The sequence below is a fragment of the Salinibacterium amurskyense genome, from assembly GCF_002797685.1.
GTDB classification, from domain to species: domain Bacteria; phylum Actinomycetota; class Actinomycetes; order Actinomycetales; family Microbacteriaceae; genus Rhodoglobus; species Rhodoglobus amurskyensis.
This window is the reverse complement of the sequence record NZ_PGFH01000002.1, coordinates 114234-168476: the sequence shown is the minus strand read 5'-3', so window position 1 is coordinate 168476 and position 54243 is coordinate 114234. Positions and strand designations below refer to the sequence as shown.

Below are 54243 nucleotides of genomic sequence, written 5' to 3'. Positions count from 1 at the left end.
CCGACGACCAGCGCGAGTGCGACCAGGGCGGAAACGCCGCGCAGGTTCTTTAGCGACCAACGCTTGTTCTGCTGGCCAGTGGAGTTATCGAATCGGGGGCTTCGATTTGCGGCGCGCCAACGCACCAAAAAGTTATTCACTTCGGGTTTCGCTCTCGGGTAACGAGCAACCTAGAACAGTACGAACTAAAACGCTGGGGGCGCGTTAGCCCGGCGGGGGATTCCGGGTAGCTCTATCGGGTTTTGTCACACGTTCGGGGGTCAAGAATGCGACGTGCCTATTATGGGGGGTCTCGGCAAATGAACGCAAGCCCGACGCGCGGAGGGAGTAGTCTATGACTCTCGCGTCACCCACCCGACTAGGCGAGAACTTCGAACTCATCGAAACATTCGTTTCGAAGGGGGGAATCCAACAATGGCGATAGCCGACGTGAGTACGCTGCAACGCGCCTTCGACGCTGCCCGCTCATCCGGAGACTTCACTCTCGCCGTCGACGAACTTCGCGAAGGGTGGCCCCTTCTCGTCAGTGCTTTCGGCGCGTCTCTTCGCACGATGCTCGATTCCACCCCCGCTGAGCTCTGGCACAACGACCCGTGGTTGATCACGTGTTACGCCTCAAGTTTTCGCTCGGCGGATACTGATAGCCGCACCGCCTCCCTCCCCTACTTCGAGGCAGCTCTCGCGCTCATCACGCCAGAAACGCCCGCTTTCGTGCGCGCCACTCTCCACGTTCGATATGCCGCGGCACTGCGTTCACTGGGTCGACTGAACGATGCTCTCGCCGCCATTTCGGTGGCGAGTTCCATCGCCGACAGTCACGACGTTATCCCGCTCGCGCGCCGCATCCCGCTCACTGCAGAAATCGCGCTTCACCGCGGCGCCATTGCACTTCACGGCGGAGACTTCGATCGAGCCAAGGCTGACTTCCGCCTTGCCGGCTCCCTGGCCGAAACGAACCTCAGCGTTGCCAATCAGCTTGAGGTCTTCGGATGTCTCGCGCTCATCCAATTGCTTATGGGTGACTTCGAGCACGCACTGAGTTATGTAGCGCGCGCGGAATCAACCGGAGCGAGCCCCGCCCTGCGCAACAGCCGATTCAACAGCCCGGCGCTCATCACCGAACTCATCGTCACGATCATGCAGCGGGGCGGTGACGGGCTTGGGCCTTTGGCCACCCGGATGCGCGACGCGACAGCGAACAGCGACTGGGAGCCCCTCGGCCTCTACGCCCACGCGTTCGTGGAACTCTTCGACGCCCGCCCTCACGAGGGGCTCGAGCATTTGCGGCACGCACTGCTTGCCCTCGATGGCTGGCAGCCGGCCGGATTCGTGGATGCCGAGATTCGCGGCTTGAGAGCCGCCGCTTTCCTTCAACTGGGAGATAGCGGCGCTGCCTGGGACATCCTCGCCGACTTCACACCGACGCAGCATCACACCGTGTGCCCCGGCCGACTGGTAGCCCACCTGCGTTTTGTCACGGGAGACGCCCGCGGAGCCCTCGATGCCATCCGCGACTGCGAAGTATTGGGCGACGCCCACTCGAGCCGCAATCTGGCCGATATCTTCCTCATCAAGGGCGCAGCCCACCTCTCGCTGGGCAGCGAAGAACAATCCGACGTCGCTTTCGACCGCGCACTACGCTTGGCCGCGCGCAATCGAATGCACAGCCCGTTCCGATTGGTACCCAGCGAGGTCGTTCAAGACATGCTCACGCGCGCATCGGGTCGCAGCCAGCCGCTCGAAGTCGGCGCGCTCATCAAACGGCTCGACGGCCTCACCGTTCTCCTTCCCACGCGAGACTCACAAGCCCTCAGTGATCGCGAGCGTGCAATCGCTCGCGAACTGGTGCGTGGAAGTAATTCCGCCGAGATTGCGGAAACATTGTTCATTTCGGTGAACACCGTGAAGTCTCACCTCAAGAGCATTTATCGCAAACTTGGGGTGACCTCCCGCGTAGAAGCCATCCATAAATCCCGCGAGTTAGGGCTCCAAGTGGATATCACCCACGACTAACCCTCCATTCACCCTCGAGGCTGTTGCTGCGCCGGTGTCGCCTCGATACATTAGTGGGACTACTTCCGCTAGCCCCGCATTCTTGCGCGCCTAGCGGTCTCGTGCCGAAATATCCGCCTCCGGAACCTGATCCCTGGTGTCAACGGATTCGGCACGCTGGTGGGGCGCTCGGCTGGTTACCAAGCGCCCCACCCCCTCTCTCACCGGCTCTCCCCCGAGACACTTCCCCCGGTTTGCACAGCGGGCTCTGTACGCGGGCTTTTAAGCATCCCCGCTACGCAACGCGCCAGTCGTTTCTCTCGCGCCTCAGACCGCCCGTGAGCGCTCCCAGAGCACTTTCCCCGCGACGGCCACACCACCGCGCGCTAGCGTGGGACAGAGTCAACGCGCTGCCGCCCGCCGAGTGCGTACGGCAGTTAACGCAGAAAGGCGCCACCCCGAAGGGTGACGCCTTTCTGGCTAAGCATGCCTCCGGAGAGGCGTGATCCTCGTGAGAGGAATCGACTACTTAAGGGTTACGGTTGCGCCGGCTTCTTCGAGAGCAGCCTTTGCCTTCTCCGCGGTCTCCTTGTTTGCGCCCTCGAGCACAGCCTTGGGAGCGCCGTCAACGACTGCCTTCGCCTCTCCGAGACCGAGGCTCGTGAGTGCGCGCACCTCCTTGATGACCTGGATCTTCTTGTCGCCAGCAGCTTCGAGGATGACGTCGAAGGAGTCCTTCTCTTCAACTTCCTCAGCGGCACCAGCAGGCGCGCCAGCAGCTGCAACAGCAACCGGGGCAGCAGCGGTAACTTCGAAGACCTCTTCGAACTTCTTAACGAAGTCGCTGAGCTCGATAAGGGTCAGTTCCTTGAACGCCTCGATGAGGTCGTCGCTTGACATTTTCGCCATGATTTTCTCCTAATATTTCTTGAACTAGCTAGCCCGCGCGTTACTGCGCGGAATCCTGCTTCTCGCGCAGCGCGTCGACCGTGCGAACGGCCTGAGCGAGCGGTGCGTTGAACAGATACGCGGCGCCGAACAGTGAAGCCTTGGCTGCTCCTGCAAACTTCGCAAGGAGCACCTCCCGGCTTTCCAGATCGGCCAGCTTCTTGACCTCGTCTGCAGTGAGCGCGTTACCGTCGAAGTAACCGCCCTTCACTACGAGAAGAGGGTTTGCCTTGGCAAAGTCACGCATAGCCTTCGCAACGGTGACAGGGTCTCCGTGTACGAATGCGATTGCAGACGGACCAACGAGCTCTTCGTCGAACGACGAAATGCCAGCGGCGTTAGCTGCAATCTTTGTCAGCGTGTTCTTCACCACGGCGTATGTTGCGTGCTCACTGATTGACTTGCGCAGCGTCTTGAGCTGGGCAACAGTGAGTCCGCGATACTCGGTTAGCAGAACGGCGGTCGAGTTGCGGAAAAGATCCGTAAGCTCGGCGACCGATGCTTCCTTGTTCGCCATGGTGCTCCCTAATGATTGATGTGTGTCTGCCTCAGAACCGCGTAAAGATATCGGAGGAGCGCGGGGCTCTTAAACGAAAAAGCTCCGGCCCTTCTGCACTAACGCAGAGGCACGGAGCTGAGTTGCGACCAGAGCTGATCGGAAAACTACTTCATACACCTGCGCTGGCCTTCGTTTTCACGAACTTCGATCGCGCACACTTTCATGCACGCAAACGACCTGCGGTCTTTGGCTCCCGTAAGAGTACGTGATCGAAGGCCAGGCTGCAACTCGGCTGCCGGGGCGCTCCTGCGACCGCCCCGCTGCATCCGCTTAAGCTGTTGCTGCTGTCGGAAGCTCGACGCGGAACACGGTGTTACCCGGCTCGCTCGAGACGGAACTCGTTCCCCCCAGCGACTCGACAACCGCCGCGACAATGGCTAGCCCCAGCCCGGTACTACCGGCGGCGCGCGAGCGAGAACTGTCTCCCCGCACGAAGCGCTCGAAGACTTTCGCTTGCAACTCAGCCGCAATACCGGGGCCCGTGTCTCGCACCTCGATAATGGCGCGGCTGCCCTCCGTGGAGAGGCTCGCGGTCACACTCGTGCCCGCGGGAGTGTGGATGCGCGCATTGGCGAGCAGGTTAGCAACCACTTGGTGAAGCCGGGCGCTATCGCCAGTGACGACGACCGCGTCATCCGGAAACTGTAACTCCCACTCATGGTCGGGGCCGGCGACGGCAGCATCCCCCACTGCCTCAATGAGGAGCTGGGAGACATCTACGGCACGGTGTTCGAACGGAGCTGACTCATCGAGTCGCGCCAGAAGAAGAAGGCTCTCAACCAACCCCGTCATCCGCACGGATTCAGCCTCGATGCGCCCAATAGCGTGCGCGACGTCGGTAGGAATTTCATGCCCGCCGCGCCTTGTCAGCTCGGCATAACCACGAATCGAGGCGAGGGGCGTTCGAAGTTCATGACTGGCATCGGCAACAAAGGAGCGCACTTTGTCTTCACTTGCTTGACGAGCGGTGAGAGCGGATGCCACGTGCTCGAGCAAGCGGTTGAGGGCCGAGCCCATCTGGCCGACCTCCGTGCGCGGGTCGGCGTCATCGAGCGAGACTCGCTCAGCGAGCGCCACGGCTCCCCGGTCAAGTTGGAGCTCAGACACCCGTGTTGCGGTGCTCGCCACGCGCTCAAGCGGTCGCAGGGCGAAGCGGACGGCGATCGCTCCGGCAATAGCCGCTACAGCGATCGCGAGAACACCAATTCCCGCAACGAGAATGGTCAGTTGGAGAACAGTCGCTTGAACATCCGAGAGCGGGAGGCCCACGATGAGAGAGTCGCCCGTCACGGGATCGCTCGACACGATCATTCGATAGTCGCCGAGGTCACCGCCTAGAGAGACGGTGATGGGTTCGTTGATCTGATCGAGGCCGGCAAGGGTGTCGAGCTGTTCGCTGGTGAGCGACGATGCGCCACCCTTGACGCCCAGAACTCCCGCGACAATCTCCCCCGAACTGCTCGCCAGCCCAGCAATAGTTCCTGCACTCTGGCCAGGAAGTGCCAAGAAGTCGCGGGCGGGCGGGCGCTGGCCACTGTCGAATTGGCGGCCTTCGAGGGCGCCTTGCGAACGACTCGATGCCGACAACAGCTGGTTGTCGAGACGACCAACGAGAAAGCCCTGCAACGAGAGCACGCTCACGACACCGATAAGAATTGCGGCAAGCGCAATGAGCGCAGCACTGCCCAGAACGAGTCGTTTGCGCAAGCTCAGGGGAGGCCGCCCGGTGCCGGGTGCCTTCACTTCGCGCGGGCGAATCATTCGGGCGCTCGCAACATGTAACCCACACCGCGCACGGTTTGGATCATGGGCGGGCCAAGAACATCCACCTTTTTGCGCAGGTAGGAGATGTAAATCTCTACAACACTGGCCTTGCCGCCGAAGTCGTAGCTCCATACGCGGTCAAGAATTTGGGCGCGACTGAGAACGCGGCGCGGGTTACGCATGAGGTAGCGCAAGAGTTCGAACTCGGTGGCGGTGAGCTCAACCGGAGTGCCGGCACGGCTCACTTCGTAGGTGCTCTCGTCGAGCATGAGGTCGCCGACCTCGATGATCGGGTTCGACTCCCCCGCGATGGTGAGCGCTGAGCGACGCAAGAGCGCCCGCAGTCGCGCCACGAGTTCTTCCAAACTAAAAGGCTTCGTGACGTAGTCGTCGCCGCCCACGGTGAGGCCCGCGATCCGGTCGTCTACTGAGTCTTTGGCGGTCAAGAAAAGAATGGGGGTTTGGATGCCGTCTGCCCGCAAACGCGACAACACCGATAGCCCATCGAGCCCCGGCAACATGATGTCGAGCACGACGATGTCTGGCTTGAACTCGCGGATGGTCGAGAGAGCGGAGGGGCCGTCGGAGGCGAGCCGGACATCCCACCCCTCGTAGCGCAACGCCATGGAGAGAAGGTCGGTGAGCGAATCCTCATCGTCGACCACGACCGCACGAATAGCGGTTCCATCGGCGCGGCTAAGTCGCGGTTGCGCCTGAACCGCGGGGAGGTGGTGTGACTGGGTCATGGGTCTAGTTATTCGGAGTTTCCTATGAAATTTCTGAATGCGGATGCTTGGAGTGCTGCTCCTCACAAATATTGGAGCCTCGAGGAGGACTCACAGGATCGCCATAGTGCGCTGATAGGCACCGTTCCTATCTTTACCTCGACCACCTGCACCACCGCGCATCACCCGAGGAGACCCATGTTCGGAACGTATCTGTATCGAGAGCTCAGCAATCGACGCAAACAAACAGCAATCATCGCCGCTGGAATGGCGTTGGCGATTGCGCTCGTCATGATCGTCAACGGCGTCGCCGCCGGAGTGCGCGACGCCCAAGCGACCGTGCTCGCTTCGGTATACGGTGTCGGCACTGACATCACCATTTCGCAGGAACCCGTTCAGCCCGCCGAGGGCGAAGAGGGTGCGCAGCAAGAACGTCCACGCTTTGAGTTCGGAGCCGAAGACGGCGAAACCACCGATGGCACGACAGCACTCAGCCAGTCACGTCTCACGAGCGGCATCGCCAGCACCACTTTCGACGCGGATGCTCTCACCACTGCCCTCAGCCTCGACTCCGTTGCCGCAGCCACCGCCACCCTCGCGCTCACCAACGTGAGTTTCAGTGGTGAAGTCGCTGCGCCCACCACAACGGACACCGGCGAAACCGCACCCGGCGAAGGAGCCCAACAGGGCGGCCGCGGCGGTCCCGATGGAGCTGGCGGAAGCGCCTTCAACGTCGACACCTTCACCGTGACCGGCATCGACGTAGCGGGCGAAAGCGTCGGCCCACTCACCTCCGTCGAGCTCGTCGACGGCCGCGCCTTCGAGTCGAGCGACAGCGACACCAACGTCGTGATCCTCGACACGAGCTACGCCACCACGAGCTCACTCACCGTCGGCGACAGCCTGGAGATCGGTGGCGAAGAGTTCGAAGTAATCGGAACCGTCACTTCGACCTCCGCTGACGCGACTACGGCATCCAACACCTACATTCCGCTCGACACCGCCCAGCGCGTTGCCGACTTGGAGAACCAGATTTCGACCGTGTACGTGCAGGCGGCAAGCTCCACTGACATCGCCGCCGTTCAAACGGCGCTGCAAACGGAACTGCCGGATGCTTGGGTGAAGACCCAGGAAGATCTCGCCTCGAGCGTCTCGGGTTCGCTTTCTACCGCGTCTGACCTCGTCGGAAAGCTCGGTACGTGGCTCTCGATCATCGTGTTGGCTGCCGCCTTCCTCATCTCGGTACTGCTCACCACCTCTGGTGTTGCCCGCCGCACCCGCGAGTTCGGAACGCTGAAGGCCATCGGCTGGAGTAACGGCGCTGTCGTACGTCAGGTCGCTGGAGAATCGCTCGTGCAAGGCGCCATCGGCGGTGTGGTCGGTGTCGCGATCGGACTGCTCGGCATCCTCGCCATCAATATTGCAGCTCCCGTGCTCAGCGCGAGCGCTGCCGCAACTGCAGTAGCTGGCCAGGGCGCAGGCGGTGGAGGCAACCGCTTTGGCGATGCTGCCACTACCGCTGCAGCGACGACCGACATCGCGCTCCAGATTCCCGTGACTTTCAGCATCATCGGCATCGCCGTCGCTCTCGCCATTCTCGGCGGACTCATCGCCGGCGCGTTCGGAGGCTGGCGTGCAGCACGACTTCGCCCCGCTGAAGCTCTCCGCAGCGTCGCCTAACCCCTGAACCCCGTAGACCTCAAGGAGATTTTCTATGTATGAACTCAGCGAACTCACCAAAAAATACGAAACAAAACGCGGCCCGATTAGCGCCCTGAACAAGGTGAGCTTGAGCATCCCCACCGGGCAAATGGTCGCCATTCAGGGTCCAACCGGAGGCGGCAAGTCGACCCTGCTGCAAATGCTCGGAGCTCTCGAGCGCCCCACGAGCGGCACCGTCACCCTTGGCGGCGAAGAGCTCTCCGCAATGCCAGACTCACGACTGGCAGAAATTCGCGCCCGCACCATTGGGTTTGTCTTCCAAGGCTTCAACCTCATCCCGACGCTCACGGCGCAGGAGAATGTGGAGACTGCGCTCGCGCCTCTCGGACTGTCGAATTCCGACCGTCGCCTTCGTGCTCGCGCGGCTCTAGAAAAGGTGGGATTGGGTGAACGGCTAACTCACCACCCCGCCGAGCTTTCGGGCGGGCAACAGCAGCGTGTCGCGATCGCGCGAGCACTCGTGAAGGAACCCAAGGTTCTGTTGGCGGACGAGCCGACCGGAAACCTTGACGAGCAAACTCGCGACGAGATCATGGAGCTTCTCGAAGGGCTGTGGCGGGATGAGGGTCTGACGCTCATCATCGTGACCCACGACTCCGCGGTCGCGAAGCGTGCCGAGCGACGGTTGCACTTGAAGCACGGTTCCGTCACCGAAAAGAAGTAGCGCGACGGCATCCCGCTGCGGGCGGCGCGTATGGTTTAGCGCGTCGCCCCCGGGATGAGCCACTGGTCACCGCGGGCTCGAATGCCCAAAGTGACCGCACGGGCCCCGATGTAGCCGAGGCCGAAAGCGAACCAGAGGGCAACAATCGCGGCGGTGCCGGTGAGGTTCGAGGAGTAAACCCACCACAGCAGCGGCGCATACACCGCAAGGTTTATCAGCCCGGTCAGAGCGAGGTAGCGCGCGTCCCCCGCGCCGATCAGCACACCGTCAAGAACGAAAACGAAACCTGCGATCGGGATGCCGAGCGCCAGTACCGGCAGCAGTGCGGCCAAGCCGCTGCGAACGACAGGGTCGGAGCTGAACACGATCCCGGCCCACGGGGACACCAGGAGCATGAGTAGGCCGAGCACCACACCGCTGCCGATACCGAGTTCAACAAGTCGGCGAGTGATCGCGCGGGCCTTGACGAGGTCGCTCGCGCCCAGCTCTTTACCGATCATGGCCTGACCGGCGATTGCCAACGCATCCAAGACAAAAGCGAGCGTCGCAAAAATGGTCAAGGTGACCTGCACGGTCGCGAGCTCGGGAACACCGATGCTGGTGGCGACCGCGATCGTCGCGAGCATCGCCGCCCGCAACGAAGCTGTACGCAGCAGCAGCCACGCGCCGGCATGTCCGGCTAGCAACATCCCGCTGCCGTGTGGTCGTAAGCGTGCACCTTCACGGCGCGCGAGGGTAACGAGCATCACGAGGTAGGCGGCGGCCATCCCCCAGCTCGCGACGACCGTGCCGATGGCGGAACCCGCGACACCCCAACCGAAGCCGTAGATGAACAGGGTGTTGAGGAGAGCGTTGGAGATGAACCCAGCGACCGCGACGATCAGCGGAGTTCTTGTGTCTTGCAGCCCGCGCAGTAGGCCCGAGGCGGCGAAGGTAATGAGCATCGCCGGCAAGCCCAGCATCGAAATCGCTAGGTACTCGGTGGCGTAACCGACAATGCTGGCGTCGGGGTTGAACAGACTGACCAACCAGGGCGTGGCCGGAATCCCCACGGCGACAAGGATGATGCCGAGCGCCACGGCGAGCCAGACTCCGTCGACGCCGGCAGCGACAGCACGCGCGCGATTGCCCACGCCCAACCAGCGCGCTACGGCAGGTGTGGTGGAGTAGGCCAAAAAGATGAGCAGCCCCACTGCGGTTTGCAGCACGGCGCTCGCGACGCTCAGCCCGCCCAGTTGTGCGCTACCGAGGTGCCCGACGAGGGCGGTGTCGGTGAGGAGAAAGATCGGCTCGGCGACGAGCGCACCGAGTGCGGGAACAGCGAGGCGGCGGATGTCGCGATCGAGCGGTGAACGGAAGAGTGCCACGGCCTACTGAGGTGCCGAATCATCGGTCGCGCCAGCTGCCGGCGATGAAGGCGTCTTGGTCGCGGGCTTCTTGGCGGCCGGTTTCTTGGCTGCCGGCTTCTTGGCGGCAGGTGCCTTGGCCGCGGGCTTCGCGGTCGCAGACTTCGCGGTCGCGGGCCTCTTCGCCGCCGTTGTCTTAGGCGCTGTTGTTTTAGGCGCTGTTGTCTTAGGCGCTGCTGTCTTAGGCGCTGCTGTCTTAGGCGCTGGCTTCTTGGCCGCCGGTGTTTTGGCGTCGGGTTTCTCGGCGGCTGAACTCTTTGCCGTCGTTGCTTTAGGCGCTGCTGTCTTGGCGGCTGGTTTCTTCGCCGCTGGCTTCTTGGCCGCTGGTTTTTTGGCTGCGGTCGACGTTGACGCGCGCGACTGAGAGTCCGACGCTACTGCGGGCGACTTCTTGGCTGCCGCCGTGTTTGCCGTGCCAGCCGGAGCTTTGCGTGCTGGAATCTTGGCGGCGGTTGATTGTGCCGCCGTCGACTTCGATGCTGACTTTTTCGCGGGTGCAGTCTTCGAGGCGGGCGCCTTAGCCGCTGGAGCCTTGCGAGAAGTGCCTGTCTTCGCGGGCGCGGATTTCGAGGTCTTCGCACTAGACGAGCTGCTGCGCGATGGGCGCTTGGCAGCGGTCGGCACGGGCGGCACAGCCGCGGGCGACTCCTCGGCATTGATACCAGCGTCCGCACCGGCATCCGCATCTGTATCGGCATCTGTATCTGTATCAGCATCGGCGAGCTTCGTGTCATTCGATGGCGAAACTGGGTCACCGGCATCCGCAGTCAACGGTGCCAACGCATCAGGAGAAGCGTCAGCGTGTGCCTCCCCATCGATCGGCTCGATATCGGTGTCAGTGTCCGTGTCGGCCACATCACTGTCGGCAGCAACCGCGTCGCCTGCACGACGTTCACGACGCTCGCGCACCTTGCCCAGAACTGTGGGGATGAGCAGTGCGAGCAACACGACACCGATCGTCGCAACGATCAGCACGACCGACTGCACCGAGCCCTGATCTGGTTGCGGGGTCTCTTCAACGACTTCAATCGATCGCGTCGCCACAATCGGCTGGTAGGCCGCCAGCGTGGTGTCCCCCGCGACGTCACTCGAGCCGCGGACGAGTGGGGTAAGTTCATCGTCAATCAGGGCGAACCACGCACCCGTCTCAGGCTCGTGCACCAGAGTCGCGTCGTTGTCGACATCGTCAAGCGCCAGTGCCGTGCCGGGGCTGCGGATAAAGTCGATCATCTCAGGCTCAACGGTTGCGGGGTCGAACCCGATGAGCGCTACGCCGACGGGCTCTTCGCCGATGAGAACAGGCACTTTCCACCGGTTCACGTACTGCACAGGAGTGTCTGTCGGAACTCCGGAGTGGAAGTCGTTCGACCAGAGGAATACGCGGTCGATTTCACCGAGTTCAATGCCGTCCCTGAAGTCGAGCCCGGTGCCGCGCTGGTCGACACCGAAGAATTCTTCAAGCTCCAACAGCAGCCCGTCATCGTCCGCTGCAAAAGCGCTGACGTCGGGCGGGACGGAGCCCGTGGACGCGACCGCAGCCGCGGAAGGTGCGAGCGTCATCAACGCCACAATAGTCGCGGCAGCTACTCCGGCCGCTCGGCGACGGAGACGGAGAGAAGACGCTGATGAAGAGGGCAGGGCTCGCATGAGCCTAGTCTGCCAGTTCGCACCGGCAATTCCCGCCGTCGGAGTCATGCACAGTCACTTAGCGGCAGCGAATAGCCGACGCAGCGCACAGGGCGCCCGCACCTCCCGAGTAAAGAGGGAGAATAGAGGTGTGACCATGCAACCCGAACTCGATCTTTGGGAACCGGTCGCGCCCAATCATCGCGACCGCATCGTTGCCCACTCCGAAGATCGCGTCGCTTGGTTGCGCGCCCGCAGCCGCGGAGTCACCGCTACGGATGCCGCCCGACTCGCCACTGCGCAATCGTTGCGTGCCGTCGTGGAAAGCAAGCTTCTCGGCTCCGGCTTCTCGGGTAACGCGTTCACCGACCACGGTCGCGCGCGGGAACCGGAAATCGCACGCTGGGTACTGGGTGAGCACGGCATCCAGTCGAGTTCGGCGCTCTATCACGCGCACGACCAGCCACTCCATTTGGCGACGCCCGATGGGGTATCGATGATCGACGGCTCGCTCGTGCTGTCGGAGATCAAGACCACGGCGAAGGCCTGGCGGAGCATCCCGCGGTCCTATTTACGTCAGGTCTGGTGGCAGCAGTACGTATTGGGTGCTGACCGCACCCTCGTGGTCTGGGAGCAGCACACCGATTTTGTGCCCACTCATTCGGTACCGAAGTGCCAATGGGTCGAGCGCGACGAAGATCAGATCCATGCACTGGTGGGATTAGCGGATCGGCTACTCGACCTCATGCGTGCGCCCCACACACAGCACTCCAACTAACGAGCACTCGAATTAGCGCGGTCCGTTCTCGGCTACGCGGGCAGCGGCCGCCTCAGTGCGCGCACGGCAATCACGGTGCCGAGCATCATGAGCCACGCAATGGCGATCGTCGTCGCCACGAATTCAAGCCGGCTTCCCAGCACGACCTGAAAACGGAAGAGCGAGAAGAGCCCGCCCGTTCCCGCAATCACTGCCACAGCGATGGCGGTCACGATCGACATGCGCGCGAGTACGCGGTGCTCTCGAGCGAAGGAGGTCTGGATCATTGCCCAGCACGCAGCGGCAAACGCGAGCACTGCCGCAAGCGTGTGCGTGAAGTCTTGCCACGTGAAGCTCGGGCCGTACGGCAACGGGCATCCGGAGGTGCAGGTCACTTGCGACGCGATCAAAAAGAATCCGCAGCCCACCCAGAGCGAAATTGAAGGCGATCCCCACGACAACACTCGAGGCCAAGCACGCACGCGTCGGGCTGCCCACGCGACAGCTGAGCCACCAGCAACGATGAGCAGAAGAGAGATCTCGAAAGCCGCGGCCGTCGGTTCGCCCTCGGCGCCCAACTCGCTCACGTAGAGCTCGCGCGGAACCATCAAGCGTGATCCCCAGATCAGGATCAGCGCGATCCCCACCGCCACACTGCCACCTACTGCGGCGACGCCTTCTGCAGCTCGTGTCGATACGCGCGGCCGCGCAATAGCCGTCATCACGCGATCGTCGGGAAAGGCGAGGGCAATGGTGCGGGCATCCCCACAGTTTAGAGCACCGGTCTCGCTCCGAAGCTAGGCCGATGCGGCCTCTCGGCTGAGCGAAAGTTCGCGGACGAAGTCGTCTTCCCACTTCTGCCCAACCAGGAACTTCTTAGTCCCCCGAAACTCGAAACCCATCTTCTCGTAGAAGCGATTGGCGCGCGCGTTTTCTTCGTTCACGCCGAGCCACACAGAGGCAAAATTCTGAGTGCGAGCCCAATGGATGCCCGTGCTCACAAGCGTGGACGCAACGCCGGCTCCGTGGAATCTGCCGAGAACGTAACACTTGCTGAGTTCGACCGTAGGGCGCTCGATTACCGCCGCAGCGACATCCGGATCGGCGGGGTCTTCTGCGCAGAACATCACGTAGCCAGCCGCCTCGTCCTCGATTTCGGCAATGAGGATCTCGCGAGTCGAATCGGCAAGGTATCGCTCGAAGGATTCGACCGACAGGTGCTCCCCGATGAAGGCGGCGATTGCCTCCTGAGTTGTCGCTGGCGGACACGCGAGCGGAAAAGTCTGACGAGCGAGATCGTGAAGAAGCGCGGCATCCGACTCACCAGCGCGGCGAACTGTGGTGGACACGGAATCTCCTTCAGCGGAATGCAACAGCGGTGGAACTCTCACGCTACCCCGACTATTTAACCGCCGGGGAATGCAAAACGGGGGCCGGCATAAGCCGACCCCCGTTGAGAGAAGCAGTATTAGATCGAGTTTACGTCGACCGGAATGCCGGGACCGAAGGTGGTCGAAACCGTAGCCTTCGTGATGTAGCGACCCTTCGAGGAACTGGGCTTGGCGCGAAGAACCTCTTCGAGCGCTGCCTTGATGTTCTCGTCGAGCTGCTCAGCGGTGAAGCCAGCCTTGCCCACAATGAAGTGAACGTTGGAGTGCTTGTCAACGCGGAATTCAATCTTTCCGCCCTTGATCTCCGAAACAGCCTTAGCGGTGTCAGGAGTCACCGTTCCGGTCTTCGGGTTAGGCATGAGGCCACGGGGACCAAGAACCTTACCCAAACGACCAACCTGGCCCATGAGCTCCGGGGTCGAAACTGCAGCGTCGAAGTTGGTGTAACCAGCGGCTACCTTCTCGATGAGCTCCGAGCCACCGACCTCGTCAGCGCCAGCAGCGATAGCTGCATCTGCTGCGGGACCGGTTGCGAAAACGATAACGCGAGCAGTCTTACCCGTACCGTGAGGCAGGATAACGGTGCCACGAACCATCTGGTCGGCCTTGCGAGGGTCTACACCCAAGCGAAGAGCAACCTCAACGGTGGAGTCGAACTTCTTCGAAGCCGTCTCGCGAGCAACTGATACAGCCTCGGTGGGCGTGTAGAACTTGCCCTCTTCGATCTTTTCAGCGGCGGCCTTGTATGCCTTGGAATTCTTGGACATTATGCCTCCACCGTGATTCCCATCGAGCGAGCAGTGCCCGCGATGATCTTCATTGCGCCGTCGATGTCGTTGGCGTTGAGGTCAGCCATCTTCTGCTCGGCGATCGTACGAACCTGGTCTTTAGTGAGCTGCGCAACCTTGACGGTGTGCGGCGTGCCCGAACCCTTTGCAACTCCAGCAGCCTTCTTGATGAGCTCTGCTGCAGGCGGGGTCTTGAGGATGAACGTGAACGAACGGTCCTCGTACACGGTGATCTCAACCGGGATAACGTTTCCACGCTGTGCCTCGGTTGCGGCGTTGTACGCCTTGCAGAACTCCATGATGTTAACGCCGTGCTGTCCCAGCGCAGGCCCGATGGGCGGTGCGGGGTTAGCGGCGCCGGCTTGGATCTGAAGCTTGATCAGACCTGTAACCTTCTTTTTCGGTGCCATTGTGTTTCCTTTTCGGTACGAACTGACCCGTGTGGCCAGCTCTCCCGCACCCCAACGGGGCGCGGTGGTTTTTTAGGGGCGTGAGCCCTTAAAGCTTGGTGACCTGATCGAAGCTGAGCTCGACCGGGGTCTCGCGCTCGAAGAGCGAAACCAGAACGATGAGCTTGCCGCTCTCGGGCTTGATCTCGCTGATCGAACCGGGCAGACCCGCGAACGAGCCTTCCTTGATGGTGATCGTCTCGCCGATTTCGAAGTCGATCTCTGCGGGAATGGCGCGTGCAGCGGTCTTGCTCTTCTGCGATGCACCCTTAGCAACAGGAGCTTCAACGATTTCTACGAGGCTCTTGAGCATGTTGAATGCTTCTTCGAACCGCAGGGGTACCGGGTTGTGGGCGTTGCCCACGAAGCCAGTAACACCGGGAGTGTGACGAACGACCGACCAGCTGTCTTCGTTGAGGTCCATGCGAACCAACACGTAACCAGGGATACGAACACGGTTGACGAGCTTGCGCTGGCCGTTCTTGATCTCGACAACATCTTCCATCGGAACCTCGACCTGGAAGACGTAATCTTCCATCGCCATGGAAACCTTGCGGTTTTCGATGTTTTGCTTGACGCGCTTTTCGAAGCCGGCGTAGGAGTGGATGACGTACCACTTGCCAGGCTGAAGACGCAGGTCCATGCGGAACTCGGCGTAGGGGTCGACCTCTGCCTCATCTTCGGATGCAGCAGCAGCGTCGGTTGCTTCGGCGCTTTCAGCCTTGTCGGCAGCTTCGTCATCTGTCGCAGCTACAGAAGCGTCAGCCTCCGCAGCGTTATCGATGTCGAGTGCGTCGTTCACTTCAGCATCAGCTTCGGGGTCGACAGCAGCATCCAGAGCTTCAAGAAGCCCAGCAAGATCGGCGTCAACATCAGTCGAACCATCTTCGACGTGCATTGCCTGGTGCTCGGCGGAGTCTTCTGAACGCTCTGCCTCAGCCAGGGTGTTACCCGTCTGCGCCTCATCCTCCTCGGAGGACTGCTCTGCTGCCGTAGCGAGCTCGGAGTCTTCGCGGTGGTTCTCGGACACTAAATCTCTTTTCGTTACTCTGCAATGCGGCCGTAGCCGCTGCGGTTTGTGAAGGGCCTAGACCACGAGGTTGGGATCGCCGAACAAGAAGTTCACCAAGGCGCTGAACCCAAAGTCGAGGCCGGAAACGATACCCATCATGATGATCACGAAGACAAGAACGACGAGAGTGAAGCTGACCAGCTCGCGGCGGGTCGGGGTCACAACCTTCTTGAGTTCGTTGATTACTTGGCGGATGAAGAGTGCCATACGACCGAAGGGTCCACGACGTTGCGCGCTTTCCTTCTTCGCTTTGGCGACGACGTCCTCGCTGGGCTCGTCTACGACTTTCTTGGCCACTCTTAGATACCTTCCGATACTTCGGCTTGCTCGACCCATTCCGCGTTAGACGGACCGGGACTTGCAGGGCGGACAGGACTCGAACCTGCAACCTGCGGTTTTGGAGACCGCTGCTCTACCAATTGAGCCACCACCCTCTGCAAGAGACCTAAATCTCTTACTCACACCTTCGCACAAACACACCGCGACATCCACATTGAGAAGTGAGGAGCAGGCGCGCGAAAGTATGGCAGTTATCAACTACCTGAACAAGTGTACGTCATCCTGAGCCGTCGCGCAGTTCGCGCTCCCCTCTAGAGCGATCAATACAGAAAACCCGCAGAAAACGGCTGTTCATCGACCCCCTCAAAAAAGTTTTCAAGAAAGTTTGAAAACCCGCGTCATAACCGAAGGGGGTTGCAGTCTCTCTATGTAAGCAGGGCAAACCAACCCTTCTTATTTCGGGCACCACCAGCACAACCAGTAACACCATTCGGGCAAGACCACGCGAGACCTAACCATCTCGTTGCACAACTCAAAAAGCACAACCACCAAATGGGCAAGCGAAGCTGAGATCAGGCAGTAGTTCGTGGCACAACCCTCAAGTTGGCCTCATTGTCGAACCAGCTTCCTTTTCCGCACAGGATCAGGAAGGTACCAGTCGTGTTTACACAACACATCCCGCGCACTGGGAAGCCAGTCGGGAAAAGCAACCACACCGCAGGAGTCCGTTTCGGAGCGGCCCTCGGAACCATGGCCCTCGTATCGGGCTTCATCTTCATTGCACCCGCTGCTGCTAGCGCAGAAGAGACTAACGGAGCCTCGTACGCCTACGCAGAATTCCTTTCAGGGGATGTGCTCGGAACCGACCTCGGCAACGTCGCCGGCCTCGGCCAAGTAGTCGCCAGCAACAACGGCAACCAGGCACGACAAGTTCACCGCGATCCGCTCACCGTCGAGGTACTTGGCGCGACCGTACTCAACCAACCGGGCGGCTTGCAGCTTCCCCTGCTCGATGTTGTGGATGCCGGCGTCGTCAACCAATACGCTCAGGCCGACAAAGACGGTGAATCCTTCGCCTCCACTGGAGCGATTCAGGATGATGGCGGAATCGGCATCGGCGAGCTGGCCTCTGGCCCCGCGGGTGACCTCACGCTCGACCTCGACAGCCTCCTCAGCAACGAGTTCGCTTCGGTACTCACCGACCTGAAGCTCGACTTGGACGCCGTGGCCGCTCGCGCCGACGGAAACATGACATCGGCATCCGGCGACTACACGCTCGCTGACGCAACACTGAGCTTCTCCAGCCCCGCCATCAGCAAGCTGACGAGCAAGGTCACGAAGGCGCTCGACGGCGTCGACGGCCAGCTCATCAGCCTGGGCGGCGACAACGGTGCTCTCGGCAACTCGATCGATGGCATCCTCGACCCCGTTCTCGGTGTCGTAGGTTCCTCCGCTGACGTGAAGGTCATCGTTGACGCCGACCTGCAGAAGGCAGTGAGCACCCTGCTCGACGGTAAGTATGGAAACGGTGCCGTGAGCTTCAACCTCGAAACGGGCGCCGTAGTGGTTGACCTCGAGGCTCTCTTAGGCGGCGAACTCAACAATCTGGCTCCGAACACCGAACTGCTCACGGATGCGGTGGTCAACCAGATCCTCAACGGCATCACCGAAACAGTGGCCGACCTCGCTGACGACATCGTCGAACGCGTCGAGCTGTCGCTGCGGGATGCTCGCGTCGAAGTCTCCGCCAAGCTCAACCTGCTGACCGCACAGAAGTCCACCCAGAAGACGGTGTGCCGCGACATCCAAGTTCCGATCATCGGCGACATTCTCAATGGTGAGGTTCTCGGCGGCGGCTCCTCCAGCGGTGGCCTCGTTGGTGGCCTGCTCGGCGGCCTGACCGGCGGTCTCACCGAAGGAGTTACTCAGGGCGTAACGCAAGGCATCATCGGCTACACGACAGACACCGTGTGTGAACTGGTTGGTTCGGTTCTCCCCGACCTGCGCAGCACCGTTGACGTCAGCATCGTAGGAAACGTGGATGACCTGATCGACGGAACTGCGATCTCGGCGAAGGCGAACATCTCGCTTCTTGGCGGAACGGTCAAAACCGGCCTCAACGTCGACACCCTGATCGGCAGCCTCGGCAAGAGCCTCAACAGCTCGCTCTTCTCCAACGACGGCGTGGTCACCTCGCTCGTCAAGAGCCTGAACACCGGCCTTGTGAACCCGGCAGTAACCGGCCTCCTCGGAGACTCCAGCGTCGCAACGGTGCTCCACGACCTGGTCTCGATCAAGGTCAACGTGCAAGAACAGTTGACCTCCACGGGCGCCGTCAAGGGCGACATGTTCAGCGAGACCGCGGTGCGGGTAGCCGTCGGCAGCGGAGACATCGCAACCCTCAACGTGGCTCGCGCCGTAGTCGGCCCCAACGTTCAGACCGTGGTTGACCCCGGATGCACGGAGAACTGCGGTCCGACGGATCCTGAAGATCCCAACTGCACCGAAAACTGTGGCCCAGTCACTGACCCCTGTGTCGGAATCTGCCTCCTGGATCTTCCGACCTATGCCCTCGATGGGCAGCTCGCGTACACCGGTGCCGGTGTTGCGACTCTCATCGCCCTCATCGTCGCGTTGTTGGCAGCGGGTGCCTACTTCGCGCGTCAGGGTTACCTACGTACACACCCCAAGTCCGAGCTCTAGGACTGCGTAAGTAACCCCTAGCGGCCGGAGCTTATCGTCCCCCCAGGATCACAGCTCCGGCCGCTTCTCTCTGGCCCTACCGCGTTCTCGCGGTAGGGCCAGTCTTCTGTGTGCGCGCCTGTGCGCCGCCAGCAATCTCTGGGCATCCGCGCATCCGAAGCCATAGACTTATGGGGTGACCTCACCTCGCCTCTCAGCCAGAATTTCCGCCATCGCCGAGTCAGCCACCCTCAAGGTGGATGCCAAAGCCAAGTCGCTTCTTGCGGCCGGGCGGCCCATCATCAGCTATGCGGCGGGCGAGCCCGACTTCGCGACTCCCGCGAACATCGTGGAGGCGGCATCCAAGGCTGTGCTCGACCCCAAGAACCACCGCTACACGCCTGCAGCCGGACTCCCTGAGCTGCGCGAAGCGATCGCCGCCAAGACGCTGCGCGACAGCGGCCTCGAAGTGGGCATCAACCAGGTCGTCGTCACCAACGGTGGCAAGCAAGCCGTTTACCAAGCCTTTGCAACTCTCGTTGACGAGGGCGACGACGTCATCGTTCCCACCCCGTACTGGACCACGTACCCCGAAGCCATCAAGCTTGCGGGCGGCAACACCGTTGAGGTCTTCGCCGGCGCCGATCAGGGTTACCTCGTCACGGTCGAGCAGCTTGAAGCCGCTCGCACCGAGAACACCAAGGTTCTGCTCTTCGTGTCGCCCTCCAACCCCACCGGAGCTGTCTACTCGCCCGAGCAGACCAAGGCCATCGGCGAGTGGGCTCTCGAGCACGGCATCTGGGTGATCAGCGATGACATCTACCAAAACTTGGTCTACGACGGAGTGCGTGCTGTCTCGATCGTGGAGGCTGTTCCGGCGCTCGCCGACACCACCATCCTCGTGAACGGTGTCGCCAAGAGCTACTCGATGACCGGCTGGCGCCTCGGCTGGATGGTTGGCCCGGTCGACGCCATGAAGGGCGCTGCGAACCTGCAGTCGCACCTCACGAGCAACGTCTCCAACATCTCCCAGCGTGCCGCGATCGAAGCGCTCACCGGCCCGCAGGATGCCGTGGAAGAAATGCGCCTGGCCTTCGACCGCCGCCGCAAGCTCATCGTCTCGGAACTCAACAAGATCGAGGGACTGAACTGTCCGACTCCCCAGGGTGCGTTCTACGTGTACCCGGATGTCACGGGCCTGCTGAACCGCGAATGGGGCGGAGTCACTCCGACCACGAGCCTCGAGCTCGCCGACCTCATTCTCGACCAGGCCGAAGTTGCCGTCGTACCCGGTGAAGCATTCGGCCCCAGCGGCTACCTGCGCCTCTCGTACGCCCTCGGCGACGACGCCCTTCTCGAAGGCGTGCAGCGCCTACAGAAGCTCTTTAGCTAAGACAACAACCGCCACCCGTGCGGTGGAGGAATTATGGATGCCGCTGACCGATTGAGCACGGCACTTACGGCTGCCCTGCCGTCACAGCGGCTCCAAGCCGCGATGTCGGCCGGCACCCACCCACGTGACGAATTCGTGCGCGTGCTACTCGAGCGGTGCGCGATCGAGCCTGACCTCAACGTTCGTGAGACTCTCACGTGGGCGTTGATGCGGCATCCGGTGGCGGTAACGGTACCGCTGCTGGTGGCCGAGACGCGCTCGGGAACCGCGCAGGCCCGAAGCCAAGCGCTGCACACACTGTCGAAGATCGGCGACCCCGCCGGATGGGAAGCGATCACGCCCGAGGTGCTGAACGACTCTAATGAGACCGTGGCGCGCACCGCTTGGCGAGTGGCAACAGTTCTCGTTCCCGAGGGACGCGAAACCGAATTGGCCGCACTGCTCGTGCCCCATCTCGGCCACGGCGAGCGCGACGCCAAGATGAGCCTCAGCCGGTCACTCGTGACGCTCGGCGATCACGCCGCGACGCTGCTCGACGAGATTGTTGAGAACGGCAGCGCGGATGCACGACTACACGCCATGACAACGGTGCTGCTGCGGGAATCCCCCGACGACGGCTACGAAGCCGCGCTCTTCGACGCAGAGCTACGCCTCCTGCTCGCGGATGCCGCAGCAGGCGAAAGCGGAGAGCCCGACGACAGCACGCAGACTTAGCGACCGGGCAACTCGACAGACACCGTCGTTCCGCCGTAGCCATTGGCCTGATCGCGGCCCTCGATGGTGACCTCCGTGATGCCCTCAGGGATTTCGACCCCCGCCTGCGTGCGCGTGAACGGCTGCTCATTCGCATGATCATGCGAAAGCGTGTGCTCCCCCAAAACCGTGCCATCGGGAGCGACTACCCGCCAGCCATCGGCATACTGCTCGGGGGTGTCATAAGGAGAGCTGATGGTGACCGCGAAGTCGAAGAGGTTGGTGCCAGAAGGGGTGACTCCCACCTCCTCCACATCGGGGAAGAACGTGGCCGCGTCGGGGCTTGAGCTGGCTGGCGGTGTTGTGCTGAGTTCAGACGTGTTGTTCGAGGTGCTCGGCGACGAGCATCCGGTAACCGCACAGGCAACGGCGAGCGCGAGCGCGGCAAGAGCGGTGGTTCGAGTGCAGGCCGACGAGATCATGGTCTGACCGTAGCGACGCTGGCTGAATACTCGCGCAACGCCGCCGCATCAACCGATCGGTTGATAGACCTCTAACCGACTGCACCTGTCGCGCCCGGCCCAGACAAGCGACGATAGAAGCATGAACACCACCGCTCCCGTCGTGCAGGTCGAGAATCTGCGCAAAACCTACGGCTCTTTCGCCGCTGTCGACTCGGTCAGTTTCGAGATTCAGCGCGGCGAAACCTTCGCGCTGCTCGGCCCGAATGGCGCCGGCAAGTCGACCACGATCGAGATCCTCGAGGGATACCGTGACCGAACCGGTGGCTCGGTGAAGGTGCTGGGCGTCGATCCGGGTAAAGGCGGCCTCAACTGGAAGGCCCGTCTCGGCATCGTGTTGCAGTCGTCGGGCGAGAGCGGCAATGTGTCCGTGCGCGAACAGCTGACCCACTTTGCTGGTTACTACCCCAACCCGCGCAATGTCGACGAAGTGATCGCATCCGTAGGGCTTGAGGCAAAAGCGGGCACCTTGATCCGCAAACTTTCGGGCGGCCAACGCCGGCGAGTGGATGTCGCGCTCGGCATCATCGGAAGCCCCGAGCTGCTCTTTCTCGACGAGCCCACTACGGGCTTCGACCCCGAGGCACGCCAACAGTTCTGGCAACTGATTCGCTCGCTCAAGGCGGACGGAACGACCATCCTTCTCACTACCCACTACCTCGATGAGGCAGCCCAACTGGGCGACCGAGCGGGTGTGATTGCGGGCGGAAAAATGATCGACATCGGTGCCATCGATGAGATCGGTGGAGAAGAGGCGCGCATACCGCTCGTGCGCTGGCGCGATGCCAACGGCAAGCACGAAGAGCGCACGCACACTCCTGGCGCTGTCGTGGCATCCCTCATGGCTGCCGGTGCAGAACCAGCCGGACTTGAGATCGTTCGCCCCAGCCTCGAAGACATTTACCTGCAGTTGGTCTCCGACCATGCACACGCACGCGAAGTGGAGAACGCCCGATGAGCACCACAACACCTACCGCCGAGACTGCCCCCAGCTTCGGCCTCGGAATCGGCCGCAGTGTGCGACTCGGTTTCAGCCGCATCAAGCTCGAAGTGCGCAGTTACTTTCGCCAGGGCGACTCGGTCTTCTTCACCTTCTTGTTCCCCGTTGTCATGCTCACGATCTTCGCGGTTGCCTTCAGCGAACAGAACTTCGGCACCGAAGAAGAGCCGCTCACCGCAGCCGCCTTCTACCTGCCCGGGATGATCGCCGCGGGACTGCTGCTGAGCGGTCTGCAGAATATGGCTATCGACATTGCGATGGAACGCAGCGACGGAACGCTCAAACGTCTGGCCGGAACGCCCCTGCCGGTGATGAGCTATTTCATCGGCAAGATCGGGCAAGTCTTTACGACCGGTGTGCTGCAAGCCACTCTCGTGATTCTGGTCGCAAGCCTCGCCTTCGACGTGGAGCTACCGAGCGAACCCAGCAAATGGGTGACCTTCGCGTGGGTCTTCGTGCTCGGTGTCACGACATCCGCCGTGCTCGGTATTGCCCTGAGTGGCCTCCCCCGCAGCGGCAAGAGCGCCACTGCTGTTGTGATCCCTGTCGCCCTCGTATTGCAGTTCATCTCCGGCGTGTACCTCGGCTTCTCGATGCTGCCCGAGTGGTTGCAAAACTTTGCCAGCATCTTCCCGCTCAAGTGGATGGCGCAGGGAATGCGCGAAGTGTTCCTACCCGCCAGCTTCGAAGTAATGGAGCAATCCGAAAGCTGGAACCTGCCCGGAGTGGCCATCGCCACCGGCCTCTGGTTGGTTATCGGCCTCATCGTGACGCGCATCACCTTCCGCTGGATCCGCAAGGATAGCTAAATGGGTTTTGTTCGCTGGATGAGCATTGCTGTGACCGTCACTACGGCGGTCATGGCAGTGCTCATCGTCGGTTCCGGCGGCTACGGCTCCGGAAGCAAGATCGGTGCCGGGGTTGCACTCGCGGCCTTCGCGCTCGCCTGGTTCGCTCTCGGCATCCGCGCCCGCGACAACTCCGTCATGGCCATCGCCTACGTGAGCGTGCTCGTGATCACCGTTGGCGCCGCCGTCGCGTTCATGCCCGTGATGGCCACTCTGCAATCCCTCGCCTACCCGCTCGTGTGGGTGCTCGCCGAACGCACCCGCAACGCCATCATCGGCAACGTCGCGCTCGCCCTCTCCGTGGGTGTCGGCTTTCTCCTCAACATGGGCCTCAGCGCGGATGCTGTGCTGTACACGACCACGATCGTTGCCCTGTCGCTGATCTTCAGCCTCGCCCTCGGCCTCTGGATAACCCAGATCTCTCGGCTCAGCGACCAACGCCACGACCTCGTGCTCGAGCTGCAATCCACGCGCGACGAACTCGCCGCCATCAGCCGGGATGCCGGAGTCTCCAGCGAACGAGAGCGGCTCGCCCGCGAAATCCACGACACCATCGCGCAAGACCTCACCGGGCTAGTACTTGTTGCCCAACGGGCGAAGCGCGAACTGGATAACAACAACGCTGCCGCCGCAGCCGAACAGCTTGAGCTGATTGAAGACAGTGCCCGCGCAGCACTTGCGGAAGCGCGCGCACTGGTTACGGCATCCGCTCCCGTGGGGCTCACAGGCGACGGAATCACGAGCGCTCTGACCCGACTGGCCGAGCGGTACAGCCGCGAAACCCAATTGACGGTGACGGTGGATGCCGCGCACCTGCCTGCGATCGCCCGCGAAACTGAGGTGGTGGTTCTGCGCTGCGCTCAAGAAGCCCTAGCCAATGTGCGCAAGCACGCGAACGCTACTCGCGCCACGATCACCGTGACTGTCGGCGACGACGGGCTGACGATTGCAGTGGCTGACGATGGCACCGGCTTCGACCCCGCGACCACCCACACCGGCTTCGGGCTCGAAGGAATGAGCGAACGGCTGGCCCTGGTGAACGGCCGTCTCGATGTCGAAAGTTCGGCCGCCGGCACCACGGTGCGCGCCACGATCCCGAAAGAAGTATTCGCATGATTCGTGTTGTCGTTGCCGACGATCATCCGATCGTCCGCAGTGGAATCGTTGGCCTGCTGAGTTCGGCGGATGACATCGAAGTCGTCGGCGAAGCCAGCGACGGCACCGAGGCGGTCGCCCTGGCCACCCAGCTCTCCCCCGACGTTGTGCTCATGGATTTGCGCATGCCCGGCCTCGGAGGCGCCGAGGCCACCGCGCAGCTCGTGGCTGCGCGCCCCGACGTGCGCGTGCTCATTCTGACGACCTACGAGTCCGACGAAAACATTCTGACCGCGATTGAGGCAGGCGCAAGCGGCTACCTGCTGAAGGCTGCACCCCAAGAGGAGATTCTGGCGGGGCTGCGTTCGGTGGCTCGAGGCGAGGTCGCCCTGGCGCCGTCAATTGCGGCGCTGCTCGTGAACCGCATGCGTGAACCTGCGAAGGTGACGCTGAGCGATCGCGAAACTCAAGTGCTGGCTCTCGTTGCAGCGGGCAATAGCAACCGAAAGATTGCCGCCGCCCTATTCGTGAGCGAAGCAACGGTGAAGACGCACCTCATCCACGTGTTCGAAAAGCTCGACGTGAAAGACCGCACTCGTGCGGTGACGAAGGCGATGGAGCTGGGGCTGCTGCCCCGCACCACCTAGGCTGACTGACGACGTGGCCGGTTAGCGACGTGGCCGGTTGGCGACGCTGGATCAGCGGCGACGCTAGGCCAGCTCGACGCCGACAGCTACAGGCTCGGGCTGCAAGTGGATGCCATACCGGCTGAGCACGCACGCCCCGATATAACGCGCGAGTTCGGCAATCTCGGCGGCGTCGGCTCCCGTGCGGTTGACGATTGCCAGGCTGTGCTTGGTGGAGACGGCAGCGCGCGATCCGGGAAGGCGGAAGCCTTTGTTCACTCCCGAATTCTCGATGAGCCAGGCAGCGCTGAGCTTCACCAGTCGAGGCTTGGGCGGTGGTGGCGGTGCGGGAGTTTCGCCGAGTGGAACCACAACGTCGGCAACGGGCTCATCGTCGACGACCCAGCGTGGGGCATCCGCGGGAAGGGCTCGGGCGATGTGTTCGGGCACGATTGGGTTGGTGAAGAACGAGCCGCAACTGGCCGAGTCGGGTTCGTTGGGGTCGAGAACCATTGCTTTGGATGCCCGCAGCGCGAGTACGGTGTCGCGCACCTGCTGCACGGGTACGCCGTCTCCGATGTTCACACCCAGCGCGGTCGCGAGTTGCTGGTACTGCACGGTGCTCTCGGGCGAGGCGGTGAGCGTGAAATAGACGGCGAGAACAACGCCGGCGCGACCCTCTTTGATCACTGAGTTGCGGTAGCCCAGTTCGAGTTCGGCGGTCGTTAGGTGCACGAATTCGCTGTTGTCGTAGTCGAGAAAGTCGATGCCGTCGAGCACGCTGGCGACTTCTTGCCCGTACGCTCCGATGTTCTGGATGGGGGCTGCGCCCACTGAACCGGGGATGCCGCTGAGAGCTTCGAGCCCGGCCCAGCCGCGTGAGACAAGCTTTGCGACGAGTCCATCCCACGATTCGCCAGCTTGCACACGCAGGCTGAGGGTGGTGTCGGTTTGGGAGACGAGTTGGATGCCGCGGGTCGCGATGTGGATGACGGTGCCGTCGAATCCTTCATCGCTGATGACCATGTTGGAGCCGCCCCCAATGAGCAGCCATTCGTCGCCTCGTTGCCACACGTCTCGCATGGTTACGATCAGTTCTTGTTCGGTGGCGGGGCGCAGCAGCGTGTGTGCTGGCCCGCCTACCCGAATGGTGGTGAGGTCGGCGAGCAGCGCGTCATGTTGCGGCGCTGTGCTTTCGCTGGGGGCGGTGTCGGTCATTTGTTGAGTTTGACCCTCACTTGTGACTTGCCGAGCACGGTCTGGTTCGCGGCGCTGACCGTGAGGTCGATACGCGTCACGTCGTCTTCGATCGCGCCAACTTTGGCGCTGACGCTGACGGTGATTCCGCCGTTGCCGTCGACGACGACGGGGCGCGTGAAGCGCACGCCGTATTCGACGACTTCGCCGCGGCCATCCATCCAGTCAATGACGGGCTGAACGGCGAGGCCCATCGTGAGCATGCCGTGGGCGAGTACGCCGGGCAGGCCTACCGACTTGGCGACGTCGTCACGGTAGTGAATGGGGTTGAAGTCTCCGGATGCTCCGGCGTAACGCACGAGGGAGAAGCGGGTGAGGGTGACTTTGCCGGTGATGAGTTCTTGCCCGACGGTGAGGTCGCTCATTCTGTGCCTCTCATGACGAGTACGGAGGTTGCGGTGACGACGTGGTTGCCATCGGCATCGCTGATCGCGGTTTCGGCGGTGATCATGTCGTTGCCACCGAGGGACTTGATGCTCGTGACAGTGAGGATGGCGGTGAGTTCGTCGCCGGCGACGATGGGTCGCGTGTAGCGGAACTTTTGTTCTCCGTGCACGATGCGGGAGAAGTCGATGCCGGTGTCGGGGGCGGCCAGGAGAAGGGCGAGGCCTGCTTCTTGGATGACGACGGCGAAGGTGGGCGGTGCTACGACATCCGCATAGCCTGCTGCTTTCGCTGCTTCAGCGTCGTGGTTGAGGGGGCTTTGGGCGAAGACGGCGCGAGCAAACTCGCGTACTTTTTCGCGCCCGACAAGATACGGGGTGGTGGGCGGGAAGACCCGGCCTTCTAGTTCTGGATTCACTGGCACGGTTACCAGTTTAGGCAGTGTTGAGGGTTCTGCACGTTAAAGAGTGAAGCCCCGGGAGACCGTGAGGTCTGCCGGGGCTTCAGGAATCTTGTGAGGCGTTAGCTCAGTAAGTTTTTACTGGCAGCTGTCGCACTGCAGAAGATCCATTGGGTCGACGGGAATTGCGTATCCGCCAACAGTGTCGTTTTCGTTATCCATTCGATCCTCCTTAAAGTCTTCTCGAAGTTTGCCGACGGTTTGTCGGAGATTTCACTATATATGGGTAATGACACCCATGTCATTACCCCAGATGTAGTGTCTCGGCGTGTCGGCTAACTTTTTTTAAAACTACCCGCAGCCACTGACATTTCTGCGCCAGAGCACACCGGCCGAGCCTTCCGATACCGATGAAAAACTCAACAGCGTAGTGCACAATGGGTCAACCAATCGCGGAAAGGCACCTCATGGATTCGACCAACACCCTTCCCCCCATTGAGCGCTGGTGGCCAGAACTGAGCATCGAAGCCAAGCATTCGCTGAAAGAAGATCTCCACGGCGAGATCAACGACTCGGTACTCCAAGAGATCGCGACGCTGACGAACACCGATGCAGCAAACGCACCCCAACGCCTCGGCGACGACGAGCGGGATTACATCGCGACTCAAACTGAGATCGTTGACTAGGGCACAAGATACCGCTCCGGCAATGTGATGGATTCGTTCACCGCGTCCGCCGCTGCGCCGCAGAGCGAACCCCACCTCCGGCCATGGCAACCCACTGATGCTGGCGCGCTGCTCGACGCCTACCGGTCGACGCCTGATTTAGGCATCCAATTGGGTTCGCCCACTTTGTTCTCAGAAGCGCGTGCTCGAGACTTCATCGCTGCCGATCTCGGACGCGGTAATACGCACCTCAATTGGGCGATCGTGGATGGCGCTTGTGCTGTCGGCAACATGGGGATTTCGAGCATCGACCGACGACACGACACTGCGTGGCTGTACTACTGGCTCGCTGCTTCTGGTCGCGGGAGAGGGTTGGCCACTCGCGCTCTCGCTACGGCCGCCGAGTGGGCTTTCGATGAGGGGTTATTCCGCCTCGAGTTAGGTCACCGAGTCAACAACCCTGCGTCGTGCGTCGTCGCCACTCGAGCAGGCTTCGCCCCAGAGGGCGTCCAACGACTGAAGCTGCGCTACGGCGGTGAGCGCTTCGACGTGGAATTACACGCTCGGTTGCGCACCGACGATGAGGTGCCTGTGCTCTTGTTGCCGCTCACGACATAGTTCACAAGAATCGTGCTCCGCCTGCGGATCGCACGTCTCTAGACTGATGCCATGCTGGCCCCCGACGACCTCGTGTGGCTCGATCTGCCGTTCTTTCGAACTACACTTCCGCGCGTCATCCGCCGCACGATTCGTCGCGCTGTACGACGCGAAGAACTCTGGAACGGCAATGTCGAAGCGCCGCTGCACACTTTCTTCACCGATCGCGAGCACGTAGTGAAATAGGCGATAGCAACCCGCCACGCACTAGGTCAGCTAGGCCTTGCCCTCGACCTCGCGGGTGACGGCAAGGTATTGCTGGTCATACAGCTGAGCGGGGTGGGCTCCCGCAGGGTATTCGCCTGCCCAACGATAGGACAGCGGGTCGTCATAAATCGTGTACCAGCCGCAACTACATACGTAGAGTCCCTGATTCTTGGCGACATTGAACTGTTCGTAGTGTTCCGGCGTTCCTACATCGATGTGGTGCTCTGCGTACACACGTCTGAGCGCTTCGAACCCGGACGTGAGTTGGGGACGTTGCGCGAGCGCATCCACTCCACTCGGGGTAATCACGAGTTCCTGACCGTGCTTCTCGGCGAAACCTTTATCGAGCAGCGCGACGATGCCTTCGCGACATTTACTCTCATCACCCCACCACCCTCTTCCTTCTAACAGCCCGTCTGGTGTGAATCTGACGGGCGCTCGGAGTTGCAGCAGCCACAGCGCCCGCAGGTCTTGGTCTTCCCTGTCGAGATCGTTTCTCAGCCCTTGCAGTTCGGTGCGAGTCGTGGGCTTGAAAGCCGCCGCTTCGGGCGACCTGAGCGCGCGCCATCCGGTGCGCGACGGCGAGAGAATCTTTCCCAAAGGAAGGTGCTGATCCACGAACCGTCCTGTTGGCGTGCCCGGGGATGTTATAAGAAAGCCCTCTGCGATCAGCCTGATTGCGGCACTGTGGTTGCCGGTTCCCAAAGGGGTATCGACGAAAGAAAGGGAGTGCCCCTCGTCATTCTCCCGCAACACCGCGCGATTGATTGAGCACTGCCAGAGCGTCTTCCACTCCAGACTGCTCAGGTCGTCGGTGTTGAGGCGGCTCGAAAGAAAAGGAAACGTCACACTCAATTATTGCTGTGCTAGTGATGCTCATCCAGAGCACGTGCGCCCCCCAAAAGGGCTGGGCTCACCGGCGAGTCAGCGGTTCAGCGCTTCAGAGCTCCAGAGCTCCAGAGCTTCAGAGCTTCAGCCGTTCAACGCCACAGAGCCTGCGCGACTACTCCCCGCGCCAGGTTGCCGGCACGATTGTCCAGATCACTTCGGCGCCGAGTTCGGCATCCGCTTCCCAGTTGTGAGGTTCGCGGCCGGGGAACGTGAGCGAGTCACCCGCGGCGAGGGGAATCTCTCGATCCACGAAACGCGCGGTGACGGCACCTGAGATCACGTGCAGCACTTCTACTTCGCAACTGATTGTGTAGAAGGCATCGCCACCGTTGGCACCGGGCTGCATGTGGGTGCGAATGACTTGAACACGAGATTCGTTGCGCGGCGAGATGAGCCGCTCATCCACTCCTTGGCCGCCGAGATTGATGTGTGGGGCATCCGCTAAAGAAATTTTTACCGCTTCAGGCTCAGCGAAAAGTGACCCGATTTCGAGCGACAGAACTTGGCAGAGCTGCACGAGAGTGGCGACGCTGGGCGAGGTCTCGTCGCGCTCGAGGCGGCTCAAAAAACCCTTAGTTAGCCCCGCAGAAGTGGCGATCTGCTCGAGAGTGAAGCCTTGCGCTTTGCGGGCACTGCGGATGCGCGCTCCGATGGCGAGCGCTTCGGCACTGGGTGAGGGCGACAACGGTCTCATGGCTCTACTCCATCACTGATCAGGGTTGACGACGCGCACCTCGGGGTTTACTGTGAGTTCACGTTTACTGCTGATTATCGAAAGTTTACTATGACGAAACCTATTGTTGGCCCGGTCGATGCAAGTATTGTCCCTCGCTTTGCCGGTATCGCCACATTCGCTCGTCTGCCGCGCATCGAAGATGTTGAACACACCGACATCGCGATCGTCGGAATCCCTTTCGATAGCGGAGTGAGCTACCGCCCCGGCGCCCGCTTCGGCCCGGCCCACGTGCGTGAAGCATCACGACTGCTGCGCCCCTACAACCCCGCGCAAGATGTCTCGCCCTTCGCCGCTCAGCAAGTGTCGGATGCCGGCGACATTGCCGCGAACCCCTTCAGCATCGACGACGCCATCCTCGAAATCGAGGCGGCTGCCCTCGACCTCGCAACCCGCGCTGACCGCATCCTCACGATCGGGGGCGACCACACCATCGCACTGCCCCTCTTGCGTGCCGTCACCAAGAAGCACGGCCCCGTCGCCGTGCTCCACTTCGACGCTCACCTTGACACGTGGGACACCTACTTCGGGGCGCCGGTCACTCACGGCACACCGTTCCGCCGCGCATCCGAAGAAGGTCTCATCGACCTGACCGCGAGCATGCACGTCGGCACCCGCGGCCCGCTCTACAGCGCCGAAGACCTCACCGACGACAGCCGCCTCGGCTTCGCGGTCGTCACGAGCGAGAACATCGAAGAAGACGGAGTAGCCGTCGCGATCGAACGCATCCGCGAGCGCATCGGCGACAAGCCGCTCTACATCTCCATTGACATCGACGTGCTCGACCCAGCCCACGCGCCCGGCACCGGAACCCCCGAAGCCGGCGGACTCACAAGCCGCGAATTGCTGCGCATTCTTCGCGCCCTCGCCGACAAGAACATTGTGGGCGCCGACGTTGTCGAAGTCGCCCCCGCCTACGACCACGCGCAACTCACGGCCGTGGCCGCGAGCCACGTCGCCTACGAACTGCTGAGCGCGATGGCTCCCCGCGATACCAAGAACTCGACCGAACAGCCCGAGAGCTAGAGGAGCACACCATGAGCACGACAACACCGCACGAGGATGACGTGCTCAGCGCAGCATCCGCCATCGTCGATGCCTTTGCAGCCACCGACGGCGACCGCTATTTTCGCGGCTTCGCGCCCGAAGCGACCTTCATCTTTCACACCGAACCCGCTCGCCTGAACGACCGCGCCGAATACGAGCGCCTGTGGGCCAGCTGGGTTGAGGGCGGCTGGAAAGTACTCGAGTGCGAGTCATCGGATGCCGCAGTGCAGTCGTTCCCCGGCGGCGCTGTCTTCAGCCACAACGTTTTCACTCGCGTCGACACCGGCGATGGCGAAGATGCGTACCGCGAGCGCGAAACCATCGTGTTCCGCCTCGACAACGACCAGCTAGTGGCCGTGCACGAGCACTTGTCGCCCGTGCCCGACGACGCCGCCTCTGCCGCGGAATAGCTCACTCACTACCCGATCACTCACCCCAAACCGCACCCTACTGAGGAGACTGCAGCAATGTCGCTCTATTCCCGTCTAAGCAAACACACCCAAGATCAGTCCGATGGCGGCAAGCCCGTCAAGGGCACCTACTCACTGCTGCGTATCGGAATGATCTGGCTCGCAGCCAACCTCGTCGTCACGACGCTGCTCACGGGAACTCTCTTCGTTCCTGGCGTCGACTTCGCGACCGCGTTCCTCATGATCGTGCTGGGAACCCTCGGCGGAGCCATCGTGCTCACCGCCATCGGCGCTATCGGAACTCGCACCGGGCTACCGACCATGGCCATTACTCGCGGCGCGTTCGGAACGCGCGGCAGCCTGCTACCCGTCACCGCCAACGTGATCGTGCTTATGGGTTGGAGCTGGGTTCAGGCGATGCTGGCAGGCGTCACCGTCAACTTCTTGGTGGAGAACGCGACGGGGTACTCGAACCCCATCCTGTTCTCCGTGCTCTGCCAAAGCATCGTCGTGATCCTCGCGATCCTGGGCCACGAAGGCATCTCCAAGATTGAGCCGTGGTTCGCTGTGCTCATCCTCGGCATCATCGCGTGGGTCTTCATTACCGCGTTCACCGCATTCGACCTCAATGACTTCCAGGCCGTCGCCCCCGACGAGAGCCTCGGCTTCACGCCGATCATTGTGCTCGATATCGTGATCGCCACCGCCATCTCGTGGACGGTGCTGTCGGCCGACTTCAACCGTTTCGCTCGCACCACCAAGGCTGGCGTGATCGGCTCGGGCATCGGCTACACCGTCTCGACCGTTGTCGCGATGACGCTTGGTCTCACCGCTTTCGTCTACGTGGTCCTCAAGGGCGACGAAGCGGCCGCGTTCGACCCCACCACGATTGTCGGCGCCTTCGGTGCACCGCTCGCAATCATCATCTTCCTCTCGGTGATGGCCACGAACACGATGGTCGTCTACGGAATGGTGACTTCGGTCGTCAACGCCAAGGTCAACAGCAAGGCGAAATTCTTGCCGACCGCGCTCATCCTGGGTGGCATCTCGATCATCGGCTCAACGTGGCTGCAGTTGCTCAACCAGTTCACCGACTTCCTTGTCGTCATCGGTGCGTTCTTCGTTCCGGTGTTCGCGATCATGATTGTCGATTACTACATCGTGAAGCGCGGCGCCTACACAAAGGACATCCTCGAAGCTCGCGGCGGTCGCTACTGGTACAAGGCCGGCATCAACTGGTTCGCTGTCGCCATCTGGGTCATCGGTGCCGTCATGTCGTACGTCTGGGCTTACGTGTGGCCGCTGCCGATCGGTGCCACGATCCCCGCGTTCGTTCTCACCTTCGTGCTTTATCTTGCAGTCATGCTTCCCGAACGAAAGCGTCACGAAGCCGTTCGCAGCCAGCACCTTGCCGACACTACGGATGCCGATGCTGCGGATGCCGCCGCCAGCACCGTCGCCTAACTCGGCCTAAGCCTCACCAGGAATCAGGTACCCCATGCGCGAATTGAGCCACCCCATCACCAGTGGAATGCAGGTTTACCCCGGTGACCCTGCGGTCTCAATCGAAAGCGCACTCAGCGTGGAGCAGGATGGCGTCGACGTCAGCCTGCTCCACCTGGGATCACACACGGGCACCCACCTCGATGCCCCCTCGCACACCGTCGCAGGTGGCCGCACGACCGCAGCCATCAGTCTCGACGAACTTGTGGGCGATGCGCTTATCGTGCACCTCGCCGAGCAACGCGCTCACGCGAACTATGGCCTCGCCGAGATCACGGAAGCATTGGGCGAGATTCCCGCCGCCGTGCCCGCGATCGTCATCATCAACACCGGTTGGGCGCAGCACTTCGGCTCCGACGAAGCCTTGAACCATCCTTCACTAGCTCCGGATGCCGCGGCCGAGCTCTGGAGTCGTGGCATGCGATTGCTCGCCGTCGACACTCTCAGCCCCGACCCCACTGGCGAAGGCTCCACCGATTTTCCTGTTCACGAAATTGTCTTGGGAGACGACGGCCTGATCGTCGAGAACATCACTGGGCTTGAAGGGCTGCCTGAGCGAGTGCGCATTGGCTTCTTCCCGTTGGCGATCGATGCCGATGGTGCCCCCGTGCGCGCGGTCGTTCTCGACGACTAGCGCCTCAATTGTCAGGCGCGACTGCTTCACTACCCACATGGATGACGCAGCGTTCGACACTGACGGGTATGACACTGACGGCTACGACTCAGACTTCCTAGGCGTAGCTGTTCCGTTCCCTTCGCTTGCGGCTGCGGCTGCGACGGCCGCCGCGCCCGCTGTAGCGAATCGCGAACTCGCGTACACCCACTTCTCGGTGAGCTTGAATCCGTCACGCGGGCTCGCTACCGCAACCGGCGTGAACATCGATGGTGCCCAGCTGGTGAACGTTGGTCGGGGCAATGACTGGCACCTTGATCCGCGCATCCCGGAACACGAACAAACCGGCGAAGCCGTCTACGCCCGCAACGACCTTGATCGCGGGCACCTCGTGCGCCGCCGCGACCCGGTGTGGGGCGATGGGGCAACGGCGGCTCGCGCCAACTACGACACCTTTGCCTTTACAAACGCTGCACCTCAGGCCGCTGGATTCAACCAATCGAAGGAACTGTGGTTGGGGCTCGAAGATCACGTGCTGGAGTACGCGCGAGCGAACCGGAACCGCATCAGCGTCTTCACAGCACCCGTGCTGGGGGACGACGATCCGCTCTATCGGGGCGTCGGCATCCCGCAACTGTTCTGGAAGATCGCGGCGTGGACAACGGCGAGCGACACTGGCCAAGCTGATGACGCTGACGAAGCTACTGACGCCCGTATTGAGCTTCGAGCCGCCGGGTTCCTCCTCGACCAACGACCGCAACTCTCCGACATCGACCTCGATGAGGCCCGTGCCCTGGCTCTCGCCAACGACGCTCCCCCGCCGCTCGGCCCCTTCCGCACCTTCCAAGTTCCCATTGCGGATATCGCCGAGGTCACCGGGCTCGATCTCGGCGCCCTCATCGGCGCGGATGCGCTCACTCCCGTTGAGGCTGCCACCGACGCAGCGCGACCCGAGGCTCGTTGGGTCGAGCTGCTCGAACCCGCTGCGATTCGCCTGTAGCACCGGTTCGGAGCGCCATTTGCTAGTCTGCGACTCTGCCACTGGGGCAGTGCTGCAGTCTCGCTACGGCATCCGAGAGGGTTCGAATGTATTCACCGATTGTGTTCGACTACTGGTTGCCGTCGTACGAACGCGAGCCCGCTTTCGACGCCCTGTACGTGGTGCGGGTCGCTGATTCGCTGCCCACAAACACCGCCGTTACTCTGCTCGATGTTGCAGTGGGGCCGAGCATCGTGAGCCTCGTGACGTCATTTGCCGAGCGTCTTGATTTCACCGACGGGCAACGGATTACGAGCGACCAGCTGCGCTCCGAACTTGACGCCGCCGGCGTCGCGCTCAATGGCACCGATCGACTTTTCTACCTCCCGCGGCATGCCCAAGAGTCGCTGCGCGCCGAGGTCACCCCGGAGTCAACACGTCCGCTGACCGAGGCGGATGCCGCAGCGTTTGAACAGTTCACGGCGGCGATCCCCGAGAACGAGCTCGACGAAGCGTTTGTGGAACTTGATCACTGGCTTGTGTACGGAACCTTCGCGGATGATCGGCTCGTCGCCGCTTCGAGCATGTACCCGTGGCGCGGCTCGCAGCTGGCCGATCTCGGCATCATCACCTTGCCCGAGTACCGAGGTCAGGGATTCGCGACCCAGACCGTGCGCGCCATCAGCGCACGTGCTCTCGCGGACGGCTACGAACCGCAATACCGCTGCCAGCTCGGCAACGATGGGTCGTCGGCGGTGGCGCTCGCTGCTGGCTTCACCCTGTTCGGGCAGTGGGATGTTGTGCCGCTCAATGACTGAGCTGCTCAGCGACTAAGAGACTCGACGGCTGAGACGCTCAACAACTAAGCGTCCGTGCTCGTGCGAAGCAGCAAGGCTACGCGCTAGCGGCCGGAGATGTCTGCGATGGCGTCCGCGAGATCCGGATGCTCGAACGTGAAGCCCGCCTCGGTGAGAGTTCCGGGCACGACCCAGCGGCTCTTGAGGATGAGTTCGGGTTCGGTTCCGAGCACCCCCATGGCAGGCTCGAGCATCCATCGCCAGGCAGGCAAGCCAAACGGTGCACCGACCGCTTTACGCAGGATGCCCATGAGCGTGCGGTTGTCGGAGGGGTGGGGGCTCGCGAGGTTGACGGGCCCGGCAATCGTGTCGGTGTCGCGCAGGAATCGGATCGCGCTGACCACATCGTCGAGGTGAATCCAGCTGAACTTTTGGCGCCCGCCGGTCTTATGACCTTCGGCGCGGCCGCTGCCGGTAGGTGTCGGGCCGATGCCGCGGTAACGGTTGTGGCCGAACCACCAACCGTCGATTTGGGGGCCGCCGAGTCCGATCCGCGCAAGCCGGAGCAACAGGTTTGTGGCCGGGCCATCACCGAGCACGATCGCCATGCGGAGGGCAACGCGGCGCGTGTGCGGCAGGTCGCCTTCGAAGAATTCGTTCTCCCAGTTGCGGGCAACATCCACCGAAAACCCTTTGCCGAGTTCGCCGTTGTCGTCGCTGTTGGGGCGGTCAGTCGAGTGACGGTAGATCGTGGCGGTTGAGGCGTTCATCCAGATGGCGGGCGGGGCGGATGCCGCGGCGACCGCCTCGCGCAGTGCCCGCGTTGTTTCCACTCGCGAGCGCAGGATCTCGTTGCGGTTCTTGTCGTTGTAGCGGCAGTTCACGGATTTGCCGGCGAGGTTCACGACGATCGCCGAGCCATCGATGAGCCGGGCGATAGCTGCGGGGTCGTCCCACGTGACGGCGGCGCTGCGGCCAATAAACCGCACGTCGTAGCCGTCTTCGCGAAAGGCGTCGGCGATCGCTGGCCCGACGAAGCCGCTGGCTCCGGCGATTACCGCGATGGGCTGCGCTGCGCTTGAATGTGTTGCTGGCGCTTCTGTCGCTGGTTGTGCCGCTACCGGTTCCGCTGCCATGACGCCCCCATCAGACTGAAGTTTTCTCAGTCCAGTCTATCGAGCGGATGACGATCACTAGTTGCGCCTCTTGACCCACCTTCCCACTCTGGGTATATTTCCAATATGACTGAAACTTCGTTTTGGATTCTCACCGCCCTCTCCGCCGGAGCGCGCCACGGCTACGCCATCCTGAACGAGGTGGCCGAGCTCAGCGAAGGCGCGATAAAGCTGCGGGTGACGACCCTCTACGCCTCGCTTGAAAGACTCGAACGGCAGTCTCACGTTCGAGTTACCGGTGACGAGATCGTTGAGGGCCGCGCCCGTCGCTACTACGAGATCACCGATGATGGTCGAGCCCAGCTGGAGGCTGAAGCCGAGCGCCTCGCTCAACGCGCGGCCGTTGCCCAGGCGCGGATCGCGGCACAAACCACCCCCGCGCGCCCCGTAGCAGCGCGCCCCGCCTCCACACCAGGGACGGCGTTCTCGCCTATGGCCAATACGGCGGCCCCGGCGTGAACACTCTTCGCCGCAGCCGCTACCAACGACTACTACGGTGGTACCCCGCAGCGTGGCGGCGCGCCAATGGCCAACTGATGCTCGACACTCTCGAGCAGGCGGCGGATGCCCACGAACGCGCCCTGCCATCGCTCAGCGAAGCGTGGTCGATCCGCGCTCACGGTCTCGTTGAACGCGCGACTCCCGCCACCATCGCAGTGATCGCCGGACTAGCCCTCGCCCTCAGCGCGGTCCCCATGGTGGCATTGTGGGCCGGCGGTTTCAATTCATCACCTTGGTTGCTCGCGCTCACGTTAGGCGCCCAGTACAGTGGCGCTCTTGTCGCCTCAATCGCCGCCGGCGCCCTGCTGCTGCGTACCAGCCTCATCCTGGCCGAGCATGCCCTGTATGCGGCAACCGCCGCCGTCCCCGCCTGGACCTTCGGCGCGCTCATGGCAGCGTCCTGGAGCGTCGGGTTCGACGAAGCGGATGCGGGAACTGGCATGTCATGGTTCGGCAGCGCCACCTTACTGTTCGCATGCCTCGCGTGGTTCTTCGGAATCCTCGCGCTCCTGCCCCTCACCTTGGCAGCCTTCCGTCACTTGTCCACGCATTCCGTTCGGTGGGCGCTCGGCATAACGCTCGGAGCCATCGGCGCTCTCGCTGTGGGCATCATGTGCTTGCTACCCGCGGGGTCAATTCTGATTTCCGCCGCGGCGCTCCTCGTAGCAGGCCGTCTCATCCCGTCGACTCCTCGCGCCCCGCGAAGTCACCCGAGCCGCCCGGAGACGCGCAGACCGCTCTCGCCACGCCACCGCCGCCAGCTTGCGGTCGCGGCTGCAGCATCCGCGATCATCGGGCTCGGCTGCGTCGCCTTCGCACTCAGCGGAAGCTTGTGGGGCATCAACACTCTCGACGCGACAGAAGCCATGCGCATCGGGATCCTCGCCGGTTCCCTAGCATCAACAATCACGGTTGCCGCGAGCGCGGTCGCGCTCTTCGCTCGCGTCGGCCCGCCCGTTGTCGCGGCAGCAGCCGCCTTGACCGCCGCCCTCGTGATGGTTGCGCTCAGCTATTCGCTCCGTGACGGCGACCCCAACGGTTGGATGTTGTTAGTACTCTCCGGAATTGCGACAGGGGTTGCCGGTGGGCTTCTCTTCACACCCCTGTTGCCAGCGCGATGGTGGTTGCGTGCGCTACTCGTCGCAGGAATCGGCGCGGCAATCGCCGCGACAGTCGGCATCCTAGGAATCACCATGGCGACGTTCATTTCACCAGTCGTGGCCATCGTGCTCGCCGTGATGATGGCTCGCCGGCCACGCTCAACCCGCGCGACACACGAACTCGCGCCAGTCAACGCTGGTTAGGTCAGGCCGACGCCGCCTGGGACTCAGTTGAGGTCGCGGCGAGCACGAGTTCTCGCGCCAGCTTGATGCTCACCGAGAGGGTGTCGAGCGAGAGTTGCTGCGTGACGAGGGCGCCCTCGTGCAGCACCAAGAGTTGAGTGGCAAGCGTGTCGGGCGCCGAGCATCCTGCCGCCGCTGCGAGCTCGCGGAACAGGTCGATCAGCCACTGCTTTTCTTGCGTGGCGACGACGTGAGCGGGATGAGTCGGGTCGGGCAGTTCGGCGAGGGCGTTGATGAAGGCGCAGCCGCGCGGGTTGTTCTGGTTCCAGGTGCGCTGGGCTTCGAGAGGGGCGAGCACTGCCTCGATCGGAGACGCGGCGGCGGCGATTGTTTCGCGAACCAGCAGCTGCCAGCGCTGTTCACGCTCCTCGAGGTAGGCGACCACAAGCTGATCTTTGGAGCCAAACTGGTTGTAGAGGGTGCGCTTGGTCACACCCGAGTGCTCGGCGATGAGATCGACACCGACCGCCGTAATGCCGCGGCTATAGAAGAGCTCGCCGGCGGCATCCAAGATGCGGCGCCCTGCGGCCGTCATCGGTTTCGTCTCCGACATTCGACACTCCTTTACCGATCGGTGTACTGTAGGGATAGTTCACCGATCAGTATACCCACGAGGAGACACCCATGGACGTTCCCACCACCATGCGCGCCGTACAGCTCACCCAGCACGGAGGGCCCGAGGTTCTGCGCGTGACCGAGGTGGCAACCCCCACTCCCGGCGCTGGCGAAGTACTCGTGAAGGTGAGCGCCGCGGCCCTCAACAACACCGATCTTTGGACTCGCGAAGGCGAGTACGGTCTGCCGGGCCCTCGCGCCGGGTGGCGTGGTCCACTCGACTTCCCGCGCATCCAGGGCGCTGACGTCGCTGGCTATGTCGCCGCCGTGGGCGACGGCGTCGACGTGAGCATCCTCGGTTCGCGCGTCGTGATCGACCCCGCTGTCTACGATGCGGACCAGCCGGATGCCAACATCACCGGGCTCATGGGAAGCGAACGCGATGGCGGCTACGCCGAGTACGTGATCGCACCGGCCGACCGCATCCATGACGTGACCGAGTCGCCCCTCAGCGACGACCAGCTCGCCGCCCTTCCTATCTCGTACGGCACCGCACTCGGCATGATCGAACGCGGCCGGCTGCAGTCAGGCGAAACCGTGCTGGTCTCCGGGGCATCCGGTGGTGTCGGTGTTGCTCTCGTGCAGCTCGCACGCGCTCGCGGTGCTCGCGTGATCGCGATCAGCAGTGGTTCCAAGATTCAGGCGGTTCTGGATGCCGGTGCTGACGTTGCTGTCGACCGCGCGACCGACATCGCCGAGCAGGTGCGCGCGGCCGCCCCCAATGGCATTGATGTCGTTCTCGATGTTGTCGCCGGAGACCTCGTTCACGACGGACTCCCTCTGTTGCGCAAGGCCGGCCGCTGGGTCGTTGCCGGAGCCCTCGGCGGTCACACGATCGGCTTCGATGTGCGCGACCTGTACCTGCACAATCTGCAACTCATCGGCTCCACGATGCACACGCCCGAGCACTTCGAGCTACTCATGGGCATGGCTCGACGGGGCGAGATCACACCTCTCGTCGCCGCGACGTTCCCGCTCGCGCAGGCTGCCGAAGCCCAGGAAGAGCTCGCTCGGCGGGCGCACGTCGGCAAGATTGTTCTGCACCCTTGAGCTGACGCGCAGATCAACTTCGTGTTCCTGCCCCGGCAGACGATCCCGCGTCATTTAGGCTGAACGCAACGGTCTGAGCGACCGAATGCAGTCAAGAGGATTCCGCCCATGACCACCACCCCTGAGTACGTTCCCACCATCGTTTTGTCGAAGGCTTCGGCAGGCGGCGACCACGAGAAGCCGGAGCTCACGGCGCTCATTCATGGGCTCGAAGCATCCATGAAATCGGCCATCGAAGCGACCGGTGCGCGCGTCATCAGCGTTGAAGGCTTTACCGCCGCTGACGTGGATGCTGCGCTCAGCCAGGCAGACGGCGTCGTGCTTCTCGGCGGTGGCGACGTTGACCCCGACGAGTATGGAGCGACCGAGCGTCATCCGAAGCTCTACAACATCGACCGCACCACCGACCGCGTCGACATCGAACTCGTGAACCAGGCCACCGAACGTCGCCTCCCGCTGCTCGCCATCTGCCGCGGGATGCACATCGTGAACGTGGCGCGCGGCGGAACGCTCATCCAGCACCTCGAGCCGAGCGCTGTCGTGCACAGCGGCGGCGGAGTCGACGCGATGGTCGACCACGACGTGACGCTGGAGCCCGCTTCGCAACTCTCGGAGCTGTACGGCGACGGCACGATGACGATTCGTTCCGGCCATCACCAAGCGGTGGATGTCGTGGGCGCCGGCCTCACCGCCACCGGTCGCGCGGCGGACGGCGTGGTCGAAGCGGTGGAAAGCACCGACCCCACTTCTCCTTTGATTGCTGTGCAGTGGCATCCCGAAGACGACAAGGCGAGCGAACGCGACCGCGAACTGCTCTTCGGCTGGCTCACCACGCAGGCGCGTGAATTTCACGCACGCCAGAGCGAAGTAGCCATTTAGCGCTCAGCCGCCAACTCGTCGGGGGAGCCTCGCGCAGATCGCCTATCGCCTATCGCCTATCGCGTATCGCGTATCGCGTATCGCGTATCGCGTATCGCCTCAAAGCTGAAGCATCCTTGCGATTGGATGCGCGGGGTGCAACCCTGAGAGCATGCGCAAACTAGCTCTCGCCCTTCTTGCCGCTGGCGCTGCGCTGACTCTTGCGGGCTGCACCGCGACCGCTGAACCTCAGTTCGCGCCCCCCAGCGGGTCACCGGCCGAATTTCCGGCCTGGGTGGGTGAGGACTTTGCAGACGAATATTCCGACCTCACTCTTGTCAGCGGGGGGATCGCAGAAGCCGGGGATGATCTCATTTACTCCGCACGCGATAACAAAGACAACGTGTGCGTAGTCGTCGTGGTCCCTCCTACCGACGGCGGGAATGGGGGCGATTGGTTCGTCTCTGCCGGCTGCGGACCGACCGCAATCTTCGCAGAGAATGGCGCGAGGGTCTCATACAGCGGCACGGGCGGCCGCAGCGGCGGAGCTCACCTACTCCCACCCGGCTTCGACGAACCTCTCGAAGCCGGATGGTCGCGCGTAAGTCCGCAGCTAGCGATCAGGGACTAACGAACCGCCATTGCGGCGCGAACGCCCTCGTTGACGATTTCGCCGTTGGCGACGTTGAGTCCGCGAGCAAGTGCCGGCGAGGCGGCAGCGGCTGCGTCCCAGCCGTGGTTCGCGATGGCGACCACGAACGGCAACGTGGCGTTGCTGAGCGCGCGGGTCGAGGTGCGAGGAACAGCGCCGGGCATGTTGGCAACGCAGTAGTAGAGCGAGTTGTGAACGGTGAAGGTGGGGTCGTCGTAGGTCGTGGCGTGGGAGCCTTCGAAGCATCCGCCCTGGTCGATCGCGATGTCGACGAGCACGGAACCGGGCTTCATCGATGCCACCATTTCGTCGGTGACGAGCTTGGGAGCTGCGGCGCCGGGGATCAGCACCGAACCGATAACGAGGTCAGCCTCGAGAAGCTGCTCGGCGATTTCGTAGCGCGTTGAAACGCGGGTCTGAACCTCACCATTGAAGCGCACTTCGAGCGCACGAAGACGCGGAAGCGAGATGTCGATGATCGTCACGCTGGCGCCCAGACCGAGAGCGTTCGCTGCGGCGTGCTCACCAGCAACACCGCCACCGATCACGACGACCTTGGCCTTGGGAGTTCCGGCAACTCCACCGAGCAGCTGGCCACTGCCACCCTCGGCCTTGAGCAGAGCGTGGGCGCCAGCGACGATGGAGAGTCGACCAGCGACCTCACTCATCGGGGCAAGAAGAGGAAGCGAACGGTCGTCGCCCTGAACAGTCTCGTAGGCGATCGCGGTGGTTCCCGAAGCAACGAGGGCTTCAGTCAGCGCGCGGTCGGCAGCGAGGTGCAAGTAGGTGAAAAGAACGAGGTCTTTGCGAAAATAGCCGTACTCCGAAGCGATCGGCTCTTTGACCTTCACAACGAGGTCGGCGGATGCCCATACCTCGTCAGCGTCGGCGACGATCTGTGCGCCTGCTGCCGCGTATAGCTCATCCGTGAAGCCGCTGCCAAGACCGGCACCCGACTGAATGGTGACCGCGTGCCCGCCAGCTACCAAGGTGTCGACGCCCGCCGGGGTTATCGCAACACGATTTTCGTTGTTCTTGATTTCAGCAGGCACAGAAATGCGCATCGACTTACCTTTCGCAGCGGAGTGGAGTTGCTCAACCCTGTCAGAAATTCTGTCTTTTGTGGAAAAGTCAGAATTTTGATCGGAAACTAGTGTGCTGGAGCCCAAATCCGTGCCAAAATTGCGCTGAATCTGCTTTCCAACCGAAGGATCTTCGCATGGCTGACGAGCTAGACCCGATCGACACCAAGATTCTCACCCTTCTCTCGCGGGACGCCCGGATGAGCAACGCGGCAATCGCGAGCACCGTCGGCATTGCGGCATCCACCGCTCACACTCGAATCAAGTCACTCTTCGACCGCGGTCTCATCACCGGGTATCACGCCGCGCTCAACCAAGCGAAGCTCGGGCGTGGGCTGCAAGCGATCATCGGAGTCTCGCTGCGCCCAGGTGCCCGCCAGGAGAGCATCCAAGCCTTCACGGAAGAAATCCGTCGGCTGCCCGAAGTGATTCAGTTGTTCTTCGTGGGTGGCGGTGACGACTTTCTCGTGCACATTGCGGTCGAAAACTCCTCAAAGGTTCGGCTATTCGTGGTCGACCACCTGTCGGCCCGCCACAGCGTTGCCTCCACCAATACGAGCATGATCTTTGAATACCACCGCAACGCGGTAGCTACCGACTTTGCCTAGAACATCCTTGCCATTCTGAACACGCCCCTCATAGGCTCGCTAAATGGCAGATAACCTCAACTTCACTGGAACCATCATCAATCCGGAGTGGATGCCGAGCTGGTCGGTGATCGAAATTCCCGACTCAAAAGACTTCTTCGGAACAGGAAAATCCGTCAAGGCGACCGCCGCGGTTGACGGCATCGCCGTGACTTCGGCGCTGATGCCGACCGGCCAAGGGAACCACTTCATCTCCGTGAGCGCGGCACTACGCAAGAAGCTCAAGAAAGATGTCGGCGACGAAGTGCAGGTTCACATCGAGCGCTAGAGGTCCAGGCTAGAAAAGGTCGAAGCGCGGGTTCGCAAGCGGCCAGTCTCGTTCGATCCATGCCGGCACGAATTCGTTGAGTGCCGCTTCGAGCTCGGTGCCGACGTACTCGTCCCGCACCCACCAGGAGATGTCAGCATCCGCTGTCTCGTCCTCGCTGGGGTCGATGTACACACAGCCGATGAGTTCGGTCTCGTCCGCGTCGAAGAGCGCGAAGTTGAACGACTCATTAGTTTCCATCTCGTCGGCATGCCGCTGCAGATCGGCGCGATCTTGCTCGGCAGTCATCGACGCCGGCGGCCAACCCCAGGCCTCGCCATAGATCGACCACAGTCGTTCCCGCGAGCCCATTACGGCATCCATATCGAGCTCGGTATCGGAGGCGCGGATCGGGCGGAGGTGGTGCCCAGTTGACAAAGCGACGTGGGTCGGATGCTGCCAGCCCGCGGGCAACCACGATTCAGTCGATGGTGACATGTCGCTGGGGTCAGTCATTGGGTCCTTCTTCACTGCCGCGCCGTCGCGATTGTGAGTGGCACGATCATATGCCCGCAATCCCTGCAGAGGGCGAAGTCTCGCTCTGGCAGCTACTCGCCACCCCACGCGGCGAGCGCCGTCACGACGCTTTCCACGAGAGCGCTGAAGCTGCGTTCGCGGTCGACGGGCAATTCGAAGGCTCCGCCCGTTTCGAGCGAGACAAAGCCGTGGAGTGCTGAGCGGAGAAAACGGGTGGCATCCACAGCGTCGTCGTCGCGCAGGCTGTAGCCCGCTAAGACAGCGAAGATCACCGCAACGCTCGCGGCTGACACGGCCTCGTCATCCGCGTCATCCGGTGCTGCTGCACGCACCGTCAACGGATACTGCCCGGGATGCCGCAGCGCCCAGTCACGGTAAGCGATCGCGATTCCGCGGATGGCGTCGTCGCGCGAACGCCCCACTGCGGCCTGTTCCATTGCCGCGGTGAGCTCTGCCTTGGCAGCGAGCATGATGCCGCGCCGCAGCCCCTGCACTCCATCGACATGCTTATAGAGGGAAGGGATTTTCACGCCGAAGCTAGTTGCGACCGCGGCCAGGTTGAGGCTCTCGGAGCCGTGCTCGTCCAGGAGCTCGGCAGCCCTCTCGATAACGGCGGCCGAGCTGAGCCCAGCCCTAGGCACGGTGTCCTTCTGGGTTCAGCCCTGACGCATCGCGCCCAGAAGCACCGAACCCTGAAGCACTCAGGAACTCGAGAATGGCCGCGGCAGTCTGCTCAGGCTGTTGCGACTGCGGGTAGTGGCCGGCATCCTCGATCATCACGGTCGTGGCGCTGAGCGCGCAGCTGATCCAGTCCGCCTCCGCGTGCGGGTCAGGAAAGTCGGGATCGTTGGTGCCCATAACCACCAGCGTAGGGGCCGTGATCGATGCCAAGCTCTCCCCCGCTTTCACGTGATCGGTGCGCGTGGTCTCGCTAAACGCACGTGCATAACCAGGCCGGTGGAGCGCCGCGATCACCGCATCCCGATACTCGGCAAAGTCGCGAGGCTTCGTTCCCGCGTAAAGCTTCGGCAGGTAGCCCTTCCACACCGCGGCGGCCCAGGGACGCGCCATGAGGATGCGCATCACGAACTTCAGGAGCGGGTTCGCGGATGCTGGCTCCCGCACGAACGGGCCTACCAGCACGAGACCGGCAACGAGTTCGGGTGTTTCGGCCGCGGCAATCACCGCAGCGCCAGCACCCATCGAGTTGCCCACGACGACGGCCGGGGCATCCAGCTGCCGCAACAGTGCAGAGATGTCGGATGCCGTTGCCTCATCACCATAGGAGTCGAAGCCCACGCTGCTATCGCCCTGGCCGCGGAGGTCGGTGGTGACGACCCGATAGCCGGCAGCCGCGAGCGCGGGAGCCAGAAAGCGGTAGGTGGAGCGCAAGTCGCCCATGCCGGGGACGAGGAGGAGAAGGGGGCCGCTGCCGCGCTCGTCGAAAGCGATCGTGCCGCCCGGCACCGTGAGGTACTGGGTTGCTGCATCGGTTGAGTGTCGGTTCGTCATGTGGCTAAGTTAGTTAGCCAAAAGGCTAGTGTCAATAGCCGACTTGCCCGTGACGTCATTAGATTGCCGCACCTGCCTCACCCGCCGCGGCGGCCCCACCCCGTCGCGCTACCCCGCCGTGAGCACTGTCCAGGTGTCTCCGCCATCGAATGACTCGACGAGTCCGCGCTCGTCAATCAGGGCAATGCGGTCACCCTCTGCCCCAACCGCAAGGGCGAAAGCTGTGCCCTGCACGGTTCCGCGGTCAGACCACGCCTCTGTCTCCGCCGAACGCACCCAGACGATGCCTTCGACATCCACTCCCACGAGCACACCAGGCGCTTGCGGCGCTGTGGCAAGCAAATACAGCAATGGCGCCCCCACTGTCAGCGCGAATGACTGCCCCGCATCATCGCTCAGCGCTAGGCCATCTGGCGTGGTGGCGTACAGACGGTCAACACTGCTCGGATCAGCGACGAGTGAATAGGCTTGGATGCTCGCGCCGGCGCTCCAGGTCGCGCCCCCGTCTGCGCTCACCGACAGCGGTGCGCCATCCGATGACAGCCCGTACAGCCGGCTGGGGTCGTTGGGGTTGACCGTCAGCGCATGAAAATCTGTTTCCGCGGCCAGCGAGATGCTAGCCCAGGACTCCCCCGCATCAGCGCTTGAGAGCAGCCCCAAGTTGGGACCGTCAAAGGCGTTGGAGCTGGGATCCGGATGCCCCGAGACGAAGTATTGGTCGCCCGCCGCCGCGAAGCCCATCGCGTCGAACGACTCTCCGCCGAGCGGACCGCTCAACTCGCCCGTGGCATCCACCCGGTAAACACCCGAATGGCTCGCCACGAGAATGTTCTCGCTGGAGTCGATGCCGAGGCCATGCACGTGCTCGAAAACGCTGAGGGCTGACGGCGTGCTGTCGGCCTCCACAATCGGCGTTACCGCGGTGCACCCGGTCAAGGCAATAGCGGAAATGGTTGTCACGGCTGCGAGCGCACCGCGGTTCATGATGATTTTGTTCTTCACTGTGTTCCTTCTCGTTCGTACTCAAATCGGCGGCTCCCGAAAGGAGCCGTAAAGATCTCGGCTAAGCCGACATCCCGCCGATTAGGTGCGATTGATAGAAAGAGCGTGAAGCGAAGGTGCGGGAGCGCCCAGAATGGCGCCGGTGTTCAGCGAGTGAGAGGCCGGAAGCGGACCCGCAAGTGCACACTGCGAGCGCAATGACGCCGGGGCCACGACGCCCGTCAAGGCCGCAATCGGCGTGCACTCCGCCATCGACATCGACGAATCGGAGTCGCTGGGGCAGGGACAATGTTCGACGCTCGAAGGTTCCGAGTCGTGCGATGCTGCGGAGGATTGGGCGACGGCGTGGCCGGTCACGGCCGGAGCCGCATCCGCCGCAACCGAGTGCATTGCGAGAAGCGCCACCACGGCCAGCAGCGTTGCGATCACCACGAGGGCAGCGCGAAGCGATCGAACAACGTTCGTCGCCTGCTCCATCACGGTCACCGCCCCTGCCTTACTCTCCACTGATCGTAATCGACGACGCGCTCTCGCTAGCTGAGCGCTAACCGAGGGCGGAGACCTGACAGCCGTCAGTCGACAGCCGCTACCAAGAGCGGGCCGTGATTTTCAGCGACGCGCTTCTGTACGCAAGTGATACGTCAGCGCCTGCCGCACACACTCGCGCACCTCGTCGACCGGCACAACATCGCCAACGTTGAACAGCACCGCGCGCTCGCCCTCGTAGGCAAATGTATCGCCGAACTGGGCCCGAAAGTCGCTGACCAAGTTGGTGCTGCAGATGAAGAACATCGCGTAGTCGTGCGTTGACTTCGCGTTCGTCGGAGCGATGCGAATCGTGCTTCCGCTTCGCGTCTGGCTCGTGAGGTACGCCGGCTCGCCCCACTTGAGCGTTTCGGTGATCGCACCAACACCCTCGGTCTCGGATGCCGTGCTGAGAATCAGTTCGCGAAGCGTGAGCAGCTCGGTGCGGATCGCCTCCGGGTAGTCAGCGAAGGTCGCTGCGACCTCGGGCGGCATCATGACTTCTCCTGACCGCGCACCATCTCTGCGATCCACAGCGGCGCGTAGGGCGACGTGCATCCCGGCGAGGTCGGGTAGTCCTTCAACACCTCGAGCCGTTCACCAATCTCGAGTGCCCGCTCCCGAAGCTCCGCGTGCTCGATGCCGATATAGGCGAGCGTGTTGTTCATCTCCCACTGCAGTCGATCCGGGGCATCCTTCATCTCGGTCTCGACCACATCGAGCAAACTAGGCAGATCGAGCCCGTCAGCGTTCTTGCGCACCCGCTCGGCCGTCAGCGCCCAACCGGCACTGCGCACGCTGGCATCCGAGTCAGCCGTCCACGCCACGCGCAACTCTTCGGCATGTGGGCTCTTCTTGACGACATAGTTGATCAACCAGTCGCGCACCTTTGATGCTCGCGCCTGGCGCTCCATGGCATCCAGTTCGTCGCGAGTGAATTCTTTGGGCTTGCAGATCAGCAGGGCTACGAGTTGCGCGGGAGTCTCGTCCGTCGCCCACAATTCAACGGCGAGTGGATGCTGCGTCTTGAGCCGCTTGGCAATGGCCCGCAGCTTGCTCAGGTTCACCCCGTGGTCGTCGCCATGCCGTTCGTTCACGGCGCGAACCTTGGGGTCCGCGAGCGCGGCCAATTCAGCTATTACCTCTACTGCCGCAGCGCTCATCACCCCTCCGACGCTACTCCCCCACAGCGCCGCGGGCGAGCGATTGCATCTCTGAAAAACGTATCCGCTCAGTTAGTTGCTTAAGGTAAGCAATATAGTTACCCTCGCTAAGTACTTAAAGGAGATGAGACTTGCTAGATAAAACGGATGCCACGGCCATCCTCACCGGAATGGTGACGATCAGCCGCACCTTCCGCAAGGCCGCCCAGCGCAGCCGCGAGCGCAGTCTCGCCGGCACCAAGTACGGCTTTCTGCGCCATCTCTTGGAGGGCGATGCGCGCCTCGGCGAACTCGCCCACCAGCTCGTTGTCTCCGCCCCCGTTGCCTCGCGCGCTGTCGAAGCGCTCGAAGCCGAGGCTCTCGTTGAACGCCGCACCGACCCTCTCGACGCCCGCGCGGTGCTCATCTCCATCACCGAGCAGGGACGCGCAGCGCTTGCCGAGGGCGACAGCCGCATCATCCACAAATTTGCTGCAGCTCTTGACGACTGGACCCCCGAGGAAGCCGAACGCGCCGTAGCCCTGCTCACGGTGCTGAATGAGCGACTGGCTGAGGTTCTTCAGCCCTCCGAGACTCCGGCCGACGCCGAATCGGGCACCGCGCCTACCACCGCGCCTGCCACTACTGCCCTCACTGACACCCGCACTACCGACGAAGACGAGATCTCTGAATGACCGCTCCCGCCCGCGCTACCACGCCATCCCCCGATCACTCCGGTGCCCCTGTGACCTACACGCACCGCGAAATTTTGCAGGTGATGACCGGCCTTCTCGCCGCGCTCTTCACCGCCATGATCTCCACCACAATCGTGTCGACCGCGCTGCCGACGATCATCGCCGAGCTCGATGGAACCCAGCGCCAGTACACCTGGGTCATCACGTCGAGCCTGCTGGCGATGACGATCACCACGCCCATCTGGGGCAAGCTCTCTGACCTCTACGACAAGAAGCTACTGACCCAGCTCTCGATCATCTTCTTCCTCGTCGGCTCGATCGCCGCAGGCTTCGCGGGTTCGATCGGCGTTCTCATGATCGCCCGCGCCCTTCAAGGAATCGCGATGGGTGGCCTCACGGCCCTCGTGCAGTCGATCATGGGCTCGATCATCGCTCCCCGTGAGCGCGGACGCTACGCCGGCTACATGGGTGCCGTTATGGCCGTGGCCACCGTCTCCGGCCCGCTGCTGGGTGGCGTCATCACCGACTCGCTCGGATGGCGTTGGTGCTTCTTCGTCAGCCTTCCGCTGGCCGTAATCGCCCTCATCGTTCTCCAGCTGAAGCTGCACCTGCCCGCGACCGTGCGCCGCCAGACGCGCCTCGACTACCTGGGCGCACTGCTCGTCTCGATCACTGCCGCCCTGCCCATGCTCTGGGTAACCTTCGCGGGCAACGACTACGACTGGATCTCGTGGCAGTCGGGCGTCTTCCTCGCCGCTTTCCTCGTGGTCGGCCTCTTCGCCGTGATCGTCGAACTGCGCGCGCCCACCCCCATGATTCCGCTGCGCTTGCTCGGCAACTCGACCACCATCTGGATGATCGTGGCCAGCGTCGGCATCGGTGTCGGCATGTTCGGCTCGGGCATCTTACTCACCCAGTACTTCCAACTCGGCACGGGAGCGAGCCCCACGCAGGCTGGCCTGATGACCATCCCGATGATCATCTCGCAGCTGCTCTCCGCCACCATCGGTGGTCTCATCGTCAGCCGCATCGGTCGCTGGAAGCCCGTCATGCTCGTCGGTAGCGTCTTGCTGCTCGCCGGCCTCACGGGCCTCGGCACGATCACCCACGACACCGCCTACTGGACCGTCGCGATCTACATGGTGCTCATGGGCGTCGGCATCGGTGCCCTCGTGCAGAACGTCGTGCTCGCCGTCCAGAACACCGTTGACGTGAAGGATGTCGGATCAGCCTCGGCTGCAATCGCCTTCTTCCGCTCGCTCGGCGGCGCCGTCGGCGTCACCGTTCTTGGTGCGGTGCTCACCAATCACGTCAGCACGAACATCGTGGACGACCTTGCCGAGATCGGTGTCGACCCCAGCGCCCTCTCGAACGGCTCCGGCGAAACCAGCCTCGATATCACCGGACTACCCGAAGCCATTCAGACCGCGTTCCACCACGCCTACGCGGATGCCTTTGGTTCCGTCTTCATGATCGCCGCGCTCGTGACCGCCACGGCCGTCATCGCGATTGCGGTAGCTCGCGGCTCGGTGCTGCGCACCACGATCGGCATGGCGCCGCCCGCCGGAGTGACGACCGACAAGGCTGACGACGCTGACAAGCCCGGCAAGACTGACACGGCCGACACGGCCACCGACGAACCCGCCGACGAGAATAAGGACTAAGCGAGCTCGCGGATGGCAGCGACGAACTCGTCAATGTCGGTGGCCTGGTGCGCGAACGACACCACGATGCGCACGACGCCGGCCTCCCAGCGGTTGGCGTAGAAACCGAAACCGCGCTCGTGGAGAGCATCGGTCAATTCGTCAGAGAAGATCGCGAAGATGATGTTGCTGCCGGGTTCGCTCGTGACGGTCACGCCCGCGACATCCGCGATTCCGGCACGCAACCGTGCAGCCATAGCGTTGGCCTGACGCGCGTTGTCGAACCAGAGATCATCGGTCAAATAGGCATCAAGCTGGGCGGCCTGAAAACGCATCTTCGAGGTGAGCTGCCCGCCGCGCTTGTGGCGGAACGACAATTCGGTGGCCAAAGTCGGGTCAAAGCAGACGATCGCATCCGCTGTGAGCGCACCATTCTTGGTGGCACCGAACGAGAGCATGTCGACGCCCAATTTCCAGGTCATCTCGGCCGGGCTCACATCGAGGGCGACGATAGCATTCGCAAAGCGGGCGCCATCCATGTGGATGCGCAGGCCGGCCTCGCGCGCAATGCTCGTCAGAACGCGCAATTCGTCGATCGTGTAAACGCTGCCCGTCTCGGTGACCTGAGTGATGCTGAGCACGGAGGCCTGAACGCTGTGCACGTCACCCACCCCCACCTTCACAGCTGCGCGTAGTTCATCGGGGTCAATTTTGGAATGCTCGCCGCCGAGCAACACGATCTTCGAGCCGTCAGTAAAGAACTCGGGAGCGCCGGCCTCATCGTTCTGGATGTGGCTGTCGCGGTGAGCAAGGATGCTGCCCCACGGGCGCGTCAGAGCCGCAAGCCCGATACCGTTCGCTGCGGAGCCCGTGCCCACCGCAAAGACGTCGAGCTCGCACTCGAACGCGGCCGCCATCTTGGCGCGCATCTGAGCCGTGAGCGCATCGTTTCCGTAGGGGGCCGCAGGGCCGGCGGATGCCGCGACAACGGCATCCAGAATCTGCGGTGAAGCACCAGCAGCGTTGTCACTCAAGTAGCCACGCAGAATGGAGTCGGTGGGGGTCATGGCAGCTTTCTGAAACGAGAAAATAGGAAATGCCAATCGGATGCGCCTCGGGCCCTAGGCCTCGAGCGCTACTAGACCGAATCGCCACCGCAGAAAGCGATCCAGTCGAGTGTTCGGCAACGATCAGCACTGCTCCGAGCCACTCTTAGTCGATGATAACTCCCGGCGAGCGGCGCCGGATAGACGTGATGGCACCTCACTGCCTCCGTGCAGGTTAATTGCGCTCTACGCAACGACACGACGCCCTTTCTAGGGCTATGGTTCACCACCTGCGGCGCGGTACCCTTAAAACATGAGCATTCTTGCAGCGGTCAGCAACGGCGGACCCGAAGCATCAGCAGCATTCGCAGTCATCTTCATGATGGTCTTTTGGGTCGCCTACATCGGCTTCTTCGTAGTCCTCGGGCTGACTTCGCTCGCTGTCTCAGTGCTGGCTCTCGTTTCCCTGTATCGCAACCGCGACAAGCTGCGGGCGATTGAACTTGCCGTGTGGGTGGGCATCTCGCTGGTCGTCACCATCGTTGGCCCGCTCTGCTGGTTCATCATTGGTCGCCGAAAGATGCTCGACGACGTGCGCGCACACGAGCAGCCAACGCCCGCCTGAGCAACGAATGTTACGAACATTGAAAATGCTCTAATGAAGGCTCGACAGATCAGCTCGTGAGGAGTTGAATCTAAGGAGAGCACAACCGCACCGCCGTGGAATTTATCCCCGCAGTGTCTGAGGTCTTCAATAGTGTGAACTCGAAGGAGTAGAAAACTATGACGATTGCCGCGCCCCGGCCGACCGAAGGTTCAGCAGACCGTGCACGCCCCACCGTCGCTTGGACGACCATCCAAGCAGGCCTTTGGGTGGGCAACGCCGCCGGCGAATTCGCCGGCATGATCGAGCGCAGCGCCGCCGGGGAGTTCTTCATTACCGACCACCGCGCTCGCCCATTGGGAACGTGCGCCACTCTTGACGAGGCCAAAGCGCGCCACCAGCGGCAGTTCCAACTGAGTCAGCCCAGCACCAAGCCCAAGATTTAGGGCTCGCCCTGCCATGGTCGTCACCGGCCATGGCATCCGCAGATCGGCCAACTAGAATCGCCGCATGAGCAGATTCAATGACGCGTCCTTTGTGGGCATTCCAGCGCTGAATCTGCCGACCAACTCTGTCATCGGAGCCCGATAATGGGCGCCGGGCACGACCACGGAGCGGGCACCAACAACCGCACGCGACTACTGATCGCCTTTATCATCACGGTGGGCGTCGTCATCGCCCAGGCTATCGGCGCCATCGTCACCGGCAGCCTTGCGCTACTCGTCGACACCGCGCACATGCTCACCGACTCTGCGGGCCTCTTCATGGCGCTGATCGCAGCCGGCCTCATGCAGCGCCCCGCCACCAACAAGCATTCGTGGGGCCTCAAGCGCACCGAGGTTCTCAGCGCAATGGCGCAGTCGAGCCTGCTGTTTGCCGTCGGCATCTATGCCCTCATCGAAGGTGTACGCCGCCTCTTCGATCCCCCCGAGATTCAAGCCAGCAGCCTCGTGATCTTCGGAATCATCGGCCTGCTCGCCAACCTTGCCGCCATGATCGTGCTCACGAGCGGGCGCAACTCGAACCTCAACATGAAGGCCGCGTTTCTCGAAGTCGTCAACGATGCGCTGGGCTCGGTGGGTGTCATCCTCAGCGCCATCGTGATCGCGCTCTTCGGCTGGTATCAGGCGGATGCCGTGGTCGGCATCCTGATTGCCCTACTGATCGTGCCCCGCACCATCATCCTGCTCAAGGCCAGCCTGGGCGTGCTCTTGGAGTCCACGCCCAAGGGCATCGACCCCGAAGCAGTGCGCGCCCACATCATGGAAATGGATCACGTCACCGACGTGCATGACCTGCACATCACCCGCATCTCATCCGATCTGCCCGTGCTCACCGCGCACGTCATCGTCGATGACTCGTGCTTTCGTGACGGTCACGCCGCCGAAATGCTGCCCGCTCTACAAAAGTGCGTTGCCGAACACTTCGAGCTCAGCATCGAGCACTCCACGTTCCAGATCGAGCCCGAGAGCAACATCGGCGAAGAGCACGTTCACCACCACTAAGCGATGCGTGGAGGGGTCAACGGGGCTACGCCGTGCGGTCAGTCACAATCGTGGCGATGAGATCGGCCTGCGCCAGCGAACGCGCACGAACCGTGGGCAAGTGCTTCTGAAGTGATGTGGCGACCTCGGTGCGTGCTTCGGCGAGCTGTTCGAAACGCTTCACCAGCGCACCCAACTCAGCTTCGCTGTGGGGCATCGCCCACTCTTCGGCGTCGAACATTTCGAGCACTTCTTGGTACTTGTGGCTCCACCCGATTACGAGAGTGGGTACCGCCATTGCCAGAGCTGAAACCATGGCGTGGAAGCGGCTCGCAACAAA

At 62.5% G+C, this 54243-nt stretch carries 63 protein-coding genes and 1 tRNA gene (2 of these 64 running past the window's edge); 32 read left to right on the top strand and 32 right to left on the bottom strand.

The window, feature by feature from the left end; translation table 11 throughout:
* Positions 1–140 carry the 5' end (the start) of an RTX toxin gene (locus CLV85_RS09995; RefSeq protein WP_100389488.1) on the bottom strand. 2008 nt of this gene lie to the left of the window's left edge, so only the first 140 of its 2148 coding nucleotides appear in the window; its start codon is at positions 138–140; the stop codon falls past the left edge of the window.
* Between the two features lie 274 nt (positions 141–414).
* Between CLV85_RS09995 and CLV85_RS09990 the strand changes: the two genes are divergently transcribed.
* A complete protein-coding gene (locus tag CLV85_RS09990) occupies positions 415–2013 on the top strand; it encodes a LuxR C-terminal-related transcriptional regulator (protein WP_100389487.1) in 1599 nt (532 codons plus the stop codon).
* Positions 2014–2517: 504 nt separating this feature from the next.
* Here CLV85_RS09990 and rplL read toward each other — a convergent pair.
* The 4 genes from rplL to CLV85_RS09970 all read right to left on the bottom strand — a co-directional run bounded on the left by rplL (position 2518) and on the right by CLV85_RS09970 (position 6009).
* Positions 2518–2901 (bottom strand): 50S ribosomal protein L7/L12, encoded by a 384-nt coding sequence (gene rplL, locus CLV85_RS09985; protein ID WP_100389486.1) that lies wholly within the window; start codon positions 2899–2901, stop codon positions 2518–2520.
* 40 nt (positions 2902–2941) lie between these two features.
* Positions 2942–3457: a 50S ribosomal protein L10 gene (gene rplJ / locus CLV85_RS09980; protein WP_100389485.1), complete on the bottom strand. Its 516-nt coding sequence runs from the start codon at positions 3455–3457 to the stop codon at positions 2942–2944.
* Positions 3458–3769: 312 nt separating this feature from the next.
* Positions 3770–5260 (bottom strand): sensor histidine kinase, encoded by a 1491-nt coding sequence (locus tag CLV85_RS09975; protein WP_100389484.1) that lies wholly within the window; start codon positions 5258–5260, stop codon positions 3770–3772.
* Entirely contained in the window at positions 5257–6009 is a 753-nt protein-coding gene (locus tag CLV85_RS09970; RefSeq protein WP_100389483.1) for a response regulator transcription factor, read from the bottom strand. Before CLV85_RS09970 ends, CLV85_RS09975 begins: the two co-directional genes overlap by 4 nt.
* A 177-nt stretch (positions 6010–6186) precedes the next feature.
* On the opposite strand from CLV85_RS09970, the gene CLV85_RS09965 reads away from it, so the two are divergent.
* Both CLV85_RS09965 and CLV85_RS09960 read left to right on the top strand, forming a co-directional pair.
* Positions 6187–7668: an ABC transporter permease gene (locus CLV85_RS09965; protein WP_100389482.1), complete on the top strand. Its 1482-nt coding sequence runs from the start codon at positions 6187–6189 to the stop codon at positions 7666–7668.
* 34 nt (positions 7669–7702) lie between these two features.
* A complete protein-coding gene (locus CLV85_RS09960) occupies positions 7703–8374 on the top strand; it encodes an ABC transporter ATP-binding protein (protein ID WP_100389481.1) in 672 nt (223 codons plus the stop codon).
* A 35-nt stretch (positions 8375–8409) separates the two neighbouring features.
* On the opposite strand, the gene CLV85_RS09955 is transcribed toward CLV85_RS09960, so the two are convergent.
* Positions 8410–9741, bottom strand: coding sequence for an MATE family efflux transporter (locus CLV85_RS09955; protein WP_100389480.1), 1332 nt, complete (start codon positions 9739–9741; stop codon positions 8410–8412).
* Between the two features lie 3 nt (positions 9742–9744).
* On the bottom strand, positions 9745–11340 hold the full coding sequence (locus CLV85_RS13370; RefSeq protein ID WP_121626139.1) for a hypothetical protein: 1596 nt from the start codon (positions 11338–11340) through the stop codon (positions 9745–9747).
* Positions 11341–11563: 223 nt separating this feature from the next.
* On the opposite strand from CLV85_RS13370, the gene CLV85_RS09940 reads away from it, so the two are divergent.
* Positions 11564–12184 (top strand): YqaJ viral recombinase family protein, encoded by a 621-nt coding sequence (locus tag CLV85_RS09940; protein ID WP_100389477.1) that lies wholly within the window; start codon positions 11564–11566, stop codon positions 12182–12184.
* Between the two features lie 32 nt (positions 12185–12216).
* On the opposite strand, the gene CLV85_RS09935 is transcribed toward CLV85_RS09940, so the two are convergent.
* The 7 genes from CLV85_RS09935 to CLV85_RS09905 all read right to left on the bottom strand — a co-directional run bounded on the left by CLV85_RS09935 (position 12217) and on the right by CLV85_RS09905 (position 16297).
* Complete coding sequence (locus CLV85_RS09935) at positions 12217–12885, bottom strand: DUF998 domain-containing protein (protein WP_100389476.1); 669 nt, start codon at positions 12883–12885, stop codon at positions 12217–12219.
* Between the two features lie 75 nt (positions 12886–12960).
* Complete coding sequence (locus CLV85_RS09930; protein ID WP_100389475.1) at positions 12961–13512, bottom strand: GNAT family N-acetyltransferase; 552 nt, start codon at positions 13510–13512, stop codon at positions 12961–12963.
* A 119-nt stretch (positions 13513–13631) separates the two neighbouring features.
* The gene (gene rplA / locus CLV85_RS09925) at positions 13632–14321 is read right to left on the bottom strand and encodes a 50S ribosomal protein L1 (RefSeq protein WP_100389474.1); all 690 of its coding nucleotides are present in this window, start codon (positions 14319–14321) and stop codon (positions 13632–13634) included.
* Complete coding sequence (gene rplK, locus CLV85_RS09920; protein WP_100389473.1) at positions 14321–14752, bottom strand: 50S ribosomal protein L11; 432 nt, start codon at positions 14750–14752, stop codon at positions 14321–14323. The genes rplA and rplK overlap by 1 nt, the downstream gene beginning before the upstream one ends.
* A gap of 88 nt (positions 14753–14840) precedes the next feature.
* On the bottom strand, positions 14841–15821 hold the full coding sequence (gene nusG, locus CLV85_RS09915; RefSeq protein ID WP_100389472.1) for a transcription termination/antitermination protein NusG: 981 nt from the start codon (positions 15819–15821) through the stop codon (positions 14841–14843).
* 57 nt (positions 15822–15878) lie between these two features.
* Positions 15879–16160: a preprotein translocase subunit SecE gene (secE, locus tag CLV85_RS09910; RefSeq protein WP_100389471.1), complete on the bottom strand. Its 282-nt coding sequence runs from the start codon at positions 16158–16160 to the stop codon at positions 15879–15881.
* A 64-nt stretch (positions 16161–16224) separates the two neighbouring features.
* Positions 16225–16297 (bottom strand) — tRNA-Trp (locus CLV85_RS09905).
* Between the two features lie 505 nt (positions 16298–16802).
* Here CLV85_RS09905 and CLV85_RS09900 point away from each other — a divergent pair.
* The 3 genes from CLV85_RS09900 to CLV85_RS09890 all read left to right on the top strand — a co-directional run bounded on the left by CLV85_RS09900 (position 16803) and on the right by CLV85_RS09890 (position 20931).
* Entirely contained in the window at positions 16803–18845 is a 2043-nt protein-coding gene (locus CLV85_RS09900; RefSeq protein ID WP_100389470.1) for a choice-of-anchor G family protein, read from the top strand.
* Positions 18846–19020: 175 nt separating this feature from the next.
* Entirely contained in the window at positions 19021–20217 is a 1197-nt protein-coding gene (locus tag CLV85_RS09895) for a pyridoxal phosphate-dependent aminotransferase (protein WP_100389469.1), read from the top strand.
* 33 nt (positions 20218–20250) lie between these two features.
* Complete coding sequence (locus tag CLV85_RS09890) at positions 20251–20931, top strand: HEAT repeat domain-containing protein (RefSeq protein WP_189621924.1); 681 nt, start codon at positions 20251–20253, stop codon at positions 20929–20931.
* On the opposite strand, the gene CLV85_RS09885 is transcribed toward CLV85_RS09890, so the two are convergent.
* Positions 20928–21392: a hypothetical protein gene (locus CLV85_RS09885; RefSeq protein WP_100389468.1), complete on the bottom strand. Its 465-nt coding sequence runs from the start codon at positions 21390–21392 to the stop codon at positions 20928–20930. The two genes, CLV85_RS09890 and CLV85_RS09885, sit on opposite strands and share 4 nt — an antisense overlap.
* A gap of 121 nt (positions 21393–21513) precedes the next feature.
* Here CLV85_RS09885 and CLV85_RS09880 point away from each other — a divergent pair, with 121 nt between their 5' ends.
* From CLV85_RS09880 to CLV85_RS09865, 4 genes are read left to right on the top strand one after another with little or no spacing between them, the layout of a single operon-like run.
* Complete coding sequence (locus tag CLV85_RS09880; RefSeq protein ID WP_100389467.1) at positions 21514–22389, top strand: ABC transporter ATP-binding protein; 876 nt, start codon at positions 21514–21516, stop codon at positions 22387–22389.
* Entirely contained in the window at positions 22386–23240 is an 855-nt protein-coding gene (locus CLV85_RS09875) for an ABC transporter permease (RefSeq protein WP_189621925.1), read from the top strand. The genes CLV85_RS09880 and CLV85_RS09875 overlap by 4 nt, the downstream gene beginning before the upstream one ends.
* Positions 23241–24395, top strand: a complete 1155-nt coding sequence (locus tag CLV85_RS09870) for a sensor histidine kinase (protein WP_100389466.1) — start codon at positions 23241–23243, stop codon at positions 24393–24395.
* Positions 24392–25021 carry a response regulator gene (locus CLV85_RS09865; RefSeq protein WP_100389465.1) on the top strand — a complete coding sequence of 210 codons (630 nt, stop codon included), beginning with the start codon at positions 24392–24394 and terminating at the stop codon, positions 25019–25021. Before CLV85_RS09870 ends, CLV85_RS09865 begins: the two co-directional genes overlap by 4 nt.
* A gap of 63 nt (positions 25022–25084) precedes the next feature.
* On the opposite strand, the gene CLV85_RS09860 is transcribed toward CLV85_RS09865, so the two are convergent.
* From CLV85_RS09860 to CLV85_RS09850, 3 genes are read right to left on the bottom strand one after another with little or no spacing between them, the layout of a single operon-like run.
* Positions 25085–26218, bottom strand: a complete 1134-nt coding sequence (locus tag CLV85_RS09860; RefSeq protein WP_100389464.1) for a UDP-N-acetylmuramate dehydrogenase — start codon at positions 26216–26218, stop codon at positions 25085–25087.
* Complete coding sequence (locus tag CLV85_RS09855; protein WP_100389463.1) at positions 26215–26622, bottom strand: MaoC/PaaZ C-terminal domain-containing protein; 408 nt, start codon at positions 26620–26622, stop codon at positions 26215–26217. Before CLV85_RS09855 ends, CLV85_RS09860 begins: the two co-directional genes overlap by 4 nt.
* A complete protein-coding gene (locus tag CLV85_RS09850; RefSeq protein ID WP_189621926.1) occupies positions 26619–27065 on the bottom strand; it encodes an FAS1-like dehydratase domain-containing protein in 447 nt (148 codons plus the stop codon). The genes CLV85_RS09855 and CLV85_RS09850 overlap by 4 nt, the downstream gene beginning before the upstream one ends.
* Positions 27066–27508: 443 nt before the next feature.
* Between CLV85_RS09850 and CLV85_RS09840 the strand changes: the two genes are divergently transcribed.
* From CLV85_RS09840 to CLV85_RS09830, 3 genes are read left to right on the top strand one after another with little or no spacing between them, the layout of a single operon-like run.
* On the top strand, positions 27509–27727 hold the full coding sequence (locus CLV85_RS09840; protein ID WP_100389460.1) for a hypothetical protein: 219 nt from the start codon (positions 27509–27511) through the stop codon (positions 27725–27727).
* Between the two features lie 27 nt (positions 27728–27754).
* Entirely contained in the window at positions 27755–28324 is a 570-nt protein-coding gene (locus tag CLV85_RS09835; RefSeq protein WP_100389459.1) for a GNAT family N-acetyltransferase, read from the top strand.
* Positions 28325–28375: 51 nt separating this feature from the next.
* Complete coding sequence (locus CLV85_RS09830) at positions 28376–28549, top strand: hypothetical protein (RefSeq protein ID WP_205030370.1); 174 nt, start codon at positions 28376–28378, stop codon at positions 28547–28549.
* Positions 28550–28579: 30 nt separating this feature from the next.
* On the opposite strand, the gene CLV85_RS09825 is transcribed toward CLV85_RS09830, so the two are convergent.
* Together CLV85_RS09825 and CLV85_RS09820 are read right to left on the bottom strand one after the other, a co-directional pair.
* Entirely contained in the window at positions 28580–29419 is an 840-nt protein-coding gene (locus CLV85_RS09825; RefSeq protein ID WP_100389458.1) for a hypothetical protein, read from the bottom strand.
* 154 nt (positions 29420–29573) lie between these two features.
* Positions 29574–30155, bottom strand: a complete 582-nt coding sequence (locus tag CLV85_RS09820) for a helix-turn-helix domain-containing protein (RefSeq protein WP_100389457.1) — start codon at positions 30153–30155, stop codon at positions 29574–29576.
* Between the two features lie 90 nt (positions 30156–30245).
* Between CLV85_RS09820 and speB the strand changes: the two genes are divergently transcribed.
* The 6 genes from speB to CLV85_RS09790 all read left to right on the top strand — a co-directional run bounded on the left by speB (position 30246) and on the right by CLV85_RS09790 (position 35564).
* Positions 30246–31220, top strand: a complete 975-nt coding sequence (speB, locus tag CLV85_RS09815; RefSeq protein ID WP_100389456.1) for an agmatinase — start codon at positions 30246–30248, stop codon at positions 31218–31220.
* An 11-nt stretch (positions 31221–31231) separates the two neighbouring features.
* Complete coding sequence (locus CLV85_RS09810; RefSeq protein WP_100389455.1) at positions 31232–31651, top strand: YybH family protein; 420 nt, start codon at positions 31232–31234, stop codon at positions 31649–31651.
* 57 nt (positions 31652–31708) lie between these two features.
* Positions 31709–33115: a purine-cytosine permease family protein gene (locus CLV85_RS09805; RefSeq protein ID WP_100389454.1), complete on the top strand. Its 1407-nt coding sequence runs from the start codon at positions 31709–31711 to the stop codon at positions 33113–33115.
* Between the two features lie 34 nt (positions 33116–33149).
* Positions 33150–33788, top strand: coding sequence for a cyclase family protein (locus CLV85_RS09800; protein ID WP_100389453.1), 639 nt, complete (start codon positions 33150–33152; stop codon positions 33786–33788).
* Between the two features lie 37 nt (positions 33789–33825).
* Positions 33826–34767, top strand: a complete 942-nt coding sequence (locus CLV85_RS09795) for a DNA/RNA non-specific endonuclease (RefSeq protein WP_100389452.1) — start codon at positions 33826–33828, stop codon at positions 34765–34767.
* An 86-nt stretch (positions 34768–34853) separates the two neighbouring features.
* Positions 34854–35564, top strand: a complete 711-nt coding sequence (locus tag CLV85_RS09790; protein WP_100389451.1) for a GNAT family N-acetyltransferase — start codon at positions 34854–34856, stop codon at positions 35562–35564.
* Positions 35565–35647: 83 nt separating this feature from the next.
* Here the strand turns inward: CLV85_RS09790 and CLV85_RS09785 are convergent, their stop codons facing one another.
* Positions 35648–36679 (bottom strand): epimerase, encoded by a 1032-nt coding sequence (locus CLV85_RS09785; RefSeq protein WP_189621927.1) that lies wholly within the window; start codon positions 36677–36679, stop codon positions 35648–35650.
* A 105-nt stretch (positions 36680–36784) separates the two neighbouring features.
* Here CLV85_RS09785 and CLV85_RS09780 point away from each other — a divergent pair, with 105 nt between their 5' ends.
* Both CLV85_RS09780 and CLV85_RS09775 read left to right on the top strand, forming a co-directional pair.
* On the top strand, positions 36785–37177 hold the full coding sequence (locus tag CLV85_RS09780; RefSeq protein ID WP_100389450.1) for a PadR family transcriptional regulator: 393 nt from the start codon (positions 36785–36787) through the stop codon (positions 37175–37177).
* Entirely contained in the window at positions 37174–38523 is a 1350-nt protein-coding gene (locus CLV85_RS09775) for a hypothetical protein (protein WP_147433366.1), read from the top strand. The genes CLV85_RS09780 and CLV85_RS09775 overlap by 4 nt, the downstream gene beginning before the upstream one ends.
* Before the next feature lies 1 nt (position 38524).
* On the opposite strand, the gene CLV85_RS09770 is transcribed toward CLV85_RS09775, so the two are convergent.
* Positions 38525–39115, bottom strand: a complete 591-nt coding sequence (locus CLV85_RS09770; RefSeq protein ID WP_100389448.1) for a TetR/AcrR family transcriptional regulator — start codon at positions 39113–39115, stop codon at positions 38525–38527.
* 71 nt (positions 39116–39186) lie between these two features.
* Between CLV85_RS09770 and CLV85_RS09765 the strand changes: the two genes are divergently transcribed.
* The 3 genes from CLV85_RS09765 to CLV85_RS09755 all read left to right on the top strand — a co-directional run bounded on the left by CLV85_RS09765 (position 39187) and on the right by CLV85_RS09755 (position 41716).
* On the top strand, positions 39187–40227 hold the full coding sequence (locus CLV85_RS09765) for a zinc-binding dehydrogenase (protein WP_100389447.1): 1041 nt from the start codon (positions 39187–39189) through the stop codon (positions 40225–40227).
* Positions 40228–40335: 108 nt separating this feature from the next.
* Positions 40336–41106: a gamma-glutamyl-gamma-aminobutyrate hydrolase family protein gene (locus tag CLV85_RS09760; RefSeq protein ID WP_100389446.1), complete on the top strand. Its 771-nt coding sequence runs from the start codon at positions 40336–40338 to the stop codon at positions 41104–41106.
* A gap of 151 nt (positions 41107–41257) precedes the next feature.
* On the top strand, positions 41258–41716 hold the full coding sequence (locus tag CLV85_RS09755) for a hypothetical protein (RefSeq protein WP_100389445.1): 459 nt from the start codon (positions 41258–41260) through the stop codon (positions 41714–41716).
* Here CLV85_RS09755 and ald read toward each other — a convergent pair.
* Entirely contained in the window at positions 41713–42801 is a 1089-nt protein-coding gene (gene ald / locus CLV85_RS09750; RefSeq protein WP_100389444.1) for an alanine dehydrogenase, read from the bottom strand. The two genes, CLV85_RS09755 and ald, sit on opposite strands and share 4 nt — an antisense overlap.
* A 155-nt stretch (positions 42802–42956) precedes the next feature.
* Here ald and CLV85_RS09745 point away from each other — a divergent pair, with 155 nt between their 5' ends.
* Together CLV85_RS09745 and CLV85_RS09740 are read left to right on the top strand one after the other, a co-directional pair.
* Positions 42957–43427 (top strand): Lrp/AsnC family transcriptional regulator, encoded by a 471-nt coding sequence (locus CLV85_RS09745; protein ID WP_100389443.1) that lies wholly within the window; start codon positions 42957–42959, stop codon positions 43425–43427.
* 43 nt (positions 43428–43470) lie between these two features.
* The gene (locus tag CLV85_RS09740; RefSeq protein WP_100389442.1) at positions 43471–43734 is read left to right on the top strand and encodes a DUF1905 domain-containing protein; all 264 of its coding nucleotides are present in this window, start codon (positions 43471–43473) and stop codon (positions 43732–43734) included.
* 9 nt (positions 43735–43743) lie between these two features.
* Here the strand turns inward: CLV85_RS09740 and CLV85_RS09735 are convergent, their stop codons facing one another.
* The 7 genes from CLV85_RS09735 to CLV85_RS09705 all read right to left on the bottom strand — a co-directional run bounded on the left by CLV85_RS09735 (position 43744) and on the right by CLV85_RS09705 (position 48452).
* Positions 43744–44229, bottom strand: coding sequence for a GNAT family N-acetyltransferase (locus tag CLV85_RS09735; RefSeq protein WP_100389441.1), 486 nt, complete (start codon positions 44227–44229; stop codon positions 43744–43746).
* Between the two features lie 92 nt (positions 44230–44321).
* The gene (locus tag CLV85_RS09730) at positions 44322–44891 is read right to left on the bottom strand and encodes a TetR/AcrR family transcriptional regulator (RefSeq protein ID WP_100389440.1); all 570 of its coding nucleotides are present in this window, start codon (positions 44889–44891) and stop codon (positions 44322–44324) included.
* On the bottom strand, positions 44884–45762 hold the full coding sequence (locus tag CLV85_RS09725; protein ID WP_100389439.1) for an alpha/beta fold hydrolase: 879 nt from the start codon (positions 45760–45762) through the stop codon (positions 44884–44886). Before CLV85_RS09725 ends, CLV85_RS09730 begins: the two co-directional genes overlap by 8 nt.
* Positions 45763–45870: 108 nt before the next feature.
* Entirely contained in the window at positions 45871–46764 is an 894-nt protein-coding gene (locus tag CLV85_RS09720) for a F510_1955 family glycosylhydrolase (protein WP_100389438.1), read from the bottom strand.
* An 81-nt stretch (positions 46765–46845) separates the two neighbouring features.
* Entirely contained in the window at positions 46846–47241 is a 396-nt protein-coding gene (locus tag CLV85_RS09715) for a hypothetical protein (RefSeq protein ID WP_100389437.1), read from the bottom strand.
* 132 nt (positions 47242–47373) lie between these two features.
* Positions 47374–47787 carry a DUF1801 domain-containing protein gene (locus tag CLV85_RS09710; RefSeq protein WP_100389436.1) on the bottom strand — a complete coding sequence of 138 codons (414 nt, stop codon included), beginning with the start codon at positions 47785–47787 and terminating at the stop codon, positions 47374–47376.
* Complete coding sequence (locus tag CLV85_RS09705) at positions 47784–48452, bottom strand: DNA alkylation repair protein (protein ID WP_100389435.1); 669 nt, start codon at positions 48450–48452, stop codon at positions 47784–47786. Before CLV85_RS09705 ends, CLV85_RS09710 begins: the two co-directional genes overlap by 4 nt.
* A gap of 131 nt (positions 48453–48583) precedes the next feature.
* Between CLV85_RS09705 and CLV85_RS09700 the strand changes: the two genes are divergently transcribed.
* The gene (locus CLV85_RS09700) at positions 48584–49126 is read left to right on the top strand and encodes a MarR family winged helix-turn-helix transcriptional regulator (RefSeq protein WP_100389434.1); all 543 of its coding nucleotides are present in this window, start codon (positions 48584–48586) and stop codon (positions 49124–49126) included.
* Positions 49123–50790 (top strand): MDR family MFS transporter, encoded by a 1668-nt coding sequence (locus CLV85_RS09695; protein WP_229820563.1) that lies wholly within the window; start codon positions 49123–49125, stop codon positions 50788–50790. Before CLV85_RS09700 ends, CLV85_RS09695 begins: the two co-directional genes overlap by 4 nt.
* Here the strand turns inward: CLV85_RS09695 and CLV85_RS09690 are convergent.
* Positions 50787–51836, bottom strand: coding sequence for a threonine aldolase family protein (locus CLV85_RS09690; RefSeq protein ID WP_169925813.1), 1050 nt, complete (start codon positions 51834–51836; stop codon positions 50787–50789). The two genes, CLV85_RS09695 and CLV85_RS09690, sit on opposite strands and share 4 nt — an antisense overlap.
* Positions 51837–52128: 292 nt before the next feature.
* Between CLV85_RS09690 and CLV85_RS09685 the strand changes: the two genes are divergently transcribed.
* From CLV85_RS09685 to CLV85_RS09675, 3 genes are all read left to right on the top strand, one after another.
* Positions 52129–52440 (top strand): PLDc N-terminal domain-containing protein, encoded by a 312-nt coding sequence (locus CLV85_RS09685; protein ID WP_100389433.1) that lies wholly within the window; start codon positions 52129–52131, stop codon positions 52438–52440.
* A gap of 158 nt (positions 52441–52598) precedes the next feature.
* Positions 52599–52865: a hypothetical protein gene (locus CLV85_RS09680; RefSeq protein ID WP_100389432.1), complete on the top strand. Its 267-nt coding sequence runs from the start codon at positions 52599–52601 to the stop codon at positions 52863–52865.
* A gap of 144 nt (positions 52866–53009) precedes the next feature.
* Positions 53010–53924 (top strand): cation diffusion facilitator family transporter, encoded by a 915-nt coding sequence (locus CLV85_RS09675; RefSeq protein WP_100389431.1) that lies wholly within the window; start codon positions 53010–53012, stop codon positions 53922–53924.
* Between the two features lie 25 nt (positions 53925–53949).
* On the opposite strand, the gene CLV85_RS09670 is transcribed toward CLV85_RS09675, so the two are convergent.
* Positions 53950–54243, bottom strand: partial view of a polysaccharide pyruvyl transferase family protein gene (locus CLV85_RS09670; protein WP_100389430.1) — the end only. Its footprint extends 942 nt past the window's final position; the window shows 294 of its 1236 coding nt (coding positions 943–1236); the start codon falls outside the window, past its right edge; its stop codon occupies positions 53950–53952.

Bases quoted from the DNA above. Each gene is read 5' to 3' on its own strand.
- CLV85_RS09765 (WP_100389447.1), top strand. From the start codon at position 39,187: ATGGACGTTCCCACCACCATGCGCGCCGTACAGCTCACCCAGCACGGA.
- CLV85_RS09875 (WP_189621925.1), top strand. From the start codon at position 22,386: ATGAGCACCACAACACCTACCGCCGAGACTGCCCCCAGCTTCGGCCTC.
- CLV85_RS09840 (WP_100389460.1), top strand. From the start codon at position 27,509: ATGGATTCGACCAACACCCTTCCCCCCATTGAGCGCTGGTGGCCAGAA.
- CLV85_RS09940 (WP_100389477.1), top strand. From the start codon at position 11,564: ATGCAACCCGAACTCGATCTTTGGGAACCGGTCGCGCCCAATCATCGC.
- CLV85_RS09880 (WP_100389467.1), top strand. From the start codon at position 21,514: ATGAACACCACCGCTCCCGTCGTGCAGGTCGAGAATCTGCGCAAAACC.
- speB (WP_100389456.1), top strand. From the start codon at position 30,246: ATGACGAAACCTATTGTTGGCCCGGTCGATGCAAGTATTGTCCCTCGC.
- CLV85_RS09835 (WP_100389459.1), top strand. From the start codon at position 27,755: ATGGATTCGTTCACCGCGTCCGCCGCTGCGCCGCAGAGCGAACCCCAC.
- CLV85_RS09785 (WP_189621927.1), bottom strand. From the start codon at position 36,679: ATGGCAGCGGAACCGGTAGCGGCACAACCAGCGACAGAAGCGCCAGCA.
- CLV85_RS09715 (WP_100389437.1), bottom strand. From the start codon at position 47,241: ATGGAGCAGGCGACGAACGTTGTTCGATCGCTTCGCGCTGCCCTCGTG.
- CLV85_RS09685 (WP_100389433.1), top strand. From the start codon at position 52,129: ATGAGCATTCTTGCAGCGGTCAGCAACGGCGGACCCGAAGCATCAGCA.
- CLV85_RS09820 (WP_100389457.1), bottom strand. From the start codon at position 30,155: ATGAGACCGTTGTCGCCCTCACCCAGTGCCGAAGCGCTCGCCATCGGA.
- CLV85_RS09690 (WP_169925813.1), bottom strand. From the start codon at position 51,836: ATGACCCCCACCGACTCCATTCTGCGTGGCTACTTGAGTGACAACGCT.
- CLV85_RS09855 (WP_100389463.1), bottom strand. From the start codon at position 26,622: ATGAGCGACCTCACCGTCGGGCAAGAACTCATCACCGGCAAAGTCACC.
- rplL (WP_100389486.1), bottom strand. From the start codon at position 2,901: ATGGCGAAAATGTCAAGCGACGACCTCATCGAGGCGTTCAAGGAACTG.
- CLV85_RS09780 (WP_100389450.1), top strand. From the start codon at position 36,785: ATGACTGAAACTTCGTTTTGGATTCTCACCGCCCTCTCCGCCGGAGCG.
- rplA (WP_100389474.1), bottom strand. From the start codon at position 14,321: ATGTCCAAGAATTCCAAGGCATACAAGGCCGCCGCTGAAAAGATCGAA.
- CLV85_RS09890 (WP_189621924.1), top strand. From the start codon at position 20,251: ATGGATGCCGCTGACCGATTGAGCACGGCACTTACGGCTGCCCTGCCG.
- CLV85_RS09935 (WP_100389476.1), bottom strand. From the start codon at position 12,885: ATGACGGCTATTGCGCGGCCGCGCGTATCGACACGAGCTGCAGAAGGC.
- CLV85_RS09990 (WP_100389487.1), top strand. From the start codon at position 415: ATGGCGATAGCCGACGTGAGTACGCTGCAACGCGCCTTCGACGCTGCC.
- rplK (WP_100389473.1), bottom strand. From the start codon at position 14,752: ATGGCACCGAAAAAGAAGGTTACAGGTCTGATCAAGCTTCAGATCCAA.
- CLV85_RS09870 (WP_100389466.1), top strand. From the start codon at position 23,241: ATGGGTTTTGTTCGCTGGATGAGCATTGCTGTGACCGTCACTACGGCG.
- CLV85_RS09970 (WP_100389483.1), bottom strand. From the start codon at position 6,009: ATGACCCAGTCACACCACCTCCCCGCGGTTCAGGCGCAACCGCGACTT.
- CLV85_RS09860 (WP_100389464.1), bottom strand. From the start codon at position 26,218: ATGACCGACACCGCCCCCAGCGAAAGCACAGCGCCGCAACATGACGCG.
- CLV85_RS09965 (WP_100389482.1), top strand. From the start codon at position 6,187: ATGTTCGGAACGTATCTGTATCGAGAGCTCAGCAATCGACGCAAACAA.
- CLV85_RS09725 (WP_100389439.1), bottom strand. From the start codon at position 45,762: ATGACGAACCGACACTCAACCGATGCAGCAACCCAGTACCTCACGGTG.
- CLV85_RS09695 (WP_229820563.1), top strand. From the start codon at position 49,123: ATGACCGCTCCCGCCCGCGCTACCACGCCATCCCCCGATCACTCCGGT.
- CLV85_RS09805 (WP_100389454.1), top strand. From the start codon at position 31,709: ATGTCGCTCTATTCCCGTCTAAGCAAACACACCCAAGATCAGTCCGAT.
- CLV85_RS09865 (WP_100389465.1), top strand. From the start codon at position 24,392: ATGATTCGTGTTGTCGTTGCCGACGATCATCCGATCGTCCGCAGTGGA.
- CLV85_RS09810 (WP_100389455.1), top strand. From the start codon at position 31,232: ATGAGCACGACAACACCGCACGAGGATGACGTGCTCAGCGCAGCATCC.
- CLV85_RS09710 (WP_100389436.1), bottom strand. From the start codon at position 47,787: ATGATGCCGCCCGAGGTCGCAGCGACCTTCGCTGACTACCCGGAGGCG.
- CLV85_RS13370 (WP_121626139.1), bottom strand. From the start codon at position 11,340: ATGACGCTCGCACCTTCCGCGGCTGCGGTCGCGTCCACGGGCTCCGTC.
- rplJ (WP_100389485.1), bottom strand. From the start codon at position 3,457: ATGGCGAACAAGGAAGCATCGGTCGCCGAGCTTACGGATCTTTTCCGC.
- CLV85_RS09885 (WP_100389468.1), bottom strand. From the start codon at position 21,392: ATGATCTCGTCGGCCTGCACTCGAACCACCGCTCTTGCCGCGCTCGCG.
- CLV85_RS09760 (WP_100389446.1), top strand. From the start codon at position 40,336: ATGACCACCACCCCTGAGTACGTTCCCACCATCGTTTTGTCGAAGGCT.
- CLV85_RS09975 (WP_100389484.1), bottom strand. From the start codon at position 5,260: ATGATTCGCCCGCGCGAAGTGAAGGCACCCGGCACCGGGCGGCCTCCC.
- CLV85_RS09755 (WP_100389445.1), top strand. From the start codon at position 41,258: ATGCGCAAACTAGCTCTCGCCCTTCTTGCCGCTGGCGCTGCGCTGACT.
- CLV85_RS09680 (WP_100389432.1), top strand. From the start codon at position 52,599: ATGACGATTGCCGCGCCCCGGCCGACCGAAGGTTCAGCAGACCGTGCA.
- CLV85_RS09770 (WP_100389448.1), bottom strand. From the start codon at position 39,115: ATGTCGGAGACGAAACCGATGACGGCCGCAGGGCGCCGCATCTTGGAT.
- CLV85_RS09830 (WP_205030370.1), top strand. From the start codon at position 28,376: ATGCTGGCCCCCGACGACCTCGTGTGGCTCGATCTGCCGTTCTTTCGA.
- CLV85_RS09740 (WP_100389442.1), top strand. From the start codon at position 43,471: ATGGCAGATAACCTCAACTTCACTGGAACCATCATCAATCCGGAGTGG.
- CLV85_RS09735 (WP_100389441.1), bottom strand. From the start codon at position 44,229: ATGACTGACCCCAGCGACATGTCACCATCGACTGAATCGTGGTTGCCC.
- CLV85_RS09705 (WP_100389435.1), bottom strand. From the start codon at position 48,452: ATGAGCGCTGCGGCAGTAGAGGTAATAGCTGAATTGGCCGCGCTCGCG.
- CLV85_RS09800 (WP_100389453.1), top strand. From the start codon at position 33,150: ATGCGCGAATTGAGCCACCCCATCACCAGTGGAATGCAGGTTTACCCC.
- CLV85_RS09795 (WP_100389452.1), top strand. From the start codon at position 33,826: ATGGATGACGCAGCGTTCGACACTGACGGGTATGACACTGACGGCTAC.
- CLV85_RS09675 (WP_100389431.1), top strand. From the start codon at position 53,010: ATGGGCGCCGGGCACGACCACGGAGCGGGCACCAACAACCGCACGCGA.
- CLV85_RS09790 (WP_100389451.1), top strand. From the start codon at position 34,854: ATGTATTCACCGATTGTGTTCGACTACTGGTTGCCGTCGTACGAACGC.
- CLV85_RS09745 (WP_100389443.1), top strand. From the start codon at position 42,957: ATGGCTGACGAGCTAGACCCGATCGACACCAAGATTCTCACCCTTCTC.
- CLV85_RS09960 (WP_100389481.1), top strand. From the start codon at position 7,703: ATGTATGAACTCAGCGAACTCACCAAAAAATACGAAACAAAACGCGGC.
- ald (WP_100389444.1), bottom strand. From the start codon at position 42,801: ATGCGCATTTCTGTGCCTGCTGAAATCAAGAACAACGAAAATCGTGTT.